General features: G+C 43.9%; 50 protein-coding genes and 3 riboswitches (1 of these 53 running past the window's edge). Of the genes, 32 read left to right on the top strand and 18 right to left on the bottom strand.

The window, feature by feature from the left end:
* Positions 1-56 precede the first annotated feature (56 nt).
* The 4 genes from D9X91_RS22465 (at position 57) to D9X91_RS07155 (ending at position 1966) form a co-directional block, all read left to right on the top strand.
* Positions 57-200, top strand: coding sequence for a hypothetical protein (locus D9X91_RS22465; RefSeq protein ID WP_158598259.1), 144 nt, complete (start codon positions 57-59; stop codon positions 198-200).
* 153 nt (positions 201-353) lie between these two features.
* Entirely contained in the window at positions 354-908 is a 555-nt protein-coding gene (locus tag D9X91_RS07165) for a transposase (RefSeq protein WP_121679890.1), read from the top strand.
* A gap of 2 nt (positions 909-910) precedes the next feature.
* Entirely contained in the window at positions 911-1486 is a 576-nt protein-coding gene (locus D9X91_RS07160; RefSeq protein ID WP_121679889.1) for a hypothetical protein, read from the top strand.
* Between the two features lie 21 nt (positions 1487-1507).
* Positions 1508-1966 (top strand): hypothetical protein, encoded by a 459-nt coding sequence (locus D9X91_RS07155; RefSeq protein WP_121679888.1) that lies wholly within the window; start codon positions 1508-1510, stop codon positions 1964-1966.
* Positions 1967-2017: 51 nt separating this feature from the next.
* Here D9X91_RS07155 and D9X91_RS07150 read toward each other — a convergent pair whose 3' ends face one another.
* The 4 genes from D9X91_RS07150 to D9X91_RS07135 form a co-directional block, all read right to left on the bottom strand.
* Entirely contained in the window at positions 2018-3340 is a 1323-nt protein-coding gene (locus tag D9X91_RS07150) for a UDP-glucose dehydrogenase family protein (protein WP_121679887.1), read from the bottom strand.
* Positions 3337-4245 carry a UTP--glucose-1-phosphate uridylyltransferase GalU gene (gene galU / locus D9X91_RS07145; protein ID WP_233569721.1) on the bottom strand — a complete coding sequence of 303 codons (909 nt, stop codon included), beginning with the start codon at positions 4243-4245 and terminating at the stop codon, positions 3337-3339. Before galU ends, D9X91_RS07150 begins: the two co-directional genes overlap by 4 nt.
* Positions 4246-4450: 205 nt before the next feature.
* Positions 4451-5425 (bottom strand): oxygen-dependent tRNA uridine(34) hydroxylase TrhO, encoded by a 975-nt coding sequence (gene trhO / locus D9X91_RS07140; protein WP_121679885.1) that lies wholly within the window; start codon positions 5423-5425, stop codon positions 4451-4453.
* A gap of 146 nt (positions 5426-5571) precedes the next feature.
* Positions 5572-6711, bottom strand: coding sequence for an amidohydrolase (locus D9X91_RS07135; RefSeq protein WP_121679884.1), 1140 nt, complete (start codon positions 6709-6711; stop codon positions 5572-5574).
* A gap of 216 nt (positions 6712-6927) precedes the next feature.
* Between D9X91_RS07135 and D9X91_RS07130 the strand changes: the two genes are divergently transcribed.
* From D9X91_RS07130 to D9X91_RS07085, 10 genes are all read left to right on the top strand, one after another.
* On the top strand, positions 6928-7398 hold the full coding sequence (locus D9X91_RS07130) for an Lrp/AsnC family transcriptional regulator (RefSeq protein WP_233569720.1): 471 nt from the start codon (positions 6928-6930) through the stop codon (positions 7396-7398).
* Positions 7399-7574: 176 nt separating this feature from the next.
* Positions 7575-8423 carry a M55 family metallopeptidase gene (locus D9X91_RS07125; protein WP_121679883.1) on the top strand — a complete coding sequence of 283 codons (849 nt, stop codon included), beginning with the start codon at positions 7575-7577 and terminating at the stop codon, positions 8421-8423.
* A 303-nt stretch (positions 8424-8726) separates the two neighbouring features.
* Positions 8727-9653, top strand: coding sequence for an ABC transporter permease (locus D9X91_RS07120; protein WP_121679882.1), 927 nt, complete (start codon positions 8727-8729; stop codon positions 9651-9653).
* A 1-nt stretch (position 9654) separates the two neighbouring features.
* Positions 9655-10599, top strand: a complete 945-nt coding sequence (locus D9X91_RS07115; protein ID WP_121679881.1) for an ABC transporter permease — start codon at positions 9655-9657, stop codon at positions 10597-10599.
* Between the two features lie 12 nt (positions 10600-10611).
* Positions 10612-11625: an ABC transporter ATP-binding protein gene (locus tag D9X91_RS07110; protein WP_121679880.1), complete on the top strand. Its 1014-nt coding sequence runs from the start codon at positions 10612-10614 to the stop codon at positions 11623-11625.
* A 1-nt stretch (position 11626) separates the two neighbouring features.
* Positions 11627-12583 (top strand): ABC transporter ATP-binding protein, encoded by a 957-nt coding sequence (locus tag D9X91_RS07105; RefSeq protein WP_121679879.1) that lies wholly within the window; start codon positions 11627-11629, stop codon positions 12581-12583.
* 65 nt (positions 12584-12648) lie between these two features.
* Entirely contained in the window at positions 12649-14268 is a 1620-nt protein-coding gene (locus D9X91_RS07100) for a peptide ABC transporter substrate-binding protein (RefSeq protein ID WP_121679878.1), read from the top strand.
* 85 nt (positions 14269-14353) lie between these two features.
* Positions 14354-14722 carry a DUF3899 domain-containing protein gene (locus D9X91_RS07095; RefSeq protein ID WP_158598258.1) on the top strand — a complete coding sequence of 123 codons (369 nt, stop codon included), beginning with the start codon at positions 14354-14356 and terminating at the stop codon, positions 14720-14722.
* A gap of 103 nt (positions 14723-14825) precedes the next feature.
* Positions 14826-15191, top strand: a complete 366-nt coding sequence (locus D9X91_RS07090) for a hypothetical protein (RefSeq protein ID WP_233569718.1) — start codon at positions 14826-14828, stop codon at positions 15189-15191.
* A gap of 164 nt (positions 15192-15355) precedes the next feature.
* Entirely contained in the window at positions 15356-17581 is a 2226-nt protein-coding gene (locus tag D9X91_RS07085; RefSeq protein WP_121679876.1) for a peptidoglycan D,D-transpeptidase FtsI family protein, read from the top strand.
* Between the two features lie 234 nt (positions 17582-17815).
* On the opposite strand, the gene D9X91_RS07080 is transcribed toward D9X91_RS07085, so the two are convergent.
* The 4 genes from D9X91_RS07080 to murB form a co-directional block, all read right to left on the bottom strand.
* Positions 17816-18568, bottom strand: coding sequence for a YdcF family protein (locus D9X91_RS07080; protein WP_121679875.1), 753 nt, complete (start codon positions 18566-18568; stop codon positions 17816-17818).
* Between the two features lie 167 nt (positions 18569-18735).
* Complete coding sequence (locus D9X91_RS23015; protein ID WP_158598257.1) at positions 18736-19065, bottom strand: plasmid pRiA4b ORF-3 family protein; 330 nt, start codon at positions 19063-19065, stop codon at positions 18736-18738.
* Positions 19052-19471, bottom strand: coding sequence for a plasmid pRiA4b ORF-3 family protein (locus D9X91_RS23010; protein WP_158598256.1), 420 nt, complete (start codon positions 19469-19471; stop codon positions 19052-19054). Before D9X91_RS23010 ends, D9X91_RS23015 begins: the two co-directional genes overlap by 14 nt.
* Before the next feature lie 78 nt (positions 19472-19549).
* Positions 19550-20464, bottom strand: a complete 915-nt coding sequence (gene murB / locus D9X91_RS07065) for a UDP-N-acetylmuramate dehydrogenase (RefSeq protein ID WP_199738083.1) — start codon at positions 20462-20464, stop codon at positions 19550-19552.
* 422 nt (positions 20465-20886) lie between these two features.
* Between murB and D9X91_RS07060 the strand changes: the two genes are divergently transcribed.
* Positions 20887-21324, top strand: coding sequence for a VanZ family protein (locus tag D9X91_RS07060; RefSeq protein WP_158598255.1), 438 nt, complete (start codon positions 20887-20889; stop codon positions 21322-21324).
* Between the two features lie 65 nt (positions 21325-21389).
* Here the strand turns inward: D9X91_RS07060 and D9X91_RS23005 are convergent, their stop codons facing one another.
* The gene (locus D9X91_RS23005; protein WP_267900803.1) at positions 21390-21521 is read right to left on the bottom strand and encodes a hypothetical protein; all 132 of its coding nucleotides are present in this window, start codon (positions 21519-21521) and stop codon (positions 21390-21392) included.
* A gap of 17 nt (positions 21522-21538) precedes the next feature.
* A riboswitch (cyclic di-GMP riboswitch) is annotated at positions 21539-21632 on the bottom strand.
* A gap of 309 nt (positions 21633-21941) precedes the next feature.
* Here D9X91_RS23005 and D9X91_RS07055 point away from each other — a divergent pair.
* The 4 genes from D9X91_RS07055 (at position 21942) to D9X91_RS07040 (ending at position 24257) form a co-directional block, all read left to right on the top strand.
* Positions 21942-22112 (top strand): nuclease-related domain-containing protein, encoded by a 171-nt coding sequence (locus D9X91_RS07055; protein WP_121679871.1) that lies wholly within the window; start codon positions 21942-21944, stop codon positions 22110-22112.
* A 129-nt stretch (positions 22113-22241) separates the two neighbouring features.
* Positions 22242-22565, top strand: coding sequence for a topoisomerase DNA-binding C4 zinc finger domain-containing protein (locus tag D9X91_RS07050; protein ID WP_121679870.1), 324 nt, complete (start codon positions 22242-22244; stop codon positions 22563-22565).
* Between the two features lie 76 nt (positions 22566-22641).
* Entirely contained in the window at positions 22642-23196 is a 555-nt protein-coding gene (locus D9X91_RS07045; RefSeq protein WP_121679869.1) for a thioredoxin family protein, read from the top strand.
* Positions 23197-23351: 155 nt separating this feature from the next.
* Positions 23352-24257, top strand: a complete 906-nt coding sequence (locus D9X91_RS07040; RefSeq protein WP_121679868.1) for an AEC family transporter — start codon at positions 23352-23354, stop codon at positions 24255-24257.
* Positions 24258-24316: 59 nt separating this feature from the next.
* Here D9X91_RS07040 and D9X91_RS07035 read toward each other — a convergent pair whose 3' ends face one another.
* The 3 genes from D9X91_RS07035 to D9X91_RS23000 form a co-directional block, all read right to left on the bottom strand.
* Positions 24317-25546: an efflux RND transporter periplasmic adaptor subunit gene (locus D9X91_RS07035; RefSeq protein WP_121679867.1), complete on the bottom strand. Its 1230-nt coding sequence runs from the start codon at positions 25544-25546 to the stop codon at positions 24317-24319.
* Between the two features lie 15 nt (positions 25547-25561).
* Positions 25562-26224 carry a hypothetical protein gene (locus D9X91_RS07030; protein ID WP_121679866.1) on the bottom strand — a complete coding sequence of 221 codons (663 nt, stop codon included), beginning with the start codon at positions 26222-26224 and terminating at the stop codon, positions 25562-25564.
* A gap of 157 nt (positions 26225-26381) precedes the next feature.
* A complete protein-coding gene (locus tag D9X91_RS23000) occupies positions 26382-26513 on the bottom strand; it encodes a hypothetical protein (RefSeq protein ID WP_267900802.1) in 132 nt (43 codons plus the stop codon).
* Between the two features lie 15 nt (positions 26514-26528).
* Positions 26529-26613: riboswitch (cyclic di-GMP riboswitch) on the bottom strand.
* Between the two features lie 242 nt (positions 26614-26855).
* On the opposite strand from D9X91_RS23000, the gene serC reads away from it, so the two are divergent.
* From serC to D9X91_RS07010, 4 genes are all read left to right on the top strand, one after another.
* On the top strand, positions 26856-27938 hold the full coding sequence (gene serC / locus D9X91_RS07025) for a 3-phosphoserine/phosphohydroxythreonine transaminase (RefSeq protein ID WP_121679865.1): 1083 nt from the start codon (positions 26856-26858) through the stop codon (positions 27936-27938).
* Positions 27939-27950: 12 nt separating this feature from the next.
* Positions 27951-29120, top strand: a complete 1170-nt coding sequence (locus D9X91_RS07020; RefSeq protein WP_121679864.1) for a phosphoglycerate dehydrogenase — start codon at positions 27951-27953, stop codon at positions 29118-29120.
* A gap of 297 nt (positions 29121-29417) precedes the next feature.
* The gene (locus D9X91_RS07015; RefSeq protein ID WP_121679863.1) at positions 29418-30668 is read left to right on the top strand and encodes a DUF1015 domain-containing protein; all 1251 of its coding nucleotides are present in this window, start codon (positions 29418-29420) and stop codon (positions 30666-30668) included.
* A 204-nt stretch (positions 30669-30872) separates the two neighbouring features.
* Positions 30873-32057, top strand: a complete 1185-nt coding sequence (locus D9X91_RS07010; protein ID WP_233569727.1) for a polysaccharide deacetylase family protein — start codon at positions 30873-30875, stop codon at positions 32055-32057.
* 496 nt (positions 32058-32553) lie between these two features.
* Positions 32554-32639, bottom strand: a riboswitch (cyclic di-GMP riboswitch).
* Positions 32640-32851: 212 nt separating this feature from the next.
* On the opposite strand, the gene D9X91_RS07005 is transcribed toward D9X91_RS07010, so the two are convergent.
* A complete protein-coding gene (locus D9X91_RS07005; protein WP_121679861.1) occupies positions 32852-33493 on the bottom strand; it encodes a Bax inhibitor-1/YccA family protein in 642 nt (213 codons plus the stop codon).
* Positions 33494-33963: 470 nt separating this feature from the next.
* On the opposite strand from D9X91_RS07005, the gene D9X91_RS07000 reads away from it, so the two are divergent.
* A complete protein-coding gene (locus tag D9X91_RS07000; protein ID WP_121679860.1) occupies positions 33964-34434 on the top strand; it encodes a hypothetical protein in 471 nt (156 codons plus the stop codon).
* Positions 34435-34601: 167 nt separating this feature from the next.
* The gene (locus D9X91_RS06995; protein ID WP_325050504.1) at positions 34602-35066 is read left to right on the top strand and encodes a transposase; all 465 of its coding nucleotides are present in this window, start codon (positions 34602-34604) and stop codon (positions 35064-35066) included.
* Between the two features lie 18 nt (positions 35067-35084).
* Here D9X91_RS06995 and D9X91_RS06990 read toward each other — a convergent pair whose 3' ends face one another.
* A complete protein-coding gene (locus tag D9X91_RS06990) occupies positions 35085-35471 on the bottom strand; it encodes a hypothetical protein (protein ID WP_121679859.1) in 387 nt (128 codons plus the stop codon).
* A 294-nt stretch (positions 35472-35765) separates the two neighbouring features.
* On the opposite strand from D9X91_RS06990, the gene D9X91_RS06985 reads away from it, so the two are divergent.
* From D9X91_RS06985 to D9X91_RS06970, 4 genes are all read left to right on the top strand, one after another.
* Positions 35766-37931 (top strand): 5'-nucleotidase C-terminal domain-containing protein, encoded by a 2166-nt coding sequence (locus tag D9X91_RS06985; RefSeq protein ID WP_121679858.1) that lies wholly within the window; start codon positions 35766-35768, stop codon positions 37929-37931.
* Between the two features lie 428 nt (positions 37932-38359).
* Positions 38360-39781 carry an N-acetylmuramoyl-L-alanine amidase gene (locus D9X91_RS06980; protein ID WP_233569717.1) on the top strand — a complete coding sequence of 474 codons (1422 nt, stop codon included), beginning with the start codon at positions 38360-38362 and terminating at the stop codon, positions 39779-39781.
* A gap of 74 nt (positions 39782-39855) precedes the next feature.
* The gene (locus D9X91_RS06975; RefSeq protein ID WP_121679857.1) at positions 39856-41769 is read left to right on the top strand and encodes a S8 family peptidase; all 1914 of its coding nucleotides are present in this window, start codon (positions 39856-39858) and stop codon (positions 41767-41769) included.
* Positions 41770-42340: 571 nt separating this feature from the next.
* Positions 42341-43321, top strand: a complete 981-nt coding sequence (locus D9X91_RS06970; protein ID WP_121679856.1) for a C40 family peptidase — start codon at positions 42341-42343, stop codon at positions 43319-43321.
* A 430-nt stretch (positions 43322-43751) separates the two neighbouring features.
* Here D9X91_RS06970 and D9X91_RS06965 read toward each other — a convergent pair whose 3' ends face one another.
* Positions 43752-45356: a hypothetical protein gene (locus tag D9X91_RS06965; protein WP_121679855.1), complete on the bottom strand. Its 1605-nt coding sequence runs from the start codon at positions 45354-45356 to the stop codon at positions 43752-43754.
* Between the two features lie 185 nt (positions 45357-45541).
* Between D9X91_RS06965 and D9X91_RS06960 the strand changes: the two genes are divergently transcribed.
* The 3 genes from D9X91_RS06960 to D9X91_RS06950 all read left to right on the top strand — a co-directional run bounded on the left by D9X91_RS06960 (position 45542) and on the right by D9X91_RS06950 (position 53509).
* Entirely contained in the window at positions 45542-49042 is a 3501-nt protein-coding gene (locus tag D9X91_RS06960; RefSeq protein ID WP_158598254.1) for a S8 family peptidase, read from the top strand.
* Between the two features lie 563 nt (positions 49043-49605).
* Positions 49606-51435, top strand: coding sequence for an S-layer homology domain-containing protein (locus D9X91_RS06955; protein ID WP_158598253.1), 1830 nt, complete (start codon positions 49606-49608; stop codon positions 51433-51435).
* 154 nt (positions 51436-51589) lie between these two features.
* The gene (locus D9X91_RS06950) at positions 51590-53509 is read left to right on the top strand and encodes an S-layer homology domain-containing protein (protein ID WP_121679852.1); all 1920 of its coding nucleotides are present in this window, start codon (positions 51590-51592) and stop codon (positions 53507-53509) included.
* A 51-nt stretch (positions 53510-53560) separates the two neighbouring features.
* Here D9X91_RS06950 and murJ read toward each other — a convergent pair whose 3' ends face one another.
* The 3 genes from murJ to csaB all read right to left on the bottom strand — a co-directional run.
* Positions 53561-55084, bottom strand: a complete 1524-nt coding sequence (murJ, locus tag D9X91_RS06945; protein WP_121679851.1) for a murein biosynthesis integral membrane protein MurJ — start codon at positions 55082-55084, stop codon at positions 53561-53563.
* A gap of 296 nt (positions 55085-55380) precedes the next feature.
* A complete protein-coding gene (locus D9X91_RS06940) occupies positions 55381-56550 on the bottom strand; it encodes a glycosyltransferase family 4 protein (protein ID WP_121679850.1) in 1170 nt (389 codons plus the stop codon).
* 13 nt (positions 56551-56563) lie between these two features.
* On the bottom strand, positions 56564-57671 hold the 3' portion of the coding sequence (gene csaB / locus D9X91_RS06935; RefSeq protein ID WP_121679849.1) for a polysaccharide pyruvyl transferase CsaB. The gene runs 5 nt beyond the window's last position; only the last 1108 of its 1113 coding nucleotides appear in the window; its start codon lies beyond the right edge, outside the window — the gene reads right to left on this strand; the stop codon is at positions 56564-56566.

The following is a 57671-nucleotide window of genomic DNA, read 5'->3' as shown; positions in this document are numbered from 1 at the left end:
TTTTTCGATTAAAATCGGTGTAAGAGTATTTTTAAAAGAAAGAAGGTAGGATGATCTTGACCTCCAAGGAATTGTCGACGATATTGGAAAAATCAATCGCACTAAGCGAAAAAGAAAACATAGATGCCAACGCCATATTAGACATGCTTAAACAGGAATTAGGACAAGTTTTCACTCCTTCTAAACTGGAAAAATCCTAATCTTGTATATATTATAAAATCTAAACCCTCCATGCCGACCATGGAGGGTTTCTATAACGATGTAAAAGGGTGACAGGCACCATCCATTTTCTGGATGGTGCCTGTCACCCTTTTGCTGTATAATATATCCAGATAAAATGAAAGGAGACTGTCATGGCTAGGAAACGAAGGTTATGGATGCCGGAGTTGTACCACCATATTTATTTGAGGGGGAATAACCGGCAGAATATATTCAAGGATCACACCGATATGCAGCAAGCATTCCGTCTTTTGACCACGATTCACCAGTCTTATCCTCTATCCATCTGTTCATTCTGCATTATGACCAACCATTATCATTTTCTATTAAAATCAGAAACAATCACCATCTCAAAAATCATGAATCTATTTAATAAGCGCTACACCGATTACTATAATCAGCGGTATCAGCATGTTGGACATGTCTTTCAACAGCGCTTCAACAGCTCCCCAATTTTCTTTCCGAAAAATCTCCTTTACGTCAGCAGGTACATTCATCAAAATCCAATCCGAACAAACGCTCCAATGGTAGCCAGAATGGAATTTTACCCATACAGCAGCTACCAATACTACAAATTCGGGTCTACCCCGCCTTTTGAATTCATCAACTTGGAGGATCTTCCGAACAGCTTCCCACAAAAATCCCAAAAATACCGTGAATACTATTGCGAATATGCTGAGATGGAATGAGGGTGACAGGCACCATCCATTTTCTGGATGGTGCCTGTCACCCAAAAAGGACATTTCTCATCCAAGCCAAGCATATATATACATTATTGATCACGATTATTGAGGGTGATGGTGTGAGAAGGAGGAGGAGCAATTCTGCGGTATTGGCTTTGGTCGGGGGAAGCGTTCTGGTCATAGGGATGCTCTTTCTGTTGATTCATTTTTTTCCTTCTGAGAAACACGAAGCGGAGCGGACTGTCGACCGTTTTTATATGTTTGAGCAGCAGGGTGAATTCGGACAGTCATGGAATCTATTTCACTCATTAATGAAGGACAAATTCTCAAAAGACACGTACGTTAAGCGTCGGGAGGATATTTTCTGGAATCATTTCAAAGCGAAAACCTTCACTTATACCATTGGGAAACTGGAGAAAAAGAGTTCATGGAAGATGGAAGGGGCAAATGAAACGTTCAAGGATGTGTATGTAACGACGGCCTCCAAAACCTATCATTCTTCCTTTGGAATATTCACGATGAAGCAAAAGTGCGTAGTGGTAAAAGAGGACGGCAATTGGCGGATCCTGTGGGTTTATCGTTGACATCATAAGAGGGTGATTTTTTTGAGAAGGAGAACGAACTGGCCATTATACGGATTGATCGGTCTTCTTGTTGCTGTTGCTGTACTTATCGCTGGGATTGTTCACTATTTTACATCGGGAAAACATTCGGCAGAAAAGGTGGTGGACTCCTTCTATCATTATGAACAAAAGGGGGATTTCGGCAGCTCCTGGAAGCTTTTTGATTCATATATGAAGGAAAAAATGCCGAAGGAACAGTATGTTCAGCTCAGACCGCACGTGTTTATGCAGGATTTTCAAGCGAAAAGCTTCAAATATACAATCGGCCATTTTAAAAAGCTGGATGAGTGGAATACGCTCAGCGATGGCAGGCACTTCACCAATTTATATGAAACAACGGTCACCCAAACCTATGAAACCTCCTTTGGGGAAATCACGATAGAACAAAAATGCTATACGGTGAAGGAAAAAGGAGAATGGAGGATGGTTTGGGACTACTAAAAAAAGGGTGACAGGCACCATCCAATTTCTGGATGGTGCCTGTCACCCTTTTCATTTTCGAATGAAGGTGCTAGTTTTTCTGCCGATGGAGTAGTAGTCGATTTGATGGCGTTCTGCTTCTGCAAGGCTGTAGCAGTTTCTCCCATCGAAAATAACGGGGTGTTTCATTTGTTTTTGATAAATGGATAACGGCAATAGTTTGATTTCTTCCCACTCGGTTGCGATAAATGCCATATCTGCTTGATGCAGGCATTCCTCAATGGAACCGGAGTATTCAATTCGGTCCCCAAATATTTTTTGAGCATGACCCGCAGCGATGGGGTCATACGCGCGCACTTTTGCTCCGGCCGCCAGTAGATGCTCGATCAAGGTGATGGAGGCGGCTTCCCGCATATCGTCAGTATTCGGTTTAAAGGCCAACCCGAGAATGGCCGTTTCTTTGCCCTGCAATGATCCGAAGTGCTGCACCGCTTTATTTAACAGTTTGAGTGGCTGCTGCTGATTGACCTTGATGACGGATTCCAACAGCTCAAATCGATGATCGACCCCGCCCGCGATCTGCACGAGAGCATTCGTATCCTTCGGAAAGCATGAACCCCCATAACCCAATCCTGCCTTCAAGAATGCAGTTCCAATCCGGTGGTCAAGCCCCATGCCATAGGCGACATCGCTAATATCTGCACCGAGTTTTTCGCTCAAATTGGCGATTTCATTGATAAAACTGATCTTCGTTGCTAAAAACGCATTGGATGCATATTTGATGAGTTCGGCGCTTTCGCGGTTTGTATTGAATATCGGAATATTCATCGGTTCATACAATGCTGCTACCCGTTGAGCGGATTCCTCGTTTTCAGATCCAATGACAATCCGATCGGCTTGAAATGTGTCCTGTATAGCCGATCCTTCCCTCAGAAATTCGGGATTGGAGACAACGTCGAAAGGGATGGTTGCATGGAGGCTATCCTTGATCCATTCTTCGATCTTCCCATTGGTTCCCACAGGTACGGTGCTTTTCGTCACAATCACCGTATTCAAAATAGAAAGGTGCGCCCCAATCGTTTTGGCAGCCTGTTGAATATAGGTCAAATCAGCCGATCCATCTTCTCGCTGCGGGGTCCCGACGGCAATAAAAATGAATTCCGATTGCGGAATCGCTTCTTCCGGTTTGTTCGTGAACCATAAGTTGCCGGAGCGAAGGTTTTCTTCAATCAAGTCTGTCAATCCCGGTTCAAATATGGGAGAAATCCCTCTTCTTAATTGCTCGATTTTTTCCGGAGCAATATCGATGCAAGTAACCGAATGACCGATTTCAGCAAGGCAGACTCCTGTAATCAACCCAACATACCCAGTTCCCATCACCGTTACCCTGCTCATTTTAAGCCACCGCCTGAAGTTATTTTGTTTATCATGGTCTCAAGATAGGCAAAAACTTCTTCCTTCAGTTCAGGACGATTCAAGGCAAAGTCCACCGTTGCTTTGATGAACCCGAGCTTATCACCGACATCAAAGCGCATTCCTTCAAATTGAAGGGCATAGACCGGCCTTTGCTGATTGAGTTGATTGAGCGCGTCAGTGAGCTGATATTCCCCTCCGGCACCCGGTGATAATGAATGTAAAATCGGGAAGATATCCGGAGTCAGGACATATCTGCCCATAATGGCTAAATTGGATAGGGCAAGATGGGTTTCGGGTTTTTCTACCAAGCCTTTTATTTTCAGTAAGTCTTCTTGGGGTAAAATATCGTGAGAAGGGGTGATGACGCCATATTTAGAAACGCTTTGTTTCTCTACTGGCTGAACGCCGATAATTGGATGTTGGACGCGGTTGAACTGAGTGATCAGCTGCTGGATACATGGGGTGCTGCTTTTGACAATATCATCTCCTAGTAGCACGGCAAAAGGGTCGTCGCCGATAAAGGATCTTGCACAAGAGATGGCATGCCCCAGCCCCAAAGGTTCTTTTTGGCGGATATAATGAATGTTGGCAAGATCGGATATGCGCTGAACCGACTCCAGATAGTGATATTTGCCTTTTTGAAAAAGGAATTCTTCAAGTTCATACGATTTGTCAAAGTGATCCTCAATGGCTCTTTTTCCCCGGCCGGTGACGATAATGATATCTTCGATGCCTGCTGCGGCAGCTTCTTCTATGATGTATTGAATCGTGGGCTTGTCGACAATCGGGAGCATTTCCTTCGGCTGAGCTTTCGTTGCAGGCAAAAACCTCGTTCCTAAGCCTGCAGCTGGAATAATGGCTTTTTTCACAATTTGGTTGGACAATATCATCACCTCAAAACGAATTTCAAAAGCAGGATCCGTCCTTCTAACCTGCCTTCCTCTAGCTATAATTATGACATGCCAACATAAATCTTTCGTAAAGCTTGCGTAAATATATGTAGTTCTTTAGTAGAGTGTCAAAAGGTGAGGGGTGTTAGAATAAAAAAACAGGCACCATCCAATATTTGGATGGTGCCTGTCACCTTTTTTACGCTTCTGTTTTTACAGCTTTTTCGTCTTCGATGATTTGCATTCTTTCAGCGACTTCTTCTTCGCTTAGTTCATGCTGGACGATGTAGCGGTTGTCTTTGTGTGTACGGCATTCGTGTGAACAGCTGCGAAGATATTTGTGTTCGTTTTCTTCTGAGCAAAGGATTTTCTTGTTACAGAATGGGTTTGCACAGTTGACGTAGCGTTCACAAGGCTCGCCTGAAAAATAGTCTTTTCCGACAACCACGTGTTCTTTTTGATTGACGGGCACACCGATGCGCTCGTCAAATACGTAAAGCTGGCCATCCCATAGTTCACCTTGTGTTTCAGGATTTTGACCATACGTGACGATTCCGCCGTGAAGCTGTGCGACATCCTCAAAGCCTTCTTTTAACAACCAGCCGGAGAATTTTTCGCAGCGGATTCCGCCTGTACAATACGTAATGATTTTCTTGCCTGATAATTTATCTTTATTTTCGCGGACCCAATCAGGAAGATCGCGGAAGTTGGTAATATCCGGACGAATGGCTCCTCTGAAGTGTCCAAGGTCAAATTCATAGTCATTTCGTGCATCAAGAAGGATTGTGTCTTCTTTTTGGATTTCCTCGAAGAATTCCTTCGGCTCTAAATAAGTCCCTGTCAATTCGTTTGGATTGACGTCGTCTTCGAGTCTCAATGTTACAAGTTCTGGACGATGGCGAACCTTTAATTTCTTGAAGGCATGACCTTCTGCTTCATCGATCTTGAAGACCGTATCGGCAAAACGCTCATCCTGCCTCATCGCAGCGATGTATTGGTCTGTCTGTTCGACTGTACCAGAGACGGTTCCGTTGATTCCTTCTGACGCAATCAAAATTCTTCCCTTAAGTCCGAGGTTCGCGCACAACTCTTTATGCTCCACCGCAAACTCCTCAGGGTTCTCGATTTGGACATACTTGTAGTACAAAAGTACTCGGTAATCTTTTGTTTCCATGTTTATTTCCACCTTCGATTTATATTTGCAAGATATAATCTTAGGATTTGGCATTCCTTATTATTCTTACGATTGTCTATTATAACATATTTTTAAAAAGGTGACAGGCACCATCCAGAAAATGGATGGTGCCTGTCACCCTTTCTTTACCCTTTAAACACTATTTCCCCATTTATAAAAGTTTTCTCGACTTTGCTCCTGAGGTCGAAGGGATCTCCGCTCCAGATGGCGATGTCGGCGTCTTTCCCTTCTTCCAGCGAGCCGGTGCGATCTGCGATGCCGAGGTGCTTGGCGGCATTCAAGGTGATTGCCTGAAGGGCCGCTTTTTCATCCAGGCCGTATTTCACGGCGAGGATGGCACTGGTCATCAGGTGCTCAATGCCAACTACCGGGTGATCGGTCGTGATGGAAAATGGGACTCCCGCTTCCGCCAAGGCAACCAGTGTGTGCCAGCCTTTATCGGCAAGTTCGACCTTCGAACGGGAAGACATCGTTGGCCCCGTGGAAACCCGCACCTCCGATTTCGCCAAAAATTCTGCGATGTGGTGCCCCTCGGTACAATGCTCAATGGTCAAGTCGATATCAAATTCCTTGGCGAGGCGGATGACGGTCACGATGTCATCGGCGCGATGGGCGTGGACGCGGAGCGGGATTTCCTTTTTAAGTACCTTTGCCAGCTGCTCGAGTCCGAGGTCGCGGTCCACACCTTTTCCGCCATCAATTTTTTCAAGATAGGTCTGAGCTTTAATGAATTGTTCCCTGAACAGCGCGGCAATCCCCATCCTTGTATTCGGCATCCGTTTGCTGCCATGGAACCGCTTCGGATTCTCTCCGAATGCTGCTTTCATGCCGGACGGGCTTTTCACGATCATATCATCGACGATATGTCCGACCGTTTTCAAAATGACCATCTCTCCGCCGATCACATTCGCGCTTCCAGGCATGATCTGTACCGTCGTCACACCGGAGCGCCTTGCATCCGAAAAGCCTATTTCTTCGGGATTGATGCCATCGACAGCGCGTACATAAGGTGTGGCGGCAGATGTCGTTTCGTTGAAATCGTGACCTTCCTGCCCAACTCCTTCTTCATGTACACCAAGGTGTGTGTGGACATCAATCAACCCCGGCGTCACAATTTTTCCGTGTGCGTCAATGACCTCACAGTCCTCTGGTACTTTTAGATCATGTCCTACCTTTAAAATCTTTCCTTTTTCTATCAACACCGTCCCGGCTGAGACGATTTGGCCATTTCCAATGAAAATGATACCTCCGACAATTGCTTTCATCAGTCAATTCCCCCTTTAAAGAAATAAAGTTTTTAGATAATTTTAAATAATTTGCAATTTTTGTTGTCTTTTAGAAAAATTTGAGATAACATATCAAATAACTTGATTCCCTTTTCTGATAATAAATTATATTTTGAATATTGTAAACAAACCTATTGGTGGGGAATTAGTCCTAATTACATAAGTAAAATTTCATATCGGTGGTGAAATGAGGAATTGTGCAAACATACATTGGATGCGTTGGATCGCGGAATCATCAAGTTTTTATCAAATGATGGAAGAATGTCATTTGCAGAGATTGCCACGCATCTGAACGTCACGGAGAAAACGATTCGATCGCGCTACAAAAATTTAGTCGATTTAAACATCCTCGAGGTCGTCGGGGTGGTGGACCCCAGTGCTTTGGGCATCAAATCGGGAGCGATCATCCAGGTGAAGGTCAACCCGAATGCTATGGAGTCTGTCATCAAACAACTGCAAGCATTCCGTGAAGTCCGCTACATCACGATGACGACAGGCGAATATCAGTTATTGTTTCAAATCAATGTTGAGAATCAAGAAGGGCTGGCACAGATGGTGAAAAACGTGAATGCGATCGAAGGAATATCAGCGACCAACTTCATCGTCCAGCTCGAAGTGTATAAAAACTCTTTTGATTATTTTTTAGGTGAAGATAACGAAGTGTGATAAATATTTCCACTACATGATGCTAGCTTTCCGAGGGGCAGGCGGTGAGACTCCTCGCGCCTTCCGCTCCAATCAACATCAAATGAATAAATACTAGAAATAATATAGCCTTTTAAAAAATCCCTTCGAAACGTTTCAACCTACACAGACAATTTAGTAAAGGAGTGGACAAGCAAATGAAAATATTCATTTCAGCAGACATCGAAGGGGTATCCGGTGTCGCGACAAACCAGCAGCTGAAGACGCCGGCAGAGTACCAGCGCTTCCGCAAGCTGATGACCCAGGATGTGAATGCGGCAATTGAAGGCGCATTTAACGGTGGAGCAACTGAAGTCGTCGTTGCCGATGGCCACGGAAATATGTCGAACATTTTCATTGAAGATCTCGACAGGAGGGCCCGCCTCGTATCCGGGAATAACCGGGTGATGTGCCAGCTGGAAGGTCTTGATGACAGCTTCGACGGCATCATGTTCATCGGCCACCACGGTCGGGAAGCAGGTTCGGAGCGGACCGTCATCAGCCATACGCTTGCTGGGATCTGCGTCAACGAGATGAAAATCAATGGCCAGGTCGTGGGCGAGACGGAAATGAACGCGATGGTAGCAGGACAGTTCGGGGTGCCGGCCATCATGATTTCAGGCGATGATGCGTATGTCAGTGAAGTACTGGAGACGCTGCCCGATGTCGAAGCGGCAGTGGTCAAGCGTGGAGTCGACCGCTTTTCCGCAGAGCTCCTCCATCCAGCCGTTGCTCAGGAATTAATCAAAGAAAAAGCGGAGAAAGGCGTCCGGAAGGCAAAATCAATGTCACCGTTTAAGCTCGCCAGCCCCGTCACCTTTGAAATTGAATTTAAAGGGTCCAACCAAGCCCTGATGACAACGACGATTCCTTCCGTCGAAATGCTCAGTCCGAAACGTATCACGTTTACCTGTCCGGATATCGTGACTGCCTACAAGCATATGTGGGGCTGCGTCATCATTGCCATGACGGCGACGAATGGGGTGCTCGGATCGGTCAATGCTTAGTTCGTTTTTTGCTTGATTTCCAAGGCGAGGGAATTGAGTCGACTTGGCAGATATCGCCTGCGGGGTCTCACCTGACCGCTAATTATTCCGGAGTCTCGGTTTTTGAAAAAATCTATAAAAAACAAAATCTATTAGAAAACAGCCTTTTAAAAACAGAAGGCTCTTTTCGTAGAGTTTTGGCTCCATCAAAGGTTGTGCAAGGTTGAATTCTGCGCAAGTCTTCGTTTTCGGTTAAGTTGATTGGAACAGAAATCATTTTTGAAATGGAAGAAAAAACTTTTTGAAAAAAAAGGAGGGAATGGAATGTATATCTTGAAACGCATCTTCACGATGATTGTGACGATCTGGGTGATTGCGACCCTCACGTTTGTCATCATGAAGTTCATCCCGGGCGATCCGTTTTCTTCCGATGCCCAGACGCTGCCGGAGGATGTGATCCACAACATCCGTGCCAAATACAACCTCGATAAACCCGTCCCGGTGCAGTACCTGTTATATATGAAAAATTTGGCGACATTCGATCTCGGTCCCTCCACACAATCGAGGACGCGGGATGTGAATGCTTTGATTTCTGATGGATTCCCCGTCTCGGCGACGCTGGGTATCCAGTCGCTCATCATTGCGATTTTCTTCGGACTATTGCTCGGCATCATCGCCGCGCTGAATCATAATAAATTTCTCGATTACACCTCCATGGTCATCGCCATCATCGGGATATCGGTGCCAAGCTTCATTCTGGCGCCGCTGCTGATCAAATTCCTTGCGGTGAAGTGGCACCTGTTCCCGGTCGCCTCCTGGGGGACTTGGAAGCATACGATCCTTCCATCGCTGGCCCTCGCTGCGACGCCATTAGCGGTCATCGCCCGCTTCATGCGTTCAAGTATGCTTGAAGTCATGAGTCAGAACTACATGAAAATGGCTGAATCAAAGGGGCTGTCGCCAGTCGGGATCGTTGTCCGGCACGGGATCCGCAATGCGATTTTACCCGTTGTGACCTTTATCGGGCCGCTGTTTGCCGTTTTGATCACAGGAACCTTCGTCATTGAAAAAATCTTTGCCATTCCAGGACTTGGGAAGCATTTCGTCGACAGTATTTTAAATCGCGATTATCCGGTGATTTTGGGAATTACGGTATTTTTCAGTTCCATTCTGATTCTCACCCTGTTTTTGATCGATATATCGTACCGTCTGATCGATCCGCGAATCAAATTAACGAGTAAGGGGGATTAAGGTGCTATCTCAAAAAACATCCGATGCGCTTTTCAAAGCAATCGATCGCAGCAGGCTGGAGGATCAGTCCATCCAGCGGCCGAGCTTAAGCTTCTGGAAGGATGCACTCATCAAAATTGTGAAAAACAAACTGGCGATGTTCGGGCTGAGCCTCCTTGTCCTCCTTGTGGTCATGGCGATCATCGGCCCGCATCTCGTTTCATACAGCTACTCCGAGCAGAGTCTGACGAACGGAAATAAAGCGCCGGGAGGAGAGCATTGGTTCGGGACCGACGACCTCGGACGGGACATGTGGTCACGGACATGGTATGGCGCACGGATCTCGCTGACGATCGGCTTGGTTGCAGCCTTCATCGACCTTTGTGTCGGCGTCGTCATCGGCGGCATTTCCGGCTATATGGCGGGGCGCGGAAAGATGGGGGACCGGATCGATAATATCCTCATGCGCTGTGTCGAGGTATTATACGGAATCCCTTATTTGCTTGTCGTCATCTTGCTGCTGGTGATCATGAAGCCGGGGCTTTGGACGATCATCGTTGCCCTGTCCATCACGGGCTGGGTCGGCATGGCACGATTGATCAGGGGGCAGATCCTGCAATTGAAGGAGCAGGAATACGTGATGGCCGCCCAGAAGCTTGGGACCTCACATGCGAAGATCATTTTTAAACATCTTTTGCCGAATACGATCGGCATCATCATCGTCAATTTAACCTTTACGATCCCACAGGCGATCTTTGCCGAGTCTTTTCTCAGCTTCCTGGGGTTGGGCGTCCAGGCTCCGTTCGCCAGCTGGGGGACGATGGCCAACGATGCACTCGGGGTCATTTTGAGCGGCCAGTGGTGGCGTTTATTCTTCCCAGGGTTCTTCATATCCTTGACGATGTTTGCCTTCAATGCATTTGGCGATGGACTTCAGGATGCGCTGGATCCGAAAATCAGAGATTAGGAGGTGAAGGAATTGAAGAAATTACTGCAAGTAGAGGATCTGCAGGTTTCTTTTAAAACATACGGTGGTGAGGTGCAGGCCGTAAGAAATGTTTCTTTTGATGTCAATAAAGGTGAAATCGTCGCGATCGTCGGGGAGAGCGGCAGCGGAAAAAGTGTGACGGTGCAGAGCATCATGGGCCTGATTCCTTCCCCTCCCGGAAAACTGAAGGGTGGAAGCATACGACTCGAAGAAAAGGAACTGACAAAGCTTTCGAAAAAGGAGTACCGGGCAATCCGTGGTTCGCAAATAGGGATGATCTTTCAGGACCCGATGACCTCTTTGAATCCGACGATGAAAGTCGGAAAGCAAATTGCCGAGGGGCTGATCAAGCATCAAAGAGTTTCGAAAAAGCAGGCGCAGGAACGGGCGATCGAGCTGCTGCGGCTTGTTGGGATCCCGCATCCGGAGCAAAGGTATTCTCAATATCCCCATGAATTCAGCGGCGGGATGAGACAGCGCGTCGTGATTGCCATTTCACTCGCGTGCAACCCGAAGCTGTTGATTGCGGATGAGCCGACGACCGCCCTCGATGTTACGATCCAGGCGCAGATCCTCGATTTAATGAAGGATTTGCAAAAGAAAACGGACACGTCGATCATCTTGATCACGCATGACCTGGGAGTTGTCGCCGAGACGGCACAGCGCGTTGTCGTGATGTACGGCGGAATCGTCGTGGAAGCAGGCACCGTCTTTGATATTTTTGAAAATCCGAAGCATCCGTATACATGGGGGCTGCTAGAATCCATTCCAAAGCCGGATGCCCCGGAGAAAGAACGACTTGTCCCGATCGAGGGTGCGCCTCCAGATCTATTTTCACCGCCGAAGGGCTGTCCGTTTGCAGCAAGATGCAAGTACGCGATGGAAATATGCGTCGAGGAAATGCCAAACGACTTTTCCATTGGTGATGGGCATCATGCGAAATGCTGGCTGAACGACCCAAGGGCACCGAAAGTCGAACATTTTGTAGCAGCGGGGAGGGAATAGGATGGCTGAAAAATTGCTGGAGGTCTACAATCTGAAAAAGCATTTTAAAGTAGGTCCCGAACAATACGTGAAATCGGTGGATGACATTTCTTTTTTTATCAAAAAAGGCGAAACGTTCGGACTGGTCGGAGAAAGCGGGAGCGGGAAGTCGACGCTCGGCAAAACGATTGTCGGACTGCAGGGATCGACGGATGGGCGGATGATGTATGAAGGGCTGGACCTTCATGAACTGGATAAGCAAAAGAGCAGACAGTTCAATCGTGAGATGCAGATGATTTTCCAGGATCCTCATTCTTCCTTGAACCCAAGGATGCGGGTCGGCGATATTATCGCTGAAGGCATCGATGCCCATAAGCTTGCAAAAGGAAAAGAGCGGAAGGACCGGATTTATCAGCTGCTCGAACGGGTGGGCCTGAGTCCGGATCATGCGAAGCGGTTCCCGCACGAGTTCAGCGGTGGACAGCGCCAGCGGATCGGGATCGCACGTGCACTGGCGGTCAAACCGAAGTTTATCGTGGCCGATGAACCGATTTCTGCGCTCGATGTGTCCATCCAGGCGCAGATCATCAACCTGCTCGAGGATCTGAAGGAAGAAGAGAACCTGACCTTCCTTTTTATCGCCCATGATCTTGGGATGGTCAAGCATATCAGCGACCGGATCGCCGTTATGTACCTTGGAAAGATCATGGAGCTGACGACAAGCGCGAAGCTGTTTGCGGAGCCATTGCATCCTTATACGCAGGCGCTTCTTTCCGCCATCCCGATGCCCAACCCGCGTTCAGCAGGGAAACGGGAGCGCATCGTCCTCGCCGGCGATCCGCCAAGTCCGATGGATCCGCCGAGCGGCTGCCGCTTCAGGACAAGATGTGCGTTTGCAACAGATGTTTGCGCCGCAAAGGTGCCGGAGTGGAAGGAAGTCAGAGAAGACCATTGGGCGGCATGCCATCTATATGATTGAGGTTTCACCAGGTCGGATTTGCCCGATCTTGACAAGATAACAATCCATAATGAGGGGGAAATGAAATGAAGAAAGCTTTTTTGGCTATTGTCGCTTTAATGCTTTTATCGGTTTCAGCTTTATCTGGATGCAGCAGTGATGACGCATCCTCAAGCGGCAGCGGATCGAGTGATGTCGAGCAGGCGATCACGCTGAACGCCATGAGTGAGCCGCCATCGCTTGACCCAGCGCTGGCAACGGATACGACATCAGGATGGATCTTGGATCATACGTTTGAAGGACTTTATACGAAGGATCAAAAAGGAAACCCTGTCCTTGGAGCTGCCAGTGATGTGAAGGTGTCGGATGATAAAAAGGTCTATACGTTCACGATTCGCGATGATGCGAAATGGTCGGATGGGAATCCCGTGACGGCACAGGATTTTGAATATGAATGGAAGCGCGTTTTAGATCCGAAAACGGCTAGTGCGTTCGCCTTTTACTTTTACTACATTAAAGGGGCCGAAGAATATAACAAAGGCAAAGGAAGTGCAGATGCAGTAGGCGTAAAGGCGCTCGATGACAAAACGTTGGAAGTGACATTGAATGCGCCGCTCGGCTACTTTGATAAATTATTGACGATGTGGACGTTTTATCCGGTTGAAAAATCGGTCGTTGAAGGAAATGAAAACTGGGCTGCAGAAGCGAAAGGCTATGTCAGCAACGGCGCCTACACATTGAAGGAATGGAAGCATGACAATGAAGTCGTAGCTGAAAAGAACGATCAGTATTGGAACAAGAAAGACATTTCCATGGATAAAATCACGTGGAAGATGGTCAATGATGCCAACACGTATTATCAAATGTACAAAACGAATCAGCTGGACTTGATCCAGACGCTCCCATCCGATGTGGTGGCACAGGAAAAAAGCAACAAGGAATTCAAGATTACGCCTTATTTCGGGACGTACATGTTCATGCTGAACATCGACAAGCCGCCATTTACGAATGAAAAGATCCGTAAGGCGTTTGCGATGGCGATCGACCGCAAAGCGATCACAAAGAACATCACCCAATCCGGTGAGACGCCTGCCTATGCGTTTGTACCACCTGGTGTGGACACACCTGATGGCGACTTCCGCAAGCAGGGAGGGGACTATATCAAGGAAGATCCGGCCGAAGCGAAAAAATTGTTGGAAGAAGGCATGGCAGAGGAAGGCTGGTCGAAGCTTCCGGATGTGACGCTCATGTACAATACATCCGATAACCATAAGAAGATTGCCGAAGCGATCCAGGAAATGATCAAGAAAAACTTAGGTGTGAAAATCAGCGTTGCCAACCAAGAGTGGAAGACGTATTTGGATACAACGGCGCAAAAGAATTTCCAAATGGCTCGCATGGGCTGGATTGGGGTATTCGTCGATCCAACGGTCATCCTTGACTATTACTTGGGGGACAGCCCGAACAACCGTACCAACTGGGTGAACAAAAAATATGATTCCTTGATGGCGCAAGCGAAAGTGGAGCAGGATGAAAACAAGCGCTATGAGCTGCTTCATCAGGCGGAGGATGTTCTCATGAAGGATCTTCCGTTCATCCCGGTTTACTATTACTCTCAAAACTATTTGACGTCGCCGAAATTCAAGGGCATCGTCTATCCGGTGAACCGCTATCCGGATGTCCGCTGGGCGAAAAAAGTGAAATAACATTTAGCAGAGGGAAGGGTCTGATGAAGGGTTCGGTGTTCATCAGGCTTTTCCTGTCATGATAAAGGGGAGGGGAGGCGCGAGCATGCGCATTTATTTGTTTACTGTACCGAGTATGTTTGTTGTGTTGTTTGCTGTGAAGCTGGCTGCAGGAGTCGACGCGATCACGATGGTCAATCAGACATTCCTGTACGGATTGATCGTGCTGCTGGCCGGGGTCTGCATCTATATCTATCAAACTGGTTTTCTCGCACTATTTTCGGAAGGGTTCCGCCGTATGCAAAACGGCATCTTCAGAAAGCCAAGGGCAATGGAGCAGGTCTACGAACGCATGCGAAAGGACGCAGCCCTGCAAACATGGCGCTCCAAGCTACAAACCAACACCAAGCACATCGCCATCAGCATCGGCGCCTCCATGACCCTCTTCTCACTGTGCTTGCTTATTATAGGGTGACAGGCACCATCCAGAAAATGGATGGTGCCTGTCACCCCTTTACATATTTCAATTTCGACCGATAGAAGTAGTAAGGATAGACAACAAGACTGGGGGGCTTAAGATGGCAATCGGATTCCGTGAGTTATTGAAGAAGATCGATCAGAGCGTGGACAATCACGACTTGGTGTTGACAAGGGTATATATTCAGGAAAACATAGATGTGTTGGAAGAGAATCGGCATCTACTAAAAGGGAACGCTCGCGAGCTTTTCGAGTTCCTCTACAATCAAGGACAGGATGGCACAAAGCCGCTCAGCCGCCAGGAGATCATCACAATCAACTCCATCAATAGCTATGCATCGAAATTCGACTTGAAAGGAATTAAATTCTGCGTTAAACATAACGCCCCGCTCATGCTCAGAAAAGACATTTCCCATTACCTAAACGCAGACGCCAAGATCATTCTCCAGGGTATGGGAGCCATATAAAAGAGATTTAAAAAGGGTAAAAAAAGGGTGACAGGCGCCATCCAGAAAATGGATGGTGACTGTCACCCTTTTAACCGCCAATTAATAGAAAAATATGGATTTTTGCCTTATAATAGGAAGTAGATTAGAAGAGATCGAAATTAATAAAAGAATGGGGTGTTCCGATGGTCAAGAAGAAGAAAAAGAAGGGCAAGAGGTCGTATATTCCAGTGCGTATGAACTTGATGTTCTTTGTGATTTTTATATTATTCTCACTCCTCATTCTGCGCCTTGGCATGGTACAGATTGTGTTCGGCCAGGATTACCTTCGTGAGGTCCAAAGGACGACGGATGTGACGGTGTCCAATTCCGTTCCCAGAGGAAAGATATTCGAGGCAAACGGAAATGCAGTTGTCGATAATGCTCCCGTCAATGCAATTACATATACCAGAACGCCCAAAACGAAGCAGGAAGATATGATCAAGGTCGCAAAAAATCTGGCCAAGCTGATCAAGCAGCCAATCACGAAAATCACTGAGCGGGAACAGAAGGATTATTGGATCATCAAATATCCGAACCTTGCCGACAAAAAACTGACGGCAAAGGAAAAAAAGGATTACGAAAAAAAGAAAGATGGCGATGCAAAGCTCTATCAAATGAAGCTCGACCGGATTACGAAAGCCGATTTGAGCATGCTGACAGATGACGATAAAGAAGTGCTCGCTATCTATCGCGAAATGATCGGCGGCTATAATCTGACCCCGCAGATCATTAAAAATGAAAATGTCACAAACGAAGAATTTGCCCAAGTCAGCGCGCATTTGAAGGATCTTCCCGGCGTTGATATCACAACCGATTGGAACCGGATCTATCCATTCGGCGATACGTTGAAAACAATCCTTGGGAAAATAAGCGACAGGGACAGCGGCCTGCCGCTTGAAGAAGCGGATGCCTATGTGGCAAAAGGGTACAATCGCAATGAACGTGTCGGAACGAGCTACATCGAGAAGCAATACGAAGACGTGCTTCAGGGGCAAAAAGAAAAAATCAAGAACATCACGGATAAATCAGGCAGTGTCGTCTCAACGGAAGTTATCCAAAAGGGCAGAAGAGGAGACGACTTGGTGCTGAGCATTGATATGGAGCTCCAAAAAAGAATTGAGAAAATCATCGGTGACGAGCTGTTGAAATCAAAACAGCAACCTGGCCATCAGCTTCTTGACCGCGTATTTGTTAATATGCTCAACCCATACACAGGGGAAATTAAAGCCATGGCAGGGAAGCGATACAAACTTGATAACGGCAAACCTGTCCTGGAGGATTTTGCACTCGGGAATATCACATCATCCTATGCAATGGGGTCGGCTGTTAAAGGAGCGACCGTGCTGACCGGCTATAAAACCGGGGCGATTTCCCCTGGGGAGCAAATTGTCGATGAACCGCTCCATATAAAAGGGACTCCTACAAAGGCATCATATGTCAGAGGAGGGATGGGGCGAATCAATGATTTAACCGCCCTCAAAAGGTCATCCAATGTCTATATGTTTAAAACGGCCATCGCGATCGGCCACGGGCATTATGTGCCAAAAGCTCCTTTGGATTTAAGGTCTAATACATTTGATATTTTAAGAACCAGCTTCAGACAATTCGGCCTTGGAACTAGGACGGGAATCGACCTTCCCGGAGAACAGGTTGGATTTAAAGGCCAAGATACCACCAACCCTGGTTTCATTTTGGACTATGCCATAGGACAGTACGATACGTTTACACCGCTGCAGCTTGCTCAATATATGTCCACGATCGCCAACGGCGGTTATCGCATGCAGACTCATCTTGTAAAGGAAATCCGGCAGCCTGTGGAAGCATCTGATCGTCTTGGTCCAATTGTTGAGGAGATCCAGCCCAAAGTGTTAAATAAACTGGACATGAAGCCTGAATGGATCAACAGAGTAAAGGAAGGCTTCCGGGAAGTGGCTCAAGAACCAGGTGGAACAGGCCACAGCACTTTCTACTCGACGAAATATAGTTCAGAGCCCACGACGTATAAACCAGCCGTTAAGACCGGAACCGCGCAAGGGCCATATGCTGGCGACAATCCGAATTACTCCCATCAAACCTTGACCTGGAACCTGACCATGGCTGGCTATGCACCATATGACCACCCAGAAGTCGCCTTTTCAGTCGTTGTCCCTTGGGCGTATCAAGAAGATGCATATAATCAAGGCATCAACTATTCCATCGCCAAGAAGGTCATGGACGCCTACTTTGACTTGAAAAAAGAACGCGAGGAAAAAGGCATGAACCAATCAACCTCCGTCCAAAAAGTACAAAACATCAAGGATGTGAAAAAAGGGCAGGAGGAAGCAAGAAAAGAAAATGAAGATGGCAAGCCGTCTGGTAACGGCCAATGAGAAAAAGGATGGGCATCGCGCCCCATCCTTTTTCTTTTTTATGGCTCTAGTTTGTTGCTATTTATTAAAGGTTGGGCAAAGTTGTTTGTTTGCCACGGCAGGACGGTCGTTTTCAAAGGAGCAGGCGGTGAGGGCCATCGGCTTCACCTGACCCGTTGATCACTCTGGAGTTACGCACCTGACGTTCTAATCAAGAATTTTTTTAAAACAACACTCTTTGCGAAAACAATATTTTTATAAGATCCCTTTTACCTTCAACACAAACGCACCCAAATATTCCTTCGCTGCCAAAGAAATGTCTTCAAAATTCCCTGGTGTAAACTTATTGGCGTAGACAGGCGGTTTCGCACTTGTCCTGTAATCGCATGGGAACGGCTGAACTTCAACATCCTCTTGTGTGAAGCAAAGTACAGCCCGCTTCATATGGAATGCAGATGTAATCAGCACCGGCCGTTTGAATTGATGCTGATCGAGCAGTTTTTTCGTATAAAAGGCATTTTGTTCCGTATTCAGGCTTTTGTTATCGATGATGATTTTATCAGCTGGCACCCCGAGGTCAAGCAGCTGTCTTTTCGTAATTTCCCCTTCATTTCCATTGTCGGGATACACCTCGCCTCCGGATACGATGATCGGCAGGTGCGTTTTCTTGTAAAGCCGAGCAGTCGTAATGAGCCGGTTCGTGGCTGAATCGGTAAGAATGCCGGAACCGCCGATATCTGGTGCAAGAACCGCACCGCCTCCAAGCATCACGAGTACATCTCCGTTGACCTGTTTAGGCTGTGTGTATTTGTATTCGAGTTGATGAATAATTTTTTCACCCAACCATGGGGTAGAAAATATGTAAAATAGCAGAGAGCATACGAAAAACGCACTGGATGCCGTGCGGTTTTTCTTCCGATAAAACCAGATGGACAGTCCGAGAAGGATGAGGACGAAGATGCCTGGCGGAAGAAAGAAGCTGTATAGAAATTTAATCAAATAGAGCATATGGACCTCCTAATCGATCGTGACTACTTTGATTATACGAATTCACATGATGATTGGATAGGAGATTTTAAATTTAATCAAACGTTTGGTTAAATTTAATGAATGCTCGTTTCATTGATACTATTCAAATGTTAAGGTTGATTTCTGCGGAAGGATGTTCATTTTCCTCAGCTTCGTCCTTTTTCAAAAAACTCCAGTAAAACCTGATTCGTTTCTTCAAGAGAGAAAGGCTCCTCTTCCATAAAGTCTAACCATTGTTGAATATCTTCCTTTTCATCTTCATCTGCCTCTGGATCTGCCAAGGTTTTGAGCATATTTTGATAGTGATGCATACCGCCGCTGTCTTCGGGGGGACGGGAGCCTTTTCCTTTTATGCAAATGGGAAGAGGTCCTTCATGTTCGTCCAAACATTGTTCAAGCAATATTTTATGCTCCCAATCATCGCCGAAATCGTAAATATAAGTGAGCGTCTGCTTTTCATCCTTAAGGACAGCCAAGGTATACTTTCTGTGAGTCATATTTCTCTTTGAAATCACCGAAATCATCTTCATAAACCGGCTCAAACCAAGCGTTCTTCTTGTTTACAAATCCATAGAGATGTGAGTCTGACCAGTCCATGACGATTTGAATGATCGAGTGGAGCTCATGAAGAGAAACGGAATTAGGGACGAGCACCCTTCTCCAAATCGGGGGCTTGGCTCCTTTAAGAGAAATTTTTAATTGATAGATCTGTTTTTTTACCGGGCGTTTTAGTTTCTTTTCATCATAGTTTTTTGCATAGGGCACTTCACTAGTCACAGGTTTGCTGGTCAATAGATTTTGAATCAATTCCTGCTGGTCTTTTGGCAAATTATTGAATTGGTCTGAGGTCATCATTGACTTCAACATTTTTTCCAAATCCATAATCATCAGCTCCTTACAAAAATCATTTCTATGTAAAAAGCCCATGCGAAAATTGTGCATGGGCTCTGGTTGAAAAGTTTATAGATCTTCCCCAATGATCCGGACTTCCCGCTCAAGTTCCACATCAAATTTTTCTTTGACGGTCTTTTGGACGTGGCGGATTAATGAGATGTATTCTTCAGCAGTAGCATTGTTTTTATTGACGATGAACCCTGCATGCTTCGTGGAAACTTCCGCGCCGCCGATGCTTGTTCCCTGCAGGTTGCTGTCCTGGATCAGTTTGCCGGCAAAAAGGCCAGGCGGCCGTTTGAACACACTCCCACAAGAAGGGTATTCAAGGGGCTGTTTCGATTCACGCTTGAATGTCAGGTCATCCATGATTGCTTTAATGTCTTCATAGTTTCCTGGTTTCAGAGTGAATGTTGCCTCCAGAACAATATCCCCATTGTCAGGTATATTACTTGTACGATACGACAGGTCGAAGTCTTCTGCCGCACGGTTGATGAGCTCGCCATTTTTATCGACGACTATCGCTGATTCGAGGACGTCCTTGATTTCTCCGCCATAGGCACCGGCGTTCATGAACAACGCCCCGCCTACCGTGCCGGGAATACCACAGGCAAACTCAAGTCCTGAAAGATTCTGGTCCAAAGCGTGTCTTGAAGCATCGATGATCCGCGCGCCGCTTTGGGCAATCACTTGATTTCCTTTTGCAGAAATCTGGTTGAAATTTTTCAAATTCAACACGATCCCGCGAATGCCGCCATCCTTGACGATCAAGTTGGAGCCGTTTCCGATCAGGGTGAAAGGAACCTTTTCCTGCATCGCAAATTTCACCACCCCTTGAACCTCTTCATAAGTAGTGGGCGTAATGAAGAAATCGGCCTTCCCGCCAAGTTTGGTGTAGGTATGGTTTCGAATCAATTCATCTATTTTTAAATTTTCAGGTCGTACAATTGTTGAAAGCTTTTGGTGTATCTCCGTATTAGTCATTTTTATCATTCCCATTGTCTAATAGTTGTCATTGGGCAATACCCATTATCATTATATGACTAAACCACCTAAAAGTTAAATCATCTTATTGAACCAGTTATGGAAATCAGTATGAAAGCCAGTGTGAAATCAGCCCGATCCAGCCGAAAAAAGAAATCCAAAGGGGGATGCTGAAAAGGACTCCCCAACATATGCCAACGAATATGTTTCTGTTATCTTCATCCATTCGTCATCACCTACTTCAAAATATATGATTATTTTGGCCAGGGATGATGGGATTAAAAATGCGATAAAAATATTTGTTTAGAGCAGCGGGGGGATTTTGAAAACTTTGAGCGAATGTAAAAAGGATGGGAGGACGGAATAAATGATGGAGCGGTCGTCTAAAATGGTAGGAATGAAAAAGAGAGTGGAGTGTTATGATGAAACCGATTCGCGTCCTATTGTTTGCCTTATTGATCTTTGTGTTCACTTGCTCGGAAAGCTTTGTGGATTTATTCTTTTATGGAAAAATCCATTTTGACGTAAACCCTCATCCAAATTTTAATGAATTGTTTTATTATAGCTTTGTCGATTTCCAAGATCCGATCTATGTGCTTCAAAAAATTGGCCATATGACATGTTTCTTCATCCTGACGCTGCTTCTATACAGCTGGCTCAAAAGAACGCCGATTGTGTTCGTTATTGCGGTCGGATACGCCTGCCTGACCGAATTTCTTCAGATCATCTTTAATCGGGACGGCCGGATCTTTGACGTCTTTGTCGACTCCTTCGGCATACTTGCAGCCCTGGTGATCATTTACACCGGCAAACAGCTGCGAATAACATCTTCAAACGATGTAGAAAAAGAAATGAAATAAAAAAAGGGTGACAGGCACCATCCATTTTCTGGATGGTGCCTGTCACCCTTTTATATTAAATGGACTTACATCATGTAAGCCAAAGTAGAAACAGCTATTGCAATCAGTGCTGTGACTAAACCGAATGAAACATACATTAGCTTCTTTTTAATTTCTTTTCTTTTAAATGCCTCTTCTGGTGTAAAATATCTGCTCATTTTACTTTCCCCCTTGGTTCGGTAACTGGCTGGCGTAGTCCTAATCGCATTTAGACTTTAGCCCCATTAGTTTTGCGTCATTATTTTTCAATAATTTTGCCATTTCGTCCATTCGACTCCTACTATACAATAAATCGGAATAAAAGTAATGGGTCGAATTACCCTAATTGCCGAAAAATAAAGAATTTTGTCGAATATGAAAAGGTGACAGGCACCATCCATTTTTTGGATGGTGCCTGTCACCTATCGAAAATAATTTCCAAATATTTCTTATTGGTTTATAATATTGTCTGATATTGGAAGGGGGAAGAAGGTTGTCTTTTTTGTTTTTGGCTGCAGCTGCAGTTGTGTCAATCATTTTAGCAATGCCGACTGTGAAAGGAAGGATCGGTTAGGGTATTTTTAAGGAAGCTGGATGAGATGGAGTACATCGTTTTACACGATATTTATTTACCATCCAAGAACGGATCGAGTGTCCAGATCGATCATATGATCCTATCGATTTATGGCATTTTTGTAGTTGAGACGAAGAATTACAAAGGCTGGATATTCGGAGATGATCAATCGAGGCAATGGAAACAGGTCAAATAAAAGCGGAAGGAGTCCTTTCAAAATCCGATTCACCAAAACTATGGCCATATACACGCGTTAAAAGAAATTCTCGTTACACACTATGATGGTCCATATTACTCCATCATTGCCTTCCATTCGAAGGCTGAATTGAAAAAGATAAATGTTACTTCTGAGACTGTCAGAGTGACTTATGATAACCGCATCATTCATGCAGTGAATGAATTTAAGGAAATACATATGACACATTTTAAAAAATCCCAGTTGAAAGCAATCATTGAATCGTGTTTATTAAATGAAGAATCCACCAAACGAGACCATGTGGAGCAAATCACCCAACAACGAACCAAAGAAAAAAATGATGTAAAAGCGGGTATATTTCCTAAATGCGGAGGGGAATTAAAGAAAAGAAAAGGTAAATACGGAGAATTTAACGGGTGCAGCGACTACTCAAAATGCAGATTCACCACATAAAACTTTTAGAACAGCACGGATACGGGTTATATTAAAAGTAGAAGTGGGCCTATAAAAAAACAAAGAGGGTGAAGGCATGTCGTTGAATGAGTGGTTTACAAAAGGGATGACCCCAAAAGAATACATAAACAGTATGGAAAAACATCAAGGAAACTTGCTGTTGATCCTGGAAAGCTTTTCGATTCCGCCTGAAGATGAACATTTCTTCGAAGAGCTGAAGAAAGCGGATCTTCGAGTCATCGTCCTGACAGAGGACTGGTGCGGGGATGCGATGCTGAATGTGCCGATCCTCTTTAAAATTGCCGAAGCAGCGGGGATGGAAGTCAGGCTGCTCGAGAGAGATCAAAATTTGGAACTGATGGATCAATATTTGACCAACGGAAAATCAAGGGCGATCCCGATTTTTATCTTTATTGATCAGGAAGGCAATGAAAGAGCGGTTTGGGGTCCGCGTGCTCCGAAAATCCAGCAATTCGTCGACGAAGCAAGAGCCAAACTTCCATCTAAAGAAGACCCATCTTTTGAAGAGAATCGGCAGAAATTCATTTCGACCCTCACAAAAAAATACCGAGACGACCATGGCGTCTGGCATGAAGTCTATGAAAGCATCAAAAAGGTCTTCAAAAAGTGAATGTTTATGGGGTGACAGGCACCATCCATTTTCTGGATGGTGCCTGTCACCCTTTCAACGCTAGGCGCATGATTCATAGAATTCGCTAAGATATGGTAAAATAAATGGGTATTTTATGGACGCTGCTTTGAATTTACAGAGAAAAGGTGAATGTTGTGCAGTTTGTTTTGATTCTTTTACCGGTATTCATTATTTTTGGGATTGGGTTCATCGGACAGAAAGTGATCGGATTTGACCCTCGGAACATTTCGACGATGGCGCTATATTTAATGTCGCCTTTCTTGGCATTCCGTACCTTTTATAAGAACAGCATCGACATGGATTATTTGTACTTGACCATTTATGGGCTCGGGCTTTGCTTCGGGTTGATTGCCATCGTGTATATCGTGTCTTATTTTAAAAAATATAGCCGCAGTGAAACGAGTTCCATGATCTTGTCTTCAGTCTTTATGAACAACGGAAATTACGGGACCCCAGTGGCATTGTTCGCTTTTGGAGCGGCGGGGTTTGATGTTGCGGTCATCTTCATGATCATCCAACAGCTGATCATGAGCACGATCGGGATCTATTATGCCGCGAAAGGAAGCGACCGGCAGGAAGGGGCGCGAGTGGCGCTGATGGCCGTGGTCCGCATGCCGATCATGTACGGGGCCATCCTGGGAATCATCCTTCAGCTTATCCACTTTCATTTTCCAAGGCAAATCTACAAGGCGATCGATATGATTTCAGATGCGACGGTGCCAACAATCATGATCATCCTCGGCATGCAGCTGGCGACGATCTCCCTCCGAAACCTGGAGCTTGAGAAAATGACGATATCACTGATCATCAAATTTATCCTGTCGCCATTGATTGCGACCGCATTTGCCTTTTTGCTTCCCGTTTCGGAAGTCGTGAGGAATATCATGATTTTAATGGCAGCGATGCCGACTGCGGCCAACACGACGATGTTCGCCCTCCAGTTCAACGCGAAACCGGAGTTCGTCTCCTCGGTCACTTTAGTCAGTACGTTAATGAGCATCATCACCTTGCCGATCATGCTCTATATTTTAGGTGTTTAAAAAAGGGTGACAGGCACCATCCAAATTCTGGATGGTGCCTGTCACCCTTTAATTTTTTGTTACTGCGGTTCCAAGATTCCCAATATGATGTATTTCCATTCCTCTGAGAAGTCGGCATCTTTGTCCCAAAGGATCCTAGAAGGTTTGATCTTGGTGATGAATGGACCCTCGCGATGAACCTCTGAGGGCAGTTCAGCCACGTGTGTGCCTTTTTTGACGCCGCTTTTTACCTCTACATAGCCGTCATCCTCAATGCCGATATCGACGGTTGCCTTTTCGACAATCCCTTCATCGTTCAGTACCCAAACGCTGTGTTTCTTGTTCTTTTTCACGATGCTTTTTTCAGGAAGGGCATGGGCATTATCCGCTTCCTTCGTGATGATTTCTGCATCGACATGATAACCCTGAAGCGAATCGGTTTTTCCTTCCTCCATCATGATCGTGAATGGATATGTGGACACACCGTCAGCAGTAGGCTTTTGCTCTGGAAGGGAATCGACCTTTGCCAAAGAGCCCTTCACGTCCTTTTTCCAGTGAGAAGAAGAAAGAATCGTCTTCATCCCTTCTTTTGCTTTATCGCGTTCCATCTCGGAAAACGAACCTTTGACGATGGATGTGTTCGAGACGATCGTGATCGCAGGATTATCTAGGTCGTCTGAAATATCCGATACAGTTCCACTATACGGACTTGCCACCTGTAAATTGGATTCTCCATTCTGCAATGTCGTCAGTTTCTGGTCGTACACATCAATTTGCTGCTGAACTTTCTCCTTCTCCAATTGCTTTTCGGAAATCGTTTTAGAAAGAGAATAGTAGGTTTCAAGACGTGCCCCCGCCTCCGGATCGACCTGGTCGGCCTTTTGATCAGTGGAATAGGATGAATCCTGAGGTAACGAAGACCGCATTGATTCCAAGTCAGCTAGCAAACTATCAATACTCGCTGCTTCTTCCCGCAATCGATCCTGCTCGGCGACGATCATTTCACGCTGCTCTTGGAGATCCAAGCCGCTGTATTCAAATAGCGGTGTCCCGGCATCGACGTGGTCGCCTTTTTTGACGAGGAATTGCTTGAAGGTTTGATTAGGATCGATAAACACATGGTTTGTTTCTTCCGCATCAATCACACCCGATGCGGTAAAAGAGTTTTTTAAATCCTTTTTTTGAACCGACGTCCATTTAGAAAGATAGTTCGTTCGTTGAATGGAACTGTCTTTTTTATAGATGAGATAAAGGTTAAGCCCGACAAAAACCAGTAGGGCTAAACTAATCCAAATTGTCTTTTTCGACATGGTTTCACCGCCTTTTTAGAAAAATGTTTTCAATTCAAAGAATGCGAGTGTCGCGGCAATTGCCCAATAAATGAGATGAATCGACAGAACAAGCAAAATGGTGACGGCTCGATTCGTCCTCGCTAATTTTCTGATCCCTATGTATTGAAGGGTGAGGGCCCAAATTTTGAAAACGGTGATGCACCCTAAAAAGGCAATGAGCCATTTCGGGAAATCCAGGCTTTGGGCAATGACTCCAAGAGATAGTGGGGATGAGAACCAGCCCAGACCCAACCAAACTACGAAAATTGTATGTATGACTTGTTCCGTTAATAGAATCATCAGTACAAAACTGTGGACGACCATAAGTTTTCGGTAATCTGCGTCCGTCCAAATCCAAAACCAGAGTGACATTAAGTAGAGATAGAGGGCAGGGAAGATAAAGCCTAGTAATATCCTTCCAAGTAAAAATAAAAACTTTTCCCACTCAAACTGAGAGTTTGTAAGGATATTGACTTCGCCGGAAATCTCATTTGTGCCGAGACCGAACATAGAGATAACGGCAAAAATCAAAACGCTCGCTGCAAAAAGCAGGAAAAATCTCAGTCGAAGATCATAAATCGTTTCAGCCTTTTCAAGCTGGTGAAACTGGTCATTCGGGTGCCGAAGCCCTTTGAAAAAACGAAGCTGATAGACCAACAATAGAACCTCCCAACAAAAAACACTTAATGTCCTCTATTGTACCGCAAATATTGTCGTAAATTCCAATAATTTCAATCATGGGGATGAAATACCCAGAATCATAAAAGGTGACAGGCACCATCCAGAAACTGGATGGTGCCTGTCACCTTTTGACTTACATTAAATAAGACAGTGCAGAGATACCTGCGCCAACACCGACTGTTGCAATTATGATTAAAGCATACATTAATCGTTTACGATTCAGCTTGATACGATCTGCTTCTTCAGGTGTCAAATATCTGCTCATTTTAACCCCTCCCGGTTCGATAACTGGCTGGCGTAGTCCCAAGACCTTAGCCCCTTTAGTTTTGCGCCATCATTTTTCAATGAATTTGCCTTTTCGTCCAACTATCTCCAATTTACCAGACGGATAAACCTTTTTCTAGGAAAAAATGCACATTTCGACAATAATATGCATAAAAGAATAAGAAGGTGACAGGCACCATCCAAAAAATGGATGGTGCCTGTCACCCTAAAATGAAAACGCTTTATTTATTTAACGCGTTATTTCGTGAATTTATCCCTTGACCGGACACGAGAAAGTCCCTTATAATTCATGAATATTCTGATTATAAATGAGGGGTTTCGAATGGAAGAAGTCTACAACTTTTCTGCAGGTCCAGCCGTTTTGCCGCAAGAAGTGAAAAGCATTGTCCAAGAGGAACTAGCGAATTACCGCCAGACGGGCATGTCTGTGATGGAAATGAGCCACCGCTCAAATCCGTTCCAGGACATCATCGATGAAGCGGAAGCCTTGCTGCGCGAGCTGATGAATATTCCGGACAATTACCACGTCCTGTTTCTGCAAGGAGGCGCATCCCTGCAATTTTCAATGTTGCCGATGAACTTGCTCACCAAGCACAAGAAGGCGGAATATGTCCTCACGGGCTCATGGTCTGTCAAAGCCGCCAAAGAAGCCGAAAAGTTTGGCGATATCACCACGAAGATCTCATCCAATGACAAAAACTTTACCTACTATCCTACTGTCGATTTAACCACCCTATCCACGGACCTTGATTACATACACATCACCACCAACAATACAATCGAAGGGACAGTCATTCCGTCGATTCCTGACACTAAGCAGATCCCGCTTGTGGCGGATATGTCCTCCAATATTCTTTCTGAACACTATGACGTCTCGAAATTCGGCCTGATTTACGCAGGCGCACAAAAAAATATCGGCCCAGCCGGCCTGACGATCGCCATTGTTCGTGAAGACCTGATTGGAAGTCCGATAGAGAACTGTCCGACACTATTAAACTATGAAACATATTCAAAAAACCAATCCTTATACAACACACCACCGACCTTCAGCATCTATGTCGCCAAGCTCGTTTTCGAGTGGCTGAAGCAAAAAGGCGGCATTGCAGCAATCGAAAAAACCAACCGTCAAAAAGCTGGGATGCTTTACGATTTCATTGACCAATCAAAACTCTTTCATTCTCTAGTGAAACCTGGCAGCCGTTCGCTCATGAACATCCCGTTCACAGCCGAGTCGGATGAATTAAACGCAGCCTTCATCAAACAGGCAGGTGAAAAAGGGCTTGTCAATTTAAAAGGCCATCGATCGGTCGGGGGAATGCGTGCCAGCATCTACAATGCCATGCCGGTCAAAGGCGTCCAGGCGCTCATCGATTTCATGGAAAGCTTTGAAAAAGCCAACAAATAAGGAGTTGTCGGAATGTATCAAATCCAGGTCTACAACCAAATTGCCAAAAAGGGAACTGACTTATTTTCAGAAGAAAAATATCGTCTCACTGACACCGAATCCCCGGATGGCGTTCTGTTAAGAAGCTATCCGTTGACCGAGGAGCATATCCCGGAAAGCGTGAAAGCCATCGCCAGGGCTGGCGCTGGAGTGAACAACATTCCTGTCGCGGACTGTACGAAAAAAGGCATCGTCGTGTTCAATACCCCAGGCGCTAACGCCAACGCCGTCAAGGAACTTGTCATCACGAGCCTGATCGCCTCATCACGGAAATTGTTCGAAGCCGTGCAATGGACGCAGACGATTCAAAATGCCGAAAACTTAGAGAGACTGGTGGAAATAGAAAAGAAGAAATACATCGGCTCCGAAATCCAAGGGAAGTATATCGGAGTCGTTGGTGCCGGGGCCATCGGGGTGCTCGTCGCCAATGCCGCGTTGGCACTGGATATGGAAGTCATTGCATTCGACCCGTTCATTTCCGTCAACAGCGCATGGCTCCTGTCACGGAACGTACAACGGGCGATGAGTCTCGATGAGGTGTTCACAAAATGCGACTACATCACACTCCATATGCCGCTATCAGACAAAACGAAGGGCATCATCAACGCCAGCGGCTTCGATAAAATGAAGGAAGGCGTTCAGGTCCTGAACTTCTCCCGCGGCGAACTCGTTAATGAGGACGACCTGGAGAATGCACTCGAATCCGGCAAGGTCGGTAAATACATCACCGATTTTCCGAATGAGCGCGTCTTGAATATGAAGAATGTCGTCGCCACCCCGCATCTCGGTGCATCCACCCAGGAATCGGAGGAAAACTGCGCAATCATGGCTGTCCAGCAGCTGCGGTCCTACCTCGAAACGGGGAATATCAAAAACTCAGTCAACTTTGCGGACGTGGAGTTGCCTTACATCGGGAAAAAGCGCCTGACGATTGCTCATCAAAATATTCCGAACATGGTCGGTCAGATCACGGCGCTGCTTGCTGCCAACAGCATTAACATCGCCGACATGATCAACCGCAGCAAGGGCGACTATGCCTATACCATCATAGACCTTGACCAGGATATCGACCATGATGCGGAAGAAATCTTAAAAGGCAAAGTAAAAGTAATCACCGGCGTCACTATGATAAGGTTTATATAATAAAAGTTTCTGAGAAACATACACAGGCTTTTTATTGCAGATATCTGAAAGCATTTCGTCATGGAGCAGGTTGATTGGAGCGGAAGGTGCGAAACTCCGGAGGGATCAGCGGCTCAGGTGAGACCCCACAGGGAAGCCGAGGAGGAATCAGGCGGATTCGGCACGTCCTGTGCCAACATCGAACGACCTCACTTCGTGTGAGGCCCCTCGGAAAGCGAGCATCCTTCCGCGGAAATCAACCATTTCATTTAAAAAACAAACACCGAATAGCCTAAACCTTAAAGGAGCGTGGCAATCATGGTAAAAATCCGACCATTCAAAGCAGTACGTCCTGAACGCGAACTGGCAGAGAAAGTAGCTGCCTTGCCTTATGATGTCCTGAATCGGGAAGAAGCAAAGGAAGCAGCGAAAGATAACCCGTATTCCTTCCTCCATGTCGACAAGGCGGAAATCGACTTTGACGACAGCGTATCCGACACCGATGAACTTGTCTATGAAACGGCCAGTCTCAATTTGCAATGGATGGTCGGTGAGGGCGTCCTCCGTCAGGATGAGCTCCCAAGCCTCTACATCTATGAGCTTGAAATGAACGGGCGCACCCAGACGGGCCTCGCTGCATGTACTTCTGTAGAAGAATACGAGAAAAACATCATCAAGAAGCATGAAGTGACCCGCGAGAAGAAAGAGATCGACCGTATCAGGCATATGGAAAGCCTGAATGCGCATACCGGCCCGATCATGATGGCTTACAAGCAGGAAGAACAGATCGACAAAGAGTTGAATGAATGGAAATCATCCCACGATCCGGTCTACTCCTTCCAAAGCGAAGACGGCGTCGTTCATCGACTTTGGGTCATCGACAAGGTGGAATCGGTGAATCGTCTCGTCACACTGTTTGAAAACGTCGAGAACCTATATATCGCGGACGGCCATCACCGCTCTGAGGCAGCAGCGAAAGTCGCACAGCAAAGGCGCAAGCAGCAGCCGGATTACAATGGGGAGGAAGAATACAATTCTTTTTTAGCTGTCGTGTTCCCATCCAACGAGCTGGAAATCCTGGACTACAATCGAATCGTCACCTCCTTGAACGGCTACACTACGGATAAATTCCTGCAGCTGCTGGGGGACTCTTTTGATATTGAAAAAGTCGAGAAAGCATCAGCCAAACCGGATAAAAAGCATCAAGTGGGGATGTATTTGGATGGAGCATGGTACAGGCTTCATTTCAAAGGTGAGTTATCCCGAAACGACGACGACATCATCAATACGCTGGATGTCTCCATCCTGCAAAATTACGTCCTCTCACCTCTCCTGGAAATCAAGGATATCCGCAGCGATGAACGCATCGACTTTGTCGGGGGGATCAGGGGCACGGAAGCACTCGAAAAACATGTGGATAGCGGCAATTTCCAAGTCGCATTTGCGCTTCACCCAACATCAATAGAAGAATTGATGACCGTCGCAGATCAAAACCTGATCATGCCGCCGAAATCGACGTGGTTTGAACCGAAGCTGAGGAGCGGATTGTTAATCCATCCATTAGAATAGATCGTATCGCCTCTTTCGACGAGTTCGAAAGAGGCTTATTTTTGCAGAGGGATGTGAGGGATGAAAATAATAGAACAAAACATCCATTAAAATACCAATATAAACCTATAAAATATAAAAAATTCCATAATTTATGGTATATTATCCCTAATTTTAGTAGAATGGTAAAGCAACTAAAATTAGGGGAGGATCATTTTGGGGAAAATGAAGTACATTATTACAGTCGGGCTTTTCGTTCTATTAGGATTGATTTTCACCGAGAAGGCGTCTGCAGCGGAGAATGTTTCATTCCAAGTGCAGAAGAAGACGGACATTTCAATCAATATTGCAGGAGAAGAAATCAAGGCGGGTATTTTGCTGCCGAATGTCGAATATTTCGGGGATAAAAAAGAGAATCAGCTGCTTGTGCCTTTTTCTAACGTATATGAAAGTGTATCTTTGGATGATTCAATAATTACCAAAGAGTCTAATGATCCCGCAGAATTATCGAAATCTAAAGAGATGATCATCACCAAAAGGCAAATAGTCGTGTTTGATGATGATAAATCTCAGCATCCAATCGGGATCATTAACCGAAATATTCGCTATGCGGCAGTTTCTTCAGATAATCCGAACTGGCTGAAAATTTATTTCTCCGGAAAGACGGGATATATATTAAAGAAATTTACAGAAGAGGATCACGGAATACCAGTCCTGATGTATCACCATATTTTGAAAAATTCCGAGAATGTCAATTTTCAAAACAACATGACAGTATCCTATGATTCCTTCAATGAACAGATGGATTACCTGAAAAATGGGGGATTTCGAACCATCGATTTGGACGTATTAGAAAACTATTTGAAGTTCCATCAAAATTTGACTGGAAGAGTGGTTGTCTTAACGTTTGATGATGGGTTGCTTTCAACCATTCACTATGCCTATCCGATATTAAAAGAGAACCATTTTCGGGCGACGGACTTTGTCATTGGGAGCAGGCTTTATCAGCATAGCCTCCCATTCAACTCTGATTCCCTGCAGTATATGGGGTTTAATGACATAAGAAGCAATAAAGATGTCTTCTCCTATGAATCACATACTTTTGCCATGCATCTACGAGATAGAGATACTTTTGAACCTTACCTTCAATACAAGTCAGGCGAGGATATTGTTGAAGATTTAAAAAAATGGAACCAATTCACGGGAATTCATGCTAGATATTTAGCCTATCCGTGGGGACAGACGAACAAGACGGCGGAAAAAGCAGCTTCAGAGGCAGGAATCCATATGGCTTTTACGACTGAAACTGGAAATGTCAACATTGGAGATCCCTTGCTGTTACTAAAGCGTCAAGGCATTTCAAGATACCACAGCATGGCTGCATTTATAGAAAAAGTAGAAAATGAATAAGCATAAATAAGCCCTTCAAAGAACTAATTTCTTTGAAGGGCTTATTAGTTGAATGTATGTAATTTAAAAATCACTCATTAAGGAAAGTAAATAAACTAGAATAACAGATATGATGGCAGTACCTAAAATATGAAAGAAAAAGTCAATCAAGTTTTCTTTGAATTCGCCGTTCCCGCTTCTTCGTTTTTTTTGATATGATCGTAGGTTTCTCCGAGCTCTTCCTTCCATAATAAACCTCCAAAGGATTATTTTATCTACATTATAAAATAAATATTCAGATAATTTCTACAAAATTATACAAAATTTCTGTTTTTCTATGAAAAAAGGACTATCCTTTATATCGGATAGTCCTTAGAAAATTAAAGAACGTATGGGATAATTGCGCCAAGAAGTAAAATGAAAATAAAAATAGAAATAAAAATCCAATTGCTGGAAAACCCTTTTCTCTCCTGTGAGTCAGTAGAAGCATACGCTTTTTTCACGATGATTCCTCCGTTTCGGTAACTGGCTGGCATAGTCCCATCGACCTTAGCCCCTATAGCTTTGCGTCATTACTTTTCAGTAATTTTGCCATTTTTCGACATTTGTTAACAGGACTATAATAATAAAAAGATGTAATAAACGAAAGGGTAATTAGACCTATAATATACTGAATATTGTAATTGATTTTGGGAATTTCGTCAAATGTCGCCGTCTATTGGAAGAGAATGACGTCTGATGATGGAGCCTTTCTGCCTATCGCAAAGCAAATTAAAACCGGAACCTCCATCAGGAAGTTCCGGTTAAACTACTTATTAATCCCTGCTTGAAAGGATCCCGAAGATGCGAAGAATGCTGAGCAGCAGGTTGATAAAGTCAAGATAAAGATTCAACGCCATCAAAGGCACATCCTCTGCCCTCACACCGTAATGCTTCATGCGGTTGAAGTCGAATAGGACATATCCGCTGAACACGAGTACCCCAATGAATGAGTATACAAGCATTGCAGTAGAGCTTAACGGCCAGAAAATGTTGAACAGTCCAAGCACGACTAGCGCCAGCAGCGCCGCCATCAGAAATCCTCCCAAGAAGGAAAGATCACGCTTTGTCTTAGTGGCGTATATAGACAGTCCGCCGAAAACGACCACGGTTGTTCCAACAGCTTGAAGCACCATGTTCGCACCAATTGTCGCTAAGTAGTAGGCGATGACTGGATATAGGGTCACACCTGAAATGAACGTGAATGCATAAAGGAATGTATAGGATATCGCTTTTCTTCGTCTTAAGAAAAAGGCCACAAGCAGCATCCCGATTTCAATGATGGAAAGCGGCATGAACAGCACTGGTGGAACGAATACGCCTGCACACATTCCCAGCAAGGCAAAAGCAAGGGATATCGCAAAAGCTTTCAATACTGTCGGTAAAAATGAATGAGCAGTTTCTGTATTTGAATACATTTTCTTCACCTCTAATTTTTTAATACGTATTCAAGCAAATAAAGTTTCATTACTTTTATATCTTTCAATAGAAACAATATTATAAACAGTTTAATAAAAAAACGCCTATTTGTACATTTTCTTAAGCCCCCCCCGCTTTGGTGACAGGCACCAAAGTGGGGGGGCTGTACTTATTTATTAACATCATTGATGAATTGTATGAAGTGTTAAGTCTATTAACATATCTTCTCTATATTCTCGTAAGCGTCGTTCTTGAAAGGACATATTTTTCACCTAATGTCTTTTCCTTCAAGCAAATTTTTTTAATAAATGAAACAGATTATATAACCAATCAGAATGATGAGAATCTATTGCTAGTAGTTATGTAAAGTAATTAATAAAACATGTTTACAATTTTCTGTAATTTCTGATAGAATAGTCATACCAATAGGATTAGGATATAATTGGAAAACGCTATAAAGGAGGAAAGAATGAAACCGTATTGCTTTAAGATTGATCGTATATATAAATCTGGAGAATGGCATCCAGATCGGAATTGGTTTCTTGTATTTAAAGAAAAGCACATACCTAAAGAACTGCAGGAATTATCCATTCGAGACATCTCAGACGTCCTTCATGATCGAAAGTACGCTTTCATAAATAATTCAACATCACATAATTCAGTCATACGTATGAATAGATTACCTCTCAAACAAGAAACCCGTTTTGAAATTTGCTTCCGTCGTACGACATTCTTAAGCAAATTATTGGTAGTGTTTAATTTAGTAGAAGGATATATTTATGTCTCATCTAATAATTCTTCTCACCGGTTAACAGAGAATATCGTTTTGAGTGTATTAAGCTGCTTTTTGTTGGAAAATGAGAAATGGATCTCATTTCTATACATACCTAAAAAACCTAAACTCCCAGTTCTTGCAACCAAAAGAAAAAGAAAAGATTAACAATGGCCCTGCCCCTTTGGTGACAGGCACCATGGGGGAGGACTTTTGAAAGGAGGTGAGTTGATTACGAGGAAGAAACGGGTTTGGTTTCCAGGTGCGATTTATCATATTATAAGCAGGGGTAATAGAAAAGAACCCATATTTCGTTTTGATGAGGATTATACAATATACTTAACATTTTTGAAAAAGCGAAAAAACGCCACCCTTTTGATCTTCATGCGTATTGCCTTATGACCAATCACGTCCATTTTTTATTGGAAACAAAGGATGTACATGTTTCAAAGATCATGCATTACTTGTTATCTACCTATGCACACTATTTTAATAAAAGATACGAGTTGAATGGACATGTTTTCGAAAAAAGGTTCAGCGCTGTTTTGATTAAAGATCATCAGCATTTTGTCGATACTAGCCGTTATATTCACTTGAACCCCTATAAAGCAAAGATTTGTGATTCCCCCATCAAATACCCCTGGAGCAGCTACAAAGAATTTCTTCGTAAAGATATCAAGGACAAGAATCCCCTTATTGACACAAGACGTACACTTTCCTATTTCGGAGAAGATCCTATAACCTTCTATAAACAATATTGTGAATTTGCCAGCTTGAGCAAAGCTGACCATTCTAGGTGACAGGCACCTGGGTGCCTGTCACTTTGGGGCAGGGCTGGCTTTTATCAGGATGACTTTAGATGCTGTGAATTTTCTGCTTTCCAAACTTTTTCCGATATTTTTAGGGGATTCCAGAAATATTTTAATCTTATCTTCGATTGTAAAATCATTGATGGATAGGGAGTTCCCGTTGTTGTCCTCCAGCTTTGTTTGGCCATTGATGGCTGCAAAGCAAATGTAGCCGACTCCTACTTGATCCCCTGATTCTTCTGAGTTTGCTGCAACTGTATTTGAACAGTCCACTTTAATTTGTTTCCCTGAAACATAGTCGATTTGTCCTTCAAATGTGCTTATTTTTTCTTCGGAATATGAGCACCCGCATAAAAGAAAAGTAGAGAAGACAATCATCAGCATATATTTGAGCACTTTACTCACCTCTTTCCGGATATGATAAAACCTTTGACCAAGAGCAACAAACTTTACGAAAAGAGCCTTAATATTAGAAAAAACCAAATCGGCACTACATTTTATCCCACATTACACAAAACGACATAAAAGAATATCAAATTGTAATAAATTATCTAAATTTAACAAAAATAGTAAGATAGTCATGTTTACAAATATATTAAATTATTAAAAAATCTTAACGAAGGGGTAATAACTAGTTTACAATATTAAGATATCCTATATTTGGATATTCAAACTAAAGGGGGAAGAGGAATGTTTCGTAAAGTAGGAAAAAAGGCCGCAAGCTTTAGTCTTGCATCTGCACTTGCTGTCGGCGCATTTGCCGCACCATTCAGTACGAACTATGTGCATGCGCAGTCTGCAAACATCAAAGTACAGCTTTTAGGAATCAATGATCTTCATGGGAAAATTAACAATACATACGAGCAGGACATCAATGGAGATGGAAAGAAAGAGACGCTTGGATCTTTGGATTATTTATCAGCATACATCAAACAGCGTGAAGCTGAAAACCCTAATACGTTATTTGTCAATGCAGGTGATTCGATCGGTGCCAGTCCATTGATCTCAGCAGCTCTTCACGATGAGCCAACGATCAATATCCTTGAAGCAATGGGAATGGACGTTGGTACACTAGGAAACCACGAGTTCGATGAAGGGATTTCAGAAATGGAACGGATCGTCAACGGCGGTGAACGCACGGATGGACAAGGGACAAAAGGATATGATGGCATTGATTTCCCGGTTGTTTGTGCAAATGCATATGATAAATCGACAGGTAAATTGCTGATTGATCCGTATACAATAAAAGAAGTTGGCGGCGCCAAGATCGGTTTCATTGGAGTCGTGACACAGGAAACCCCTAGCATCATTGTGAAAACTGGAAATGAAAATCTTGAAATCACAGATGAAGCGGAAGCAATCAATAAATATGCAAAAATCCTTGAAGACCAGGGCGTAAATGCCATCGTTGTTCTTGCACACAATCCTCTGGAACAGGAAGGTGAAAACCTTGGATTCGATGCAGCAAAGATTGCCGAAAAAGTGGATGACAACGTTGATGTCATCTTTGCTGGGCACAACCATATCAAGGTAAATCGCGTAGTCGACAATAAATTGATTGTTGAAGCAGAATCTTATGGAAAAGCATTTTCGGATGTTGACGTAGAAATCGACCCGGCAACGGACGATATCGTGAAGAAATCAGCAGAAATCGTCTATACGGATCATGCAGGCATCACTCCTGATGCGGATATAACAAAATTAATCGACGAGTACAAAGCGAAGTCTGATGAAGTAGGAAATGTCGTAGTAGGTGAAACAGCTGAAGCCTTAAATGGCGGCTATGCTGAAAGAGGCCCAGTTGGAGACAACGCTTTGGGCAACATGATTGCAGATGGTATGAAAAAATCAATGGATGCCGACATTGCTTTCATGAACGGCGGCGGAATCCGTGAAGATTTAGACAAAGGGCCGGTCACATACGCTGAGTTGTTCAACATTCAGCCATTCGGAAACTACCTTGTCAAGATCAAGCTATCCGGTAAAGAAGTGAAAGAACTATTAAACAATCAAATTTCCGAGCAATACGGACCGGACTTTTCCGTTTCAGGGATCAACTATAAATGGGATCGTTCCACTCGCAAGGTTGTCAGTGTGACGATGCCGGATGGCAGCATAATAGATGATGCAAAAGAATACAGCGTCGTTTTAAACAACTTCATGTATGGCGATCCAAACAACAAAATTTCTGATTATTTCACTGGTACACCGGAAGAAGGAAAAGTGGATTTGGATGCGACGCAGGATTTTATTAAATCATTTGATAAGCCGATCGATTACCATGCTGAAAGCAGGATCCAAGAAGTTTCCAAAGTCTTCAAAGATGTTGCTATTGATAAATGGTCCAATCCATTTGTAACGGATCTTTATTATCAACATGTAACGAAAGGGACTTCAGAAGGTGTATTCTCTCCTGATTGGAAAATGACGAGGGCTCAGTTCGCTTCCATGGTCGTCAGGGCTTTAGATTTGAAATCTACTGAAGCAGCTCCATTCATGGATATGAACGATGTTTCGCCTGCGGTTCAAAATGAAATTTCAGCAGCCTTCGAGGCAGGGATCACCAATGGTACATCTGCATCCCGTTTCAGCCCGAATGCTGATATTACCCGTGCTGAAATGGTCACAATGCTCATTCGTGCATATGATTTGAAATACGGAAAAACTCCTGCGGTCATGAGTGAAGATCATTTCAATGACTTAAACGGCATTCCGGAAGAACAAATGAAAGACGTGAACCTTGCCTATGAGTTGGGAATGGTTGATGGAGTGAGCGATCAAACTTTCGAACCAACGGATTCTTCAACAAGAGCAGAAGCAGCAAAAGTCTTCTCCATGTTCTTGCATCAAAAATAATTGAATTCACAATTCAATAATCCACAGCCCCCTACTTTGGTGCCTGGCACCCAAAGTGGGGGGCTGTGCTTTTGGGTAATGATCATTTAATCAAACGTTTGAATAAATGGTGTCTTTCGTCAAAATATGATTAAATTTAAGAATTTTTTGTGACAAAAACAAATATGGTAATTTATACTAAATTTAGTCGTTTGATTAATTTCTTCCTTGAAATCAAGATATTACAAAAATAAATTAATCATATAATTTTGAAAACAGTTCTATTGACCTTCGTTTTTTCCGAAATCAACTAATTAATAAATTATTTTAGAATATTTTCGAATGAAATGGATAAGGAGCTAATTTATTGAACGTAGACTAAAAGTTTGATAGAATGGAAAATTTTTTTGTGTTAAAATTGTAGAAAATTGGCGAAAGGGGAGAAAGCGGTGAAACGGCTTTTTCTTCTGTCTATTTTTGCTATTGCAAGCTTTTGTATGTTTTCCACACAGGCTGGAGCGGCGACGTTTTCAGACGTTGGAGATACCCATCGTGCTAAGGATGAAATATATTATTTAGCCACAGGGAAAATTGCCAACGGGGAAAAGGACGGTCATTTTTATCCGGACCGACAAGTGACAAGGGCGGAAGCAGCAGCAATGATCGGCAGAACTTTACAACTGAATGGCAACCAAGTCAACACAGATTTTAGCGATGTCGGCAGCAATAACTTTGCATCAGGATATATTGAGGAAGCTGCCAAGAAAAAAATCATAACAGGCTATAATGATGGAACTTTCAAGCCTGAAAAACCAGTGGCTCGAGGCGAAATGGCCATCATGATCAGCCGTGCATTCGGCTATGGTGCAACAACGATCAATGGCGCTGCCAAACAACTGATGGACAAAGGCATCTCATCAGGAACTGCAGACGGTTCTTTTGGAACATCCCTTCCGATTATCCGATCGGATTTTTCCGTGTTCTTGGCAAGAAGCATCAATGCGGAAATGAGAATGGATGGGGAACAGCCTGATTTTTCTACAGTCAAATATGTTAACGCTGATGCACTGAATATGAGAAAAGGGCCATCTACTTTATTTGATCCAGTGACGCAAATTCCACAGAATGGACAAGTGAAAGTGGCCTATATGATTGGGAAGTGGGCGTATGTCCAATACAATCAATCAGTTGGGTTTGTACATAGCGATTTTCTATCTGACTCACAAGTGGATCAAAGCAGCTCCAATATTGCAGGAAAAACGATTGTCATTGACCCAGGCCACGGATCTCCGGACACAGGCGCATCTGGATACGGACTTCTTGAAAAAGACGTCGTATTGGATACAGGTCTGAGGGTTAAAGGCTACCTTTCACAGACACCGTTCAATGTATTAATGACACGGGAAACAGATAAGAAAATCGAATTGAGCGACCGCGTGACATTTGCGAGGGAGCACAATGCCGATATTTTTGTCAGTATCCATGCCAATTCTTATAAAGGTGATTCCTCTGGAACTGAGACTTATTATTATAGCGCAGCCTATCATAACCCTAATGTTGATGCGAGCACAGCCTTGGCAACATACATCCAGCATCGACTATTGGATTTCTGGCATTTGCCTGATAGAGGAGTAAGAAATGGTGATTTCCACGTCATCCGTGAAAATACGATGCCGGCTGTCTTGACCGAGTTAGGATTCATCGATTATAAATCGGATAACGATAAGCTGAAATCTCCTTATTGGAGACAGGAAGCTGCGAAAGCCATTTATCTGGGAATACTAGATTACTACTATCATTATAAAAATTATAATGATGTATTGCCGTTATATGATTTGCTTCAAGCGCAACCATCTACAAAATGGTATTAATCCAGTATAATCAAAAATGAGGAGTCTTATTGTAAGACTCCTTTTTTAAATTGTAGAGAAGGTGAGACGAAAACATGAAAACTATTAAAATTGTAATTGGCTTCATTCTCTTAATATCTTTTTTACCACAATTGGCTCACGCTGAAACGAGTTCCCAGAACTATCTGATACTTTTCAACAAATCAGTCGACAAGACTGAATTAAACGAGCTTCAGGTAAAAATCCAACATGAATTTTCCAAGATTCCTGCTGTGAAAGTGAAATTGACAGCAGAGCAAGCGAAAGTCATCGAACATCTCCAAAATGTGAAAAATGTACAGAAGGAACTTACATACAACATGTCTTCTCAAACGACTCCTTGGGCGTTTGGGAAAATGAATGTTACTAATCAAGTCAGGACGCAATATACAGGTAAAGGTGTAAAAGTAGCCGTTATCGATACGGGTATAGATATGACCCATCCTGATGTAAAAGCAGCAGGGGGAACGTGTGTATTGGATAGCTGTCCCCACGGATATCAGGACGACAACGGGCATGGCACCCATGTAGCTGGCATCATCGCTGCCCAAAATAATTCCATTGGAACGGTAGGGGTCGCTCCGAACGTCCAATTATACGCTGTAAAAGCATTAAATGTCGTTGGTTCAGGTACGACGACAAATATCGCCGACGGAATCGAGTGGGCGATTGAACAGCATGTGGATATAATGAATTTAAGCTTTACGACGAAAGATGATGACCCTACTTTAAGGGCCATGATCAAAAAAGCCCATGATGCAGGAATCGTGATTGTCGGTGCGGCAGGTAATGCAGGCACCACCAATGGCAGTGGGGACACGGTCCTTTATCCTGCTAAATATGATAGTGTCATAGGAGTGGCTGCACTTGATCAAAATTCAAATAGGATCGTAGAATCTTCAACAGGTTCAGAAGTTGAAGTCGCAGCCCCTGGCTACAATATTGTCAGTACCGTTCCAAAGGATGTCGATACATTTGATGGTGCACAGGATGGCTATATGCCGATGACGGGGACCTCCATGGCGGCACCATATGTGACAGGATTGCTAGCTTTATACAAAGAAAAGTTCCCGTCCTACACGAGCGCTCAGCTTCGAAACGTCCTTGATGCAAATGCTAAGGATATAGGTGCCGCGGGGAAGGATCCTCTTTACGGGTTCGGCATTGCAGGATATGGTGAAAACCCGATTTCCGAACTGCCTTCATCGGTGCGCATTGATGCCAATGAAAATGGTGAAGCGGCTTTTGCTTTTGACAAGAACAGCAGCACAAAATCAGTAGATATTTATCGAAACGGTACTGTCTTGGCTCAAAACATTTTAGATGATACTTGGAAAGATTATATTGAAAAAGGAACCTATCAATATCAGTTTGTTTTTCATCAAACTGATGGTACGGTGACAAAACAGTCTTTAAGTGTTGCGATGGGAAGTCCAGCCTTTGATGACCTGGCAGCGGATGCTTGGTATGCACCGCATATGATTTACCTTTATCACAATCAAATCTTAAATGGCGAAGGGCCGAATACGCTGCTTCCTTCCAAACAGATTACGCGTGGGGAAGCGGTGGCGTTACTTGGCCGCGCCATCGGACTGAATGGCGAGAAGCGTGCGATAGCCTTCTCGGATGTCGGAAGCCAATACTTTGCGAGCGGCTATATTCAATCGGCAAAGGAAAAAGGAATACTAAACGGATTTGAAGACGGGACATTTAAGCCGAATCAAAATGTGACAAGGGCGGAAATGGCCATCCTCCTGGCAAGGGCCTATCATCTTCAAGATTCAGCGGCAGTCGATTATTCCGATGTAAATGGCAATGTGACAGGAGAAACCGCCATCTATGAGCTTGCCAATGCCAAAATCACTGAAGGGTATCCGGATGGAAGCTTTAAACCGCATGAATACATGACACGGGCGAAATTCTCCGTCTTCCTCGCAAGAGCGGAGGACAAAGAATTTATTGGAAGATAAGGTTACTCAAGCAATATAGTGTTGTGTACAGCTCGAATGTTTGTAGACAAAAGGGACCGAGAGAATGCTCTCGGTCCCTTTTTTTATAGTTAATAAGCAGCGTGTGTTGATTTTTACTATGGGCCGATACGCTTCTTTCACTCTCTCAAATATCCTTCTCATAGGCATAAAGCGATGCTGTCATAATGTCAAAGATCGTCTTTCTGTAAGAATCTTCTACTAGCCACTATTAGAAACAACCTAGTTGCGCTCTGTTTTCACTAAATAATAAAAAGGTAAGTCTCATCGTCTGTAGTTCTTCTGAAAGTGAGCGCCCTGAATCGGAAATAGAGATTCCCGTCCTCTCTGCGGTTTCATCCTTAACAATTTATCAAATTTCCAAAGCTATTTCTAAGTTCTTCCACTTTTTCTAGTAAATTCTACCCTTTAAAACCTAATATTTATTCAATTTTCACAAAAATAAACCTATGTAACCGAAATGTAATACAATCGTAATGAAAATTGTCTAAAAAATTTGATAAGATTTTACTAGATTATAGCGAACGTTGTAGAAATTACTCGAGGTGGAAAAATGAAGAAGATAATCAAACTATTAATCCCAGCTTTATTACTGCTCTTGCTTCCATTTCATAATGCTGAAGCAGCATCAGGATCCGACATCGTAGATTATTCAAAGAAATACATAGGCGTACCATATGTTTTCGGTGGAACCAGCCCGCATGGGTTCGATTGTTCAGGATTTTTGTACTATACATACAGCCATTTCGGCATTACGCTGCCAAGGATGTCAAGCGATCAAGCGACGGTCGGTGAAAAGGTAGCGAAGGCAAATCTTCAACCTGGTGATCTTGTCTTTTTCGCAGATACATATAAAGCAGGAGTTTCACACTCTGGTATATACATAGGCAACAATCAATTTATCAGTGCAACATCAAGCAGCGGGGTTAAGATCGACTCACTAAGCAATGTGTACTGGGGACCACGATTTGTATACGGAAAGCGTCTTTCTCAAATCTCAAATGGCTTGTTCACAGATTTGCCGACAGACCATCCAGCATACGAAGCAATCAAAGTATTGAATAGCAAAAACATCATCAACGGTTTTGCAAATGATGAATTCAGACCTAATAATCCGGTGACACGCGGACAAGCTTCAGCCATCGTAAATCGAATCTTAAAGCTGAAAGCGGACGACCTTCACTCATTCCCTGATGTGGCAACTGGCTCGACATTTGCCGCTGACATCGCAGCGATTAAAGAAACAGGAATCATTCAAGGATTCCCGGACGGAACTTTCAGACCTGGTGCATATCTTTCCAGAGCCCAAATGGCGGTGATTCTGGACCGTGCCTTCAAGACGGAAGAGAAAACAGGTGTTACACAGGCAAGTAATGTCTACCAGGATGTGGCGCCAAGCAGCTGGGCATACGACGCCATCGTATCCCTATACTACCTGGATAAAACAACGATGTACAAAACAGATAATTTCCGTGGTGCATCAAATGCGACAAGGGCTGACTTCTCAGCAGCAGTCTACAATTCAAAATTTTAATGTAAAAGCGGCTTTCCCGAGAAAGCCGCTTTTTGTGTGCTTTGCGGTTGGTTTGAAGAGTGAGCTTGGTTCGTTTTGAAGTGGTAGTTCGGCGAAAATTGTGAAATATTGTCGATTGGCCGATATATGGCTCAAATCGGCTGATATTTCACAATTTTGGCCGATATATGAAAATTCCGGCTGATATCCGGTGAAAAACGGCCGATATATATATCTGTTCATTGTTTAAATGCCATGTTTAAAACAGGATTTGTTGATTTTCAGCGTTAATGGGATATTTCTTTGCGGTTTGCTAAAGAGAAATGATCATTACTGTGAGAAAACTTGCTCATTTCCAAGATAAACCATCGAACGAACCTCTTAACTACATCCGCTCAAAAGTCTATTTCACGCAGAACATCATGTTTCCAAATAAAAACAGAGGCGTCTCCTACGAGAACGCCTCTGTTTTTTCATCATCCTTCATTAAGTTCACAACCGTAGGAAGAAGTGCTTTGTTGGCACTTGCCAAGTACTCAATTTTAGAGTGGATCAGCTTTTCCAACGTTGCGTTGGCCGAAAGTCCGGATTTTTTTAAATTCTCCTGGGTGTTTAGGAGATCAATCAAGGTCAACTGCTCATAATCCCCGCCGGTAAATTCATGATCGTTATTCACTTGATACCAAAGGTCGCCGTTATCGCGGATCCAGTCGCTTCCGAGATCATCGATTGCGCCAAGGATGTTCATGGCGGTTTCATAGTACTTTTGATCATTTGTATTCCTGTATGCACGAAGCAGCATATTCAGACCGCCGAGCTCATGATTGAGCGATGCGTGGGTATGATTTTCGACTTTGACATATGGGCTATAATAATCACGGATCAAATAGCCGTTATCTACAGGAATCGTATTCCCTTTTTTGACCTGCTGAATCAGGTAATCGGCATACTGCTGAATATAGCTTTCTGAATTCCCGATCTGAAATTCTTTGCTCACATCCGATAGGAACAGTGATATATATTCATTGTGGCGAGTATCCACATATGGTGCTGTCGTTCCGTACGCCTTTTTCAGCCAAGTGCTCGTATATTCCGTCTCCCAATGAACCGTCTCCTTGTCTTCTCTGTATGTAAGCAAATCTGCATAGGAGTTCAAGGTGAGATTGTAGAAGAATCTTTCTTTCGTTCGATTATACCAATCTAGTGCTTCACGATCCTGGAATCGTCCTAAATTTCGGCCGTATCCTAGTTTCGTAAAAGGTTCGATCGACCATGGAAGTTTATTGTATGGTCCACTCTCAGTGAACCAATTATTTGTTTTGGTTGGATTGGCCAAACAAAAGGAAATCCAATCTTTTTCAATATCTGAATCCTTGAAGAGCTTTTTATCACTTAACATAAACCATGATTCCACGACATCATTTTGGCTTCCGGTAAAATCTTGGGAAATTGCATTACCTTTGGCGGCTGTCGTCTTTTCTTCAGATACGAGATTCCGCAGTTTGCTCACGTGGCCATCTTGATAGGATTTGCTCATTTCCTTCGATGTGAATGTTTTCCCCATGATCATTTCATAATCTTGATTGGAAGAGGACAGATGGTATAACCCGTCTGGATTAGAGGTCGGATCCTCTCCGAAATCTTCATGATGGGTAAGCAGCTTCTTTTTTTTGTTCCAATCAGTAAAGGTGATTCTTTTTATCGTGTTTGATCCTATTTTAATTGTTGATTCAAATGAATGCTCATTCTTTAAAAATCGCATTCTTTCAAATACCATCAAATCCTTATTTGGAAGGGTCCTTTTGGTAATCGAAAGATAGCCGATTTTTTGCCCCCACTTTTTGATCATGAAAACGGTTTGATCGTCTGTGATCCCATCATAGCTTTTGTGGTGGCTCTCTACTTTTTTATATTGGGTCCAAGGGTGATTCACTGATAATGTAAGATCTTCTTTCAGCTTAATGATACCTGGTTTTTCTTTGAAATAGTAAATCCCTGTGATGAGTGAGCAAAATAAAACGGCGGCAATGATGAGAGTCCTTTTTTTGTGAAACATGCAAAAACCTCTTTCTTTTTACAAAAGCTGTTAAACTACTTTCCCATCCTATTATAAAGGCTGAAAATGTCAAATCATAGCGAAAATTTAACGAATATGTAACAAATGCAATATTGCTTTTCAATGAGTGGATGAATAGAATTAGAGAATGATAGAAAAATATACCATTTTCAGGGGGATCTATGTTGAATAAATGGACTAGGGGTTTAATGGCTGCCGGGTTGTCGGCAGGAATTGCTGTTAGCGGGGTGAACAATATACCGCAAAATGTTTTGGCAAAAGGAAGCGAAACCTATCAAGCGGCTTCATTATTGGAGAAAAATCCATTGGTAGCAGGAAACCAATATAATAAAGATCATCAAGCTATCAGTGACGATACGCTGGTAATCAAATATACGAGGCCATTTTCTTATGGGGAGTACACAAAAGCGGGGACGCAGCTGCTTCAGGTCGTGCCTGAATTGAACTATGCAATCGTCAAGGTACTTGATAAAAGCAAGTTTCAAAATAGCATCCTTTACTTTCAAAAAAGCGCAAAAACCGTATCGGTGAAGCCAAGTGCGATGTATACTCCTCTATCAATCGGCGATCCAAAAGCGGATATTCAGTATATGCATCAAATGCTCCACACCTCTGAAGCACAAAAGCTGGCAGGAAAGAACAAGGTAGTCGTTGCAGTCGTCGACCAGGGAGTCGATCCGAATCACCCTGAATTGGCATCAAACCTCCTGCCAAGCTATAATGCCGTCAATCCAATGAATCAGGGAATGCCGGATTTTCATGGGACCCATGTGGCAGGGATCATCGCAGCGAAGAAGGATAATGGGATTGGCGGGTTTGGGATCAATCCGAATGTGAAAATCCTGTCGATCGACGTCTTCAACCGAAGCTGGGGTGCAAGTGATTTCTCCATTGCCCAAGGGATTCTGACAGCTGTGAAAAAAGGGGCGAATATTATTAACTTAAGTCTCGGCGGGCCGGTCGATTCTCCGATCATCAGGGAGGCGGTGGAAGAGGCAATCAAGAAGAATATCGTCGTTGTTGCAGCAGCAGGAAACTCTGGAGATGAAACAGTCGATTACCCTGCTGCCTACGAAGGTGTGATCAGCGTAGGATCCGTTAATAGCCAAAAGCAGCTATCCGACTTTTCTTCCTATGGTCCTTCCGTAGATTTAGTGGCGCCTGGTGAGGATATATACAGCACGCTTTATGACTATGAAAAAAAATCAACATTTGCGAGCATGAGCGGGACATCAATGGCCGCTCCGGTCGTTTCTGGGGCTGCATCCCTGTTGTTGTCAAAATATCCGAAGCTGTCCCCTGCACAGGTGGAATATATTTTAGAGCATACGGCCGATGATTTAGGGGCAAAGGGATTTGATGTGAAATACGGGTATGGATTGATTAACCTTGTCAAAGCATTGAAATTTAATACCAAGAATATCCCTTCATTATTGAACAATAAATCAAGTGTGGCAGAAAAGATCAAGAGAGCCGTTCCGTTGAAAGGAGCTGCTGTCGAGAAAGGGGCGTTTGTAAAACCTTTCGATGAGAAGCTTTATAAGATGGATGTAAAAGAAGGGCAGCAAATCCAAGTGAATTTGAGCTGCTCACAGCAATATGATTATAAGATGGAACTCCATTTCGTCTCGAATGATCAAGATCAGACGGTCAAGGTCAATGATGTCAGGGAAGGAAAGGAAGAAGGCAAAATGATCAAGGCGCCTTTTTCTGGGACATTGCTCATCAGTGTCAATGACGTGAATGGCCGCTATGATGATTCGAAAGCGAGAAAGTCTCAATATCAATTGAATGTATCGGTAAATAATCAAGAGTTAGAGGATGAATCCAGCCTGGAAACTCCGATTGAAGTTGAAAATCTACCATATAATAGCGCAAGCACACCATTGCATTTTTTGAAGGATGACGGCGACGATGATTATTTTCATTTAACAGTGAAGGAATCACAAATGGTCAAAGTCAATTTATCAGGTGTAGCCGGGGTGGATTCTAACCTTAGTGTGTTCACTGCAGAACAGCTTGGGCTTGGAAATGACGCGCTCCCTGATGAAGGAATGGCGGAAAAAGCAGACATGGGAATGGAAGAACATAGTATCGAACCTCTTTATTATCAAAACTCCGAAGGCATCGGTGAAGGGGAAACACTTGTTTTCCGTGCGGACCCGGATATGGATTATTATGTGAAGGCATCCAACAACCCGAATGATTATTTTGGAGGGTATGACTATTATCAAAATCCGCAAATGGAAAAGGTAGAGGCATCATCATCACTTAACCCGTATTCGCTGAAGATCGAAGGAAAGGTAGTGCCTGAAGATGAGGATGTATTTCCTTATGATGGAGCTGCTGGCGATGATGGTATGGACAATCCAGGGGAAAAAGGGTTGGCCACGCAGCGGATAAAGATAGCCTCACAATCTAATATGGAAGAAACCAATCCAGAAGCAGACTTCGTCCAGATGCTGCAAGATCAAGCGATGGATTATCAGTTAGGGGATGAAGCATCAGGATATCTTCAATCCCGGGATGATGAGGATTGGCTGCAGATCGGAGCAGATGAATCAGGGCTGTATCAATTCAATATCAATCCATCTTCAAGCGAACGTCCGCTGGTGGAAATTTATCAACTTGTTCAGCCCCATGAAGATGAAGAAGATGCAGCGCCTTATTTACAGCTGGTTGGGGAGAATGTCCGTCGGGGCTGGTCCAATGCAGAAGTTTCCCCAGTTTTATATACAGTGCTTGAACAAGGAAAACAATACTTTGTCAAAATCACATTTGACTATATCTCAGGTTCCCTGCCATTTGACGGGTATTCCATCACATCAAAGAAGGCTGCCGGTAATGTATTGGACCGATATGAATCAAATGACGAATTTCAGGATGCCAAGAACCTTCCAGGTGCTTCATTTACAGCAAACTTTGCAAAAGCCAATGATCAGGACATGTATTATTATACCGCTCAGAAAGAAGCCATCATGGGTGTGACGATTGATAGGGGAACAGCAGTGAAAAGCTTGAAGGACAAATTTCCTTCCGACTTGTTCGCTCCATTTTATGGGGTGGCAGCTGTGCTCGAGGATGTCAACAACAACCATAAGCTTGATGAAGAAGAAAACCAAACGGTCCAAGTCGTCGATCATATTACGGCGGAAGGCTTTACGTACGGCTCCGTAAAAGTGGAGAAAGGAAAGCATTATTTTGTTGTCGTATCGGGCTACCTTGACAGTGATCTGCCATTCACACTCACGCCGTATAAGTTTCATTTCAGTCCGGTAAATGAAAAGGATGAAGATAAAGGGGCTGTCATTAAAAATAATTCGTCAAACAAACCACTGAAATTAAACAAAGTAACGAGCAGATTATACACGAAGGCAGGCTATTTAAACAGCGGCGTCCCGTATGGTGACGAGGATTGGTACGGGATAGCGGTTCCGAAGAAATCCAATGTGAAAATCCGTCTAATAACCGGCATGGAGGTGGACGGTACGATTTCCATCTATCAGAATGGCAAACTGATAAAAGAAGCGGATTATTACCCATCAGGCGATGATGAAATCATATCGCTTCCACTGAATAAAGGAAGCTACCAAATCAAAGTCCGGGATGCAGCTGGGAACTCCTCGATCGATCCGTATTTGCTGAAGGTTTATTTTGGCAAGTAAGGATACGGGCTGCTGACGCAAACTGGTAAGAGGAGGAGTTTCGAGGGGAAAGGACAAAATTAGGTCCTAAAGGAATCGTATGGCACCAGTTTTCGGAAGGAAAAGACCAAATCGGGTCTCAGAGGTAGAGTGGGACCAAGTTTCGATAAAAACGAGCCAAATCGGTCTCAAAAGAAAGGTATGAGACCATCTTTCGTAGGAAAATGGCCGAATCATGTCTCAATGATAGTTGATGAGCCTTATAACCATAATAACGAAATAAATTGAGTCTCAAAACGAAGACTATTTCTCTAAGCGAATCAACTTTTGAAACTCTCAGATCAAATGTGTAGGCTATTTGAAAGCTTATTGTTGTTTTTGGTTGTTTAAGGCTGTTGATTAAAACGAAAGCCTTAGATCCCGGCGGGAAAAGGGAGTAGGGGACCCTGCAAAAATTAGATTAACAAGATTAATCCAGAAGAGGTCATACTTTGGGCCTCTTTTTTATGGTATCTATTAAACCTATGCACCAAAATCCATATTATGGTAGGATGATAGGAGAATGAATTCATAGGGGGTACATGATGAAAAAAGCTGTATTTACAGTCATTGCGTTTCTTCTCGTGGTAAGTACATACCTACCTTCAGCTGTTTCTGCCAAAACGGCTTTAGGAGAAGAATTGCAGGCTGTCATTGACATGGGAATTATGCAAGGGAATGAGAACGGGGACTATATGCCAAAGAAGAATGTAACAAGGGGAGAGTTTGCGACCTTTATCTCCCGGGCTTTAAAACTTCCTGCGGGTACAGGTTCCTTTAAGGACGTGGCAAGTGGATCGAAGCTCGCTCCAGGAATTTATGCGGCAAGCAAAGCCGGGATCGTAACGGGGTATACAGATGGAAGGTTCGGTCCGAACGATACGATCAGCCGAGAGCAAATGGCTGTCATGATCGGTCGGGCGCTTAACTATAAAAACGTTGAACAGACTACCGAGCCAATTTCATTTTCTGACAGTAGCCAACTCCCATCATCCGTTAAAAAAGCTGTGATGGTCAATGTTCACTATAAAATCATCAATGGAATTCCGAACAGTGATGGGACATTCCGCTTTGAACCCAAAAGCAATGCGACACGGGAACAGGCAGCGGCAGTCATTTATCGCATGCTTAACGCTGTTTCTGGCCAATATCAGCTAGCCACAGTACAAAATGGTGAACTTAAATTGACAGGCAAATCGTATAAAACATTTACGGATGCGAAAATTGCAATGAATGATGCTTCTGACGTGATGCTGGTCAATGGCCAAGTCTTTAAGGTGACCTCTGGTATTGCCGTGCCGACCGGAATGGCCATTGTTTATAGCGAGGATATGAAATCGCAGATCACATACGTCACAGACCAGGCTGAACTTAAATACGTGGATGCAGATGAAAATAAGGTGAAAATTGAAATTGCAGGGAAAACGGGCTATGTAAAGCATGATTCAGTTAAGCTGGTTCCTTCACAGATGAAGAAGGACGAATCTTATTATGAAGTAAGCGGCGGGCAGCTGTATCATCACTTTTACAAACCGCTGAGCGGAGCAAAAGATACAGCGATTGTCGGGAAGGCACCAAGCTTCATGGCGTCTGGTGCCAAATATTATAGCCAAGATGGATACACCTACATGGACGCCTCAGGCACAGTAGCAGGAAAAGGCTATCAGTATTTTGATGTATTGCCATTGAGGACGGCAACGAATTACACAGCTGAAGAACTCAATCAATATGTTTCCCAAGTCAAACCGGACAGCCCATTAGCCAATCTTGGCGAGGAATTTAAGAAAGCGGAACAAAAATACAGGGTGAATGCTCTTTTCATGCTTTCCCATGCAATCATCGAAAGTGACTATGGAACAAGCAGGATCGCAGTGGATAAACATAATATCTTTGGCATCGGTGCCCATGATGAAAATCCATATGAGCATGCTTCTTATTATGATTCTTTCGAAGATTGCATCGATCAATATGCCTCCATGATCAACGCTGATTACATCAACCCAACCAGTACGTATGCTTTGGGAGCGATATTGGGCAATAAGGCAAGGGGGCTTAATGTCCAATATTCGGGGGATGTTTATTGGGGAGAAAAAATTGCCGGTGTCATGTACAGTATCGATGCAGCATTAGGCAAAAAAGATTTTGGTCAATACCAAGTGGCGGAATCCGTCACAGATTTTATCAATGTAAGAAAATCGCCAAATACAGAATTGGCTGCCCAGTTCACCTATCATTATAGAGGGGCGCCGTTCGTCATTTTAGATGAAATCCAAGAAAGTGACGGCATTTGGTACAAAACGTTATCCGATTCAATCGATTATACGACTGCCTATATTCGAAGCGATAATACAAAACTATTGCCGATCATTAAATGACACTCGTCTTTAAAACTGACCTGAAAGTCCAGGTCGGTTTTTTTATTCTCCTGAAATTGTCAAAATATTACCTACTAAAATACTATATAGAAATCGAGATAAAATTTGGTAGAATAGTAGGTGGAGACGACAGGAATTTACAGGAGGATTCGACATGAAAAAACCATTTTTATTAATTATGGCAGCGCTGCTTGTCATAATGGGCGGTTTTCAAGGCAAGTCGGCTTATGCCGCTTCCGATGATATTACTGGCATTACGCTTGAAAAAGAGATGCGTGATATGATCGCCCAAGGCGTCATTCAAGGTTACAGTGAAGGTGTTTATAAACCAAAGAATGATGTGACAAGGGGAGAGTTTGCTACTTTTATATCCCGAGCACTTAAGCTTCCGGATGCCAATTCATTGACGAACTTCCCGGATGTTGCACCAGATTCCAAGCTTGCCGCAGGAATCAATAGTGCTGCAGCGGCTGGGCTTATAACAGGATATGGGGACAAGACATTCAGGCCTAATGATAAAATTACGCGTGAACAGATGGCGAACATGATTGCAGGTGCGATGGACTATTTAGCGCTTGATCAAACACCGGCAGCATTAAACTTCGCCGATTTAAATGAGTTCCCTTCATCCATTTCCAGGGCTTCCGTTATGGTATGTGTGGGGAGTGAAATCATCAACGGTATTCAGAATTCTGATGGTTCGTTCAGCTTCCAGCCTAAGAAATATGCACAGCGCGACCAGGCAGCCGCGATGCTATCCAGGATGTTGAATGTTGCGAAACAGCAGGAGGAAGAAGAACAGCCGCCAACTGATACATACAGCTTTAAAATCGCAACGATTGATAACGGTGAATTAAAATACAGCAGCAGGACATATGCAAGCATGGATTCTGCAGCTTCAGCAATTACATCACCAAACACTCAAGTGGTAACTCAGGGTACAGGTGAAAATAATATTGTCAAAATGAAGTCGGGGATTGCTGTGGCGAAGGCGACAACCGACAGTGCCACGACCATCCTTTATGATGAAAACTTGAGCAAACAATTGACGTATGTCGTTCCTCAAACCGAAATGAAATATTTGGATGCGGACGGAGAAAAAGTAAAAGTGCAGGTTGCGGATACTATCGGTTATGTGAAACAGACGGCTGTTACTTTGATTCCAGATGCAATGAAAAAAGGACAGTCGTATTACACAGCCGAAAATGGCAGCCTGGTGCATCATATTTATACACCGAGCGCTGACAAATACGTTTCCTATATTTTCGGTAAAGCTCCTGCATTCATGACACCGGGAGTGAATTATTACAGCTGGGACGGTCATATTTTCCTGAATGCCAATGGGACGAAGGCCGGTGAAGCGTATCAATACTTTAACTACCTTCCAATACGTACGACGACCACGTATACAGCGGACCAGTTGAATCAATATGTAGACTCTGTAAAAGCAGACAGTCCGTTGAAAACACAAGGGGCTGCCTTTAAAAAAGCAGAAGAAATGTATCACATCAATGCGCTGTTTTTACTAGCGAATGCCATTCATGAAAGCAACTTCGGTTTGAGCAGCATTGCGCAGGATAAATTCAATCTGTTTGGCATCAGGGCATATGACGGCGATGCCTACAACAGTGCTCAAACATTTAAATCTTTTGAAGAGTGCATTCTCTATCAAGCTGAAAGACTATCAAGCAAATATGTCAATCCAAATGGCGGCTATGATAACGGAGCCGTTTCCGGAAATAAATCAGTTGGACTGAATGTGAAATACGCATCCGATCCATACTGGGGTCAAAAGATTGCTGGATACATGTATCGAGCAGATAATTATCTAAAGAATCAGGACCCTAAATACAAACTTGGCTTGACCAATACTGGCGGTCTGAATGTTCGACAACAGCCGAATACATCCTTGCCGGCAGAATTCACGTATGCTAAATCAGGTGCGCCAGTCGTCATGATGGAAGAATCCAAGCAGTCCGATGGCACTTGGATCAAAACGATTTCTGATTTGAAGGATTACACCGATGCATACATTTATGGAGAATTTGTCGACGAAATTCCAGTAGCAAAATAACAAAATAAGCATGGCCCCCAGGTGACAGGCGCCTGGGGGCCATGCTTATTTTTAGGCTGCGTTTTTTTTCTTTTTCAAGATGCCGAGGAGGCGGTTGAAGCCTTCGCGGTAGATGATGCGAAGGGAGACGGTATAAAGGATCACTCCGATCGGCACCAAAATCAGCAGCTGGAATAGGGAGTACATTCCGCCGATCGGTGTCAGTACCTTTAGGAAATAGAGCGGCACAGCCATGATCAGCGTCGGGATCATGACACGGATGATCAACGACCATAAACGGTTTGATTCACCTTTGTCAAAGTCTTTATAAACGACGATGGCTGATACGACCAGGAAGTAAACCGATACGATGGAGCTTCCGAGTGCAAGTCCGGGGTAGCCCAATCGATGGAATAATAGATAATCCAAGATTACGTTCAATATGATGGTCGTCAAGCTGATGCGCAGGACAACCGCCGTTTTTCCCCTGGCATACATCGACTTGGACACGATGAACTGCAGCCCCTGGGTCACAATCAATGGCAGATAGTTGAGCAGGGCGACGTACGTATTGTTCGTATCGGATGCCGTGAAGTGTCCATGCTGATAAATGAATGCAATCGCTGAATCTCCGACAATCCACAACCCGGCTGCGATCGGAGCCAATGTGACGAAGGATATTTCCATTCCCATGAAAAATGTATCCTGGAACTTCTTTTTATGCTCGATTTGCTCTGATAATAAGGTGAAAATGATGGCGGCAATCGTTGTCGCATAAATCGCGTTCGGAATGCTGACAATCAATGATGCATTGTTTAAATACGTAACGGCCCCTCCGATGCTGCTCGAGGAGAAGATTTTATCCACAAACATGTTTACTTGGCCGACAACAGAATTCAATAGGGCCGGGATGATCAACACGATGAATGATTTACGGAAATCTTTATCGATTGAAAGGGTCGGTTTCCACACATAATCGGTCTTGAGCAAATAATAGAATTGGACCACGACCCCCAAAAACGTACCGAGGATAAACCCGTAAGCCAAACTGTAAATTCCCCATACATTCGAAAATAGCAAAGCGAAGATGGCGGCCATGAAGGTGGCCATCAGCTTGGAAATCTGCGATGGAACAAAGCTTCTCTTGGCTTGGAGATATGAATCCAAGATGCCGGTAATCGCAATCAACGTCAAGAAAATAAAGAAAATTCTTGTCGTTTTGACTGCGACAGCTTCTGTAGTCGGATGCATATGTCCATAGATGAACGGGACAAAATAGGGGACGAAGAGTGCACCCACTAAAGAAACAGTCAAGAATAGCAGCGCGGTGAAGTTCAAGATCCCGTTGGCATTCTGTTCCGCGCGATCGGGATTTGCAAGTAGATTTTTCTTGTACAGCGGCAAAAAGACATTATTAAAGCCAATTTGTATCATGGCAACGACCAAAGTAATGAAAGTAAAGGCCAATAAATATCCATCCGTATAGTGGGTTGCGCCGAACTGCTTCGTCATGATGCTTTCGCGCAAGAAACCGGAAAGCTTCAAGACTAGGGCGAGCAAGGTAATCCAAATGGCCGTTTTCTTTAAGCTCGACATAAGTAAGCACCTTCTTAAGTATGGCTCTGTTGGATATTAATGATCGGAGAAAGAAGGGCTTTCCGATCAAGATAAACCTTCCAGAGCCGAAAATATAGGCTCTTTTCTAAAAGCTTATTGTTTTTAACTGTTAGAATAACTCATCATATGATGTTGGTTGGAGCGGAAGGTAAGAGTATCCAGCAGCAGAAATCAACCTAACGAAATCTTTGATGAATAGCAACAAACTTTACGAAAAGAGCCAAAAGTTTAAAAATAAAACGAAAGCAAGGCATATGCCTTACTTCAGTTTTAATTTATTTTAATGCACTTTTATAAATGGATTCATATTTTTGTGCAGCGGCAATGTGCGAATATTCTTCTTCGATCTTCGTGCGGGCACGATCTGCGAAGCGTTCACCCTTGGCCGGATCGTCAAGAAGCTCAATGACGGCTTCCGCCAATTCCTCTACATTCTTTTCTTCCACCAGCAGACCATCTTCTTCATGGTTGACGATTTCCTTCAGCCCACCGACGGCACATGCAACCAACGGCGAGCCTGAGCCCATTGCTTCAAGAGCCGAAATCGATGTCGCTTCCTCGACCCCTGCAGAATGGACGCTTGGCACCAACACAATATCGGACAGTGCGTAATATTCTTTGATTTGGTCGTGAGGGATCGCACCAAGCAATGTCACGTTTTTCTGCAGCTTGTTTTCTTCCACGATTCTTTTAATTTCATTCATCGCTTCTCCGCTGCCGGCATAAATCAAATGCGCATTCGGATGCTTTTCAAGAATCCTCGACATAGCCATGGCCGGATAGATGACGCCGTTCTTTTTTGTCAATCGTCTAGGGACAAATAATACTTCGTCGTCCTGAGAGACTTGATGCTTTTGGCGGAATTCCGCTTTTTTATCTTTATCAGGCTTGAAGTTATGGATGTCGATGAAGTTCCGGATTGCGGTTGCTTCGATCCCGGATTCATCTTTCACATAATCCTTCAGGCGTTGGTCGACGGTGATGATCTTACGTGCACCTTTATAAGCCTTCCGTTCAATTTCCTTCATATAATTGGCTTCCTGGCTTCCTTCATCCATGGAGCCTTTGCTGATCGATTCAAATGTCATATAGCCATGTACGGTAGCGACGGTCGGGATTCCTGTTTCAATAGCGGCAAGTGCCGTGAAAGGATCCTGGGCGTTGATGATATCGTACTGTTTATGACGGTTCTTTTCGATCAAGGCTTTCAACATTTTTTTACGCACATTATGTGACCAGACGATTCCCTTTCCTTTTTTCACTTTATTCAAAAGGAAGCTGGGGCCCTGTGCATAAACTTTTCGAAGTGTTGGAGGCACATTTGAAAATGAAAGGACATCCACTTCATGGCCCAATGATTCAAGCCCTGCTTTTAAGGTTGTTACGTGCGTCGACAAACCGCCGGCATGAGGGTAGTCATAGGCCGTTGCTATTAATACTTTCATAGGGTGAAACCTCCTATCGATTTTTCACAAAGTTTTCTTTTAAAAGCGTAATATTTCGCAATGCTTCCTGACGCATATTTTCTGAATTGCCCTTAACCAACTGAGACATTTCACTATGATTGTCCAATAGATGGACAGCATTCTTTTTCAATTCCTCGACGTCGATTTCTTCGAGGACTGCGGAATAATCCCACATCCCGCTGCGCTTCAGCAGGCTTTCTACCTTTTTATCATAGCTCAACCCGATATGAGGCACGCCCATTAAAGTAGAAAAGATTAATGCATGCAGCCTCATGCCAATCGTCAAATTGCAATTTCCGATAAAGTTCAAGTATTGGTTTGGCGTATAGTCTGTCCCAAGCATCAGGCAGCGATCCGCATGCTTCATATGTTTCATTACCCGTTCGCTGGCATTTTTATCATGATGGCCTTCCATCGGAACAAAAACAGGGGTCACATTTTTTTCTTCAATAATATAGTCCAGAATTTGTCCCACCTGCTCGAACTGTTTCACCTGGTCGAACCAAGGACGCACTGACACAGCGACGAGTTTCTCATCCCCTTTTAATGGAAGAGATTTGAAGCAAGAGTCGTCCGGCTTTGGTTTAAAGGCAAAGACAATATCGGATGTAACCACGGTTTCCGGTTTATTGACGCCTAGTTTATGGACCAAATCCTTGGAATATTGGTCGCGGACGGTAATGAAGTCAGCCATATTGGCCATTTTCATCAAAATCTTGCCCCAAGTGGAAGTGACGGGGCCGATCCCTTGGGAAAAGAACATGACCTTTGTCCCGCAAAGCTTTGCCAATAAAACAATGAGCAAATAATAAGGAAGGGGACCGAATAAAAACTTGGTTGGATAGGAATCCTGTAGGAGACCGCCGCCCCCGCTGATAAGCAGGTCAGCCTCTTTTAATGCCTTTATTTTCCCTTTATTATCATGTCTCCATGCTCGATACACGGATTTTACATTATGTTCCTTTGCCGTTTGCTCCGGTGATAGTGAGAAAACGGTAATTTCTGGATTATCAAATTCATCTCTTAAATTATCAATGATCGCCTCTAGGATGGCTTCATCGCCAGTATTTCCAAGACCATAGAAGCCTGAAATAACGAAT

Source organism: Falsibacillus albus, assembly GCF_003668575.1.
Classification (GTDB): Bacteria; Bacillota; Bacilli; order Bacillales; family DSM-25281; genus Falsibacillus; species Falsibacillus albus.
The sequence above is the reverse complement of the archived record's forward strand: the minus strand, read 5'-3'. Positions and strand labels throughout refer to the sequence as shown.

Excerpts from the sequence above, each read along its gene's own strand:
- D9X91_RS06985 (WP_121679858.1), top strand. The coding sequence starts at position 35,766 with ATGTTTCGTAAAGTAGGAAAAAAGGCCGCAAGCTTTAGTCTTGCATCT.
- D9X91_RS06970 (WP_121679856.1), top strand. The coding sequence starts at position 42,341 with ATGAAGAAGATAATCAAACTATTAATCCCAGCTTTATTACTGCTCTTG.
- D9X91_RS07015 (WP_121679863.1), top strand. The coding sequence starts at position 29,418 with ATGGTAAAAATCCGACCATTCAAAGCAGTACGTCCTGAACGCGAACTG.
- D9X91_RS07000 (WP_121679860.1), top strand. The coding sequence starts at position 33,964 with ATGAAACCGTATTGCTTTAAGATTGATCGTATATATAAATCTGGAGAA.
- murB (WP_199738083.1), bottom strand. The coding sequence starts at position 20,464 with ATGACTAATACGGAGATACACCAAAAGCTTTCAACAATTGTACGACCT.
- D9X91_RS07080 (WP_121679875.1), bottom strand. The coding sequence starts at position 18,568 with ATGCTCTATTTGATTAAATTTCTATACAGCTTCTTTCTTCCGCCAGGC.
- D9X91_RS07035 (WP_121679867.1), bottom strand. The coding sequence starts at position 25,546 with ATGTCGAAAAAGACAATTTGGATTAGTTTAGCCCTACTGGTTTTTGTC.
- serC (WP_121679865.1), top strand. The coding sequence starts at position 26,856 with ATGGAAGAAGTCTACAACTTTTCTGCAGGTCCAGCCGTTTTGCCGCAA.
- D9X91_RS07045 (WP_121679869.1), top strand. The coding sequence starts at position 22,642 with ATGTCGTTGAATGAGTGGTTTACAAAAGGGATGACCCCAAAAGAATAC.
- D9X91_RS07055 (WP_121679871.1), top strand. The coding sequence starts at position 21,942 with ATGGAGTACATCGTTTTACACGATATTTATTTACCATCCAAGAACGGA.
- D9X91_RS07095 (WP_158598258.1), top strand. The coding sequence starts at position 14,354 with ATGCGCATTTATTTGTTTACTGTACCGAGTATGTTTGTTGTGTTGTTT.
- D9X91_RS07105 (WP_121679879.1), top strand. The coding sequence starts at position 11,627 with ATGGCTGAAAAATTGCTGGAGGTCTACAATCTGAAAAAGCATTTTAAA.
- D9X91_RS06965 (WP_121679855.1), bottom strand. The coding sequence starts at position 45,356 with ATGTTTCACAAAAAAAGGACTCTCATCATTGCCGCCGTTTTATTTTGC.
- trhO (WP_121679885.1), bottom strand. The coding sequence starts at position 5,425 with ATGGAAACAAAAGATTACCGAGTACTTTTGTACTACAAGTATGTCCAA.
- D9X91_RS07150 (WP_121679887.1), bottom strand. The coding sequence starts at position 3,340 with ATGAGCAGGGTAACGGTGATGGGAACTGGGTATGTTGGGTTGATTACA.
- D9X91_RS07085 (WP_121679876.1), top strand. The coding sequence starts at position 15,356 with ATGGTCAAGAAGAAGAAAAAGAAGGGCAAGAGGTCGTATATTCCAGTG.
- D9X91_RS07100 (WP_121679878.1), top strand. The coding sequence starts at position 12,649 with ATGAAGAAAGCTTTTTTGGCTATTGTCGCTTTAATGCTTTTATCGGTT.
- D9X91_RS23000 (WP_267900802.1), bottom strand. The coding sequence starts at position 26,513 with ATGAGCAGATATTTGACACCTGAAGAAGCAGATCGTATCAAGCTGAAT.
- D9X91_RS23005 (WP_267900803.1), bottom strand. The coding sequence starts at position 21,521 with ATGAGCAGATATTTTACACCAGAAGAGGCATTTAAAAGAAAAGAAATT.
- D9X91_RS07120 (WP_121679882.1), top strand. The coding sequence starts at position 8,727 with ATGTATATCTTGAAACGCATCTTCACGATGATTGTGACGATCTGGGTG.
- D9X91_RS07020 (WP_121679864.1), top strand. The coding sequence starts at position 27,951 with ATGTATCAAATCCAGGTCTACAACCAAATTGCCAAAAAGGGAACTGAC.
- D9X91_RS06975 (WP_121679857.1), top strand. The coding sequence starts at position 39,856 with ATGAAAACTATTAAAATTGTAATTGGCTTCATTCTCTTAATATCTTTT.
- D9X91_RS07010 (WP_233569727.1), top strand. The coding sequence starts at position 30,873 with ATGAAGTACATTATTACAGTCGGGCTTTTCGTTCTATTAGGATTGATT.
- D9X91_RS07005 (WP_121679861.1), bottom strand. The coding sequence starts at position 33,493 with ATGTATTCAAATACAGAAACTGCTCATTCATTTTTACCGACAGTATTG.
- D9X91_RS07165 (WP_121679890.1), top strand. The coding sequence starts at position 354 with ATGGCTAGGAAACGAAGGTTATGGATGCCGGAGTTGTACCACCATATT.
- D9X91_RS06955 (WP_158598253.1), top strand. The coding sequence starts at position 49,606 with ATGAAAAAAGCTGTATTTACAGTCATTGCGTTTCTTCTCGTGGTAAGT.
- D9X91_RS06950 (WP_121679852.1), top strand. The coding sequence starts at position 51,590 with ATGAAAAAACCATTTTTATTAATTATGGCAGCGCTGCTTGTCATAATG.
- D9X91_RS07125 (WP_121679883.1), top strand. The coding sequence starts at position 7,575 with ATGAAAATATTCATTTCAGCAGACATCGAAGGGGTATCCGGTGTCGCG.
- D9X91_RS07135 (WP_121679884.1), bottom strand. The coding sequence starts at position 6,711 with ATGAAAGCAATTGTCGGAGGTATCATTTTCATTGGAAATGGCCAAATC.
- D9X91_RS06940 (WP_121679850.1), bottom strand. The coding sequence starts at position 56,550 with ATGAAAGTATTAATAGCAACGGCCTATGACTACCCTCATGCCGGCGGT.
- D9X91_RS23010 (WP_158598256.1), bottom strand. The coding sequence starts at position 19,471 with ATGGATTTGGAAAAAATGTTGAAGTCAATGATGACCTCAGACCAATTC.
- D9X91_RS07090 (WP_233569718.1), top strand. The coding sequence starts at position 14,826 with ATGGCAATCGGATTCCGTGAGTTATTGAAGAAGATCGATCAGAGCGTG.
- D9X91_RS07060 (WP_158598255.1), top strand. The coding sequence starts at position 20,887 with ATGAAACCGATTCGCGTCCTATTGTTTGCCTTATTGATCTTTGTGTTC.
- murJ (WP_121679851.1), bottom strand. The coding sequence starts at position 55,084 with ATGTCGAGCTTAAAGAAAACGGCCATTTGGATTACCTTGCTCGCCCTA.